56 protein-coding genes, 5 tRNA genes and 4 pseudogenes (1 of these 65 only partly in view) are annotated in these 57,671 nt (G+C 41.9%); 5 read left to right on the top strand and 60 right to left on the bottom strand.

The annotated features are described in order from the left end of the window. The 32 genes from infA to J5A56_RS03405 form a co-directional block, all read right to left on the bottom strand. Window positions 1-203, bottom strand: the 5' portion of a protein-coding gene (gene infA / locus J5A56_RS03555; protein ID WP_004352768.1) for a translation initiation factor IF-1. It extends 16 nt beyond the left edge of the window; 203 of the gene's 219 nt are visible here — the first part of the coding sequence; the start codon lies at window positions 201-203; the stop codon falls past the left edge of the window. A gap of 7 nt (window positions 204-210) precedes the next feature. Beyond that, window positions 211-1,011 carry a type I methionyl aminopeptidase gene (gene map, locus J5A56_RS03550; protein WP_021671828.1) on the bottom strand — a complete coding sequence of 267 codons (801 nt, stop codon included), beginning with the start codon at window positions 1,009-1,011 and terminating at the stop codon, window positions 211-213. Between the two features lie 16 nt (window positions 1,012-1,027). Next, window positions 1,028-2,368, bottom strand: a complete 1,341-nt coding sequence (gene secY, locus J5A56_RS03545; protein ID WP_021671827.1) for a preprotein translocase subunit SecY — start codon at window positions 2,366-2,368, stop codon at window positions 1,028-1,030. A 4-nt stretch (window positions 2,369-2,372) separates the two neighbouring features. Then, window positions 2,373-2,819: a 50S ribosomal protein L15 gene (gene rplO, locus J5A56_RS03540; RefSeq protein ID WP_004361624.1), complete on the bottom strand. Its 447-nt coding sequence runs from the start codon at window positions 2,817-2,819 to the stop codon at window positions 2,373-2,375. Between the two features lie 26 nt (window positions 2,820-2,845). After that, entirely contained in the window at window positions 2,846-3,022 is a 177-nt protein-coding gene (gene rpmD, locus J5A56_RS03535) for a 50S ribosomal protein L30 (RefSeq protein ID WP_021671826.1), read from the bottom strand. Window positions 3,023-3,040: 18 nt separating this feature from the next. Further along, window positions 3,041-3,553, bottom strand: coding sequence for a 30S ribosomal protein S5 (gene rpsE, locus J5A56_RS03530; protein ID WP_021671825.1), 513 nt, complete (start codon window positions 3,551-3,553; stop codon window positions 3,041-3,043). Between the two features lie 6 nt (window positions 3,554-3,559). Further along, window positions 3,560-3,904, bottom strand: coding sequence for a 50S ribosomal protein L18 (gene rplR / locus J5A56_RS03525; RefSeq protein ID WP_004352769.1), 345 nt, complete (start codon window positions 3,902-3,904; stop codon window positions 3,560-3,562). Between the two features lie 21 nt (window positions 3,905-3,925). Further along, window positions 3,926-4,492 (bottom strand): 50S ribosomal protein L6, encoded by a 567-nt coding sequence (gene rplF / locus J5A56_RS03520; protein ID WP_009012402.1) that lies wholly within the window; start codon window positions 4,490-4,492, stop codon window positions 3,926-3,928. Between the two features lie 14 nt (window positions 4,493-4,506). After that, the gene (gene rpsH, locus J5A56_RS03515) at window positions 4,507-4,902 is read right to left on the bottom strand and encodes a 30S ribosomal protein S8 (protein WP_004361620.1); all 396 of its coding nucleotides are present in this window, start codon (window positions 4,900-4,902) and stop codon (window positions 4,507-4,509) included. Between the two features lie 125 nt (window positions 4,903-5,027). Then, complete coding sequence (gene rpsN / locus J5A56_RS03510; protein WP_004361619.1) at window positions 5,028-5,330, bottom strand: 30S ribosomal protein S14; 303 nt, start codon at window positions 5,328-5,330, stop codon at window positions 5,028-5,030. Between the two features lie 5 nt (window positions 5,331-5,335). Continuing rightward, a complete protein-coding gene (gene rplE / locus J5A56_RS03505) occupies window positions 5,336-5,890 on the bottom strand; it encodes a 50S ribosomal protein L5 (RefSeq protein WP_004361618.1) in 555 nt (184 codons plus the stop codon). Next, window positions 5,890-6,207 (bottom strand): 50S ribosomal protein L24, encoded by a 318-nt coding sequence (gene rplX, locus J5A56_RS03500; RefSeq protein ID WP_021671824.1) that lies wholly within the window; start codon window positions 6,205-6,207, stop codon window positions 5,890-5,892. Before rplX ends, rplE begins: the two co-directional genes overlap by 1 nt. A 20-nt stretch (window positions 6,208-6,227) precedes the next feature. After that, window positions 6,228-6,593 carry a 50S ribosomal protein L14 gene (rplN, locus tag J5A56_RS03495; RefSeq protein WP_004361616.1) on the bottom strand — a complete coding sequence of 122 codons (366 nt, stop codon included), beginning with the start codon at window positions 6,591-6,593 and terminating at the stop codon, window positions 6,228-6,230. A gap of 2 nt (window positions 6,594-6,595) precedes the next feature. Continuing rightward, window positions 6,596-6,862 carry a 30S ribosomal protein S17 gene (gene rpsQ / locus J5A56_RS03490; RefSeq protein ID WP_004361615.1) on the bottom strand — a complete coding sequence of 89 codons (267 nt, stop codon included), beginning with the start codon at window positions 6,860-6,862 and terminating at the stop codon, window positions 6,596-6,598. A 2-nt stretch (window positions 6,863-6,864) separates the two neighbouring features. Beyond that, window positions 6,865-7,059, bottom strand: a complete 195-nt coding sequence (gene rpmC, locus J5A56_RS03485) for a 50S ribosomal protein L29 (RefSeq protein WP_021671823.1) — start codon at window positions 7,057-7,059, stop codon at window positions 6,865-6,867. 5 nt (window positions 7,060-7,064) lie between these two features. After that, window positions 7,065-7,493 carry a 50S ribosomal protein L16 gene (rplP, locus tag J5A56_RS03480; RefSeq protein ID WP_004361613.1) on the bottom strand — a complete coding sequence of 143 codons (429 nt, stop codon included), beginning with the start codon at window positions 7,491-7,493 and terminating at the stop codon, window positions 7,065-7,067. 14 nt (window positions 7,494-7,507) lie between these two features. Then, entirely contained in the window at window positions 7,508-8,236 is a 729-nt protein-coding gene (rpsC, locus tag J5A56_RS03475; RefSeq protein ID WP_021671822.1) for a 30S ribosomal protein S3, read from the bottom strand. Between the two features lie 8 nt (window positions 8,237-8,244). Further along, a complete protein-coding gene (rplV, locus tag J5A56_RS03470; protein ID WP_021671821.1) occupies window positions 8,245-8,658 on the bottom strand; it encodes a 50S ribosomal protein L22 in 414 nt (137 codons plus the stop codon). Between the two features lie 36 nt (window positions 8,659-8,694). Next, entirely contained in the window at window positions 8,695-8,964 is a 270-nt protein-coding gene (gene rpsS / locus J5A56_RS03465; protein WP_021671820.1) for a 30S ribosomal protein S19, read from the bottom strand. Window positions 8,965-8,986: 22 nt separating this feature from the next. After that, window positions 8,987-9,814 (bottom strand): 50S ribosomal protein L2, encoded by an 828-nt coding sequence (rplB, locus tag J5A56_RS03460; RefSeq protein ID WP_004361610.1) that lies wholly within the window; start codon window positions 9,812-9,814, stop codon window positions 8,987-8,989. Between the two features lie 6 nt (window positions 9,815-9,820). Continuing rightward, a complete protein-coding gene (gene rplW, locus J5A56_RS03455) occupies window positions 9,821-10,165 on the bottom strand; it encodes a 50S ribosomal protein L23 (RefSeq protein ID WP_021671819.1) in 345 nt (114 codons plus the stop codon). Window positions 10,166-10,187: 22 nt separating this feature from the next. Further along, a complete protein-coding gene (gene rplD / locus J5A56_RS03450; RefSeq protein ID WP_021671818.1) occupies window positions 10,188-10,817 on the bottom strand; it encodes a 50S ribosomal protein L4 in 630 nt (209 codons plus the stop codon). After that, window positions 10,817-11,431: a 50S ribosomal protein L3 gene (rplC, locus tag J5A56_RS03445; protein WP_021671817.1), complete on the bottom strand. Its 615-nt coding sequence runs from the start codon at window positions 11,429-11,431 to the stop codon at window positions 10,817-10,819. Before rplC ends, rplD begins: the two co-directional genes overlap by 1 nt. A gap of 71 nt (window positions 11,432-11,502) precedes the next feature. Next, window positions 11,503-11,808 (bottom strand): 30S ribosomal protein S10, encoded by a 306-nt coding sequence (rpsJ, locus tag J5A56_RS03440; RefSeq protein WP_004352787.1) that lies wholly within the window; start codon window positions 11,806-11,808, stop codon window positions 11,503-11,505. Between the two features lie 87 nt (window positions 11,809-11,895). Then, window positions 11,896-14,013, bottom strand: a complete 2,118-nt coding sequence (fusA, locus tag J5A56_RS03435) for an elongation factor G (RefSeq protein ID WP_021671816.1) — start codon at window positions 14,011-14,013, stop codon at window positions 11,896-11,898. A gap of 28 nt (window positions 14,014-14,041) precedes the next feature. Then, window positions 14,042-14,518: a 30S ribosomal protein S7 gene (rpsG, locus tag J5A56_RS03430; RefSeq protein WP_021671815.1), complete on the bottom strand. Its 477-nt coding sequence runs from the start codon at window positions 14,516-14,518 to the stop codon at window positions 14,042-14,044. A 219-nt stretch (window positions 14,519-14,737) separates the two neighbouring features. Next, a complete protein-coding gene (gene rpsL, locus J5A56_RS03425) occupies window positions 14,738-15,121 on the bottom strand; it encodes a 30S ribosomal protein S12 (protein WP_004335835.1) in 384 nt (127 codons plus the stop codon). 376 nt (window positions 15,122-15,497) lie between these two features. After that, window positions 15,498-15,656, bottom strand: coding sequence for a type II toxin-antitoxin system YafQ family toxin (locus J5A56_RS03420; protein ID WP_021671814.1), 159 nt, complete (start codon window positions 15,654-15,656; stop codon window positions 15,498-15,500). After that, window positions 15,656-15,871 (bottom strand): hypothetical protein, encoded by a 216-nt coding sequence (locus J5A56_RS03415; RefSeq protein WP_021671813.1) that lies wholly within the window; start codon window positions 15,869-15,871, stop codon window positions 15,656-15,658. The genes J5A56_RS03420 and J5A56_RS03415 overlap by 1 nt, the downstream gene beginning before the upstream one ends. Window positions 15,872-16,635: 764 nt before the next feature. Beyond that, on the bottom strand, window positions 16,636-16,782 hold the full coding sequence (locus tag J5A56_RS03410) for a hypothetical protein (RefSeq protein ID WP_211815439.1): 147 nt from the start codon (window positions 16,780-16,782) through the stop codon (window positions 16,636-16,638). Between the two features lie 57 nt (window positions 16,783-16,839). Further along, window positions 16,840-17,001, bottom strand: coding sequence for a hypothetical protein (locus J5A56_RS13830; protein ID WP_349251572.1), 162 nt, complete (start codon window positions 16,999-17,001; stop codon window positions 16,840-16,842). 29 nt (window positions 17,002-17,030) lie between these two features. Continuing rightward, on the bottom strand, window positions 17,031-20,276 hold the full coding sequence (locus J5A56_RS03405) for a leucine-rich repeat domain-containing protein (protein ID WP_349251571.1): 3,246 nt from the start codon (window positions 20,274-20,276) through the stop codon (window positions 17,031-17,033). 253 nt (window positions 20,277-20,529) lie between these two features. Here J5A56_RS03405 and J5A56_RS03400 point away from each other — a divergent pair. Beyond that, window positions 20,530-20,613, top strand: a pseudogene (locus J5A56_RS03400) (DNA-binding protein); the annotation flags it as partial. A gap of 609 nt (window positions 20,614-21,222) precedes the next feature. Continuing rightward, entirely contained in the window at window positions 21,223-23,295 is a 2,073-nt protein-coding gene (locus J5A56_RS03395) for an LTA synthase family protein (RefSeq protein ID WP_036919732.1), read from the top strand. 107 nt (window positions 23,296-23,402) lie between these two features. On the opposite strand, the pseudogene J5A56_RS03390 reads toward J5A56_RS03395, so the two are convergent. Next, window positions 23,403-23,563: pseudogene (locus tag J5A56_RS03390) on the bottom strand (DUF3467 domain-containing protein); the annotation flags it as partial. 688 nt (window positions 23,564-24,251) lie between these two features. Continuing rightward, entirely contained in the window at window positions 24,252-25,457 is a 1,206-nt protein-coding gene (gene tnpB / locus J5A56_RS03385; protein WP_051305137.1) for an IS200/IS605 family element RNA-guided endonuclease TnpB, read from the bottom strand. A 101-nt stretch (window positions 25,458-25,558) separates the two neighbouring features. Here tnpB and tnpA point away from each other — a divergent pair, with 101 nt between their 5' ends. Together tnpA and J5A56_RS13915 are read left to right on the top strand one after the other, a co-directional pair. After that, window positions 25,559-25,801 (top strand): IS200/IS605 family transposase, encoded by a 243-nt coding sequence (tnpA, locus tag J5A56_RS03380; RefSeq protein WP_081691289.1) that lies wholly within the window; start codon window positions 25,559-25,561, stop codon window positions 25,799-25,801. 7 nt (window positions 25,802-25,808) lie between these two features. Further along, on the top strand, window positions 25,809-25,922 hold the full coding sequence (locus J5A56_RS13915; RefSeq protein ID WP_432757710.1) for a transposase: 114 nt from the start codon (window positions 25,809-25,811) through the stop codon (window positions 25,920-25,922). A gap of 231 nt (window positions 25,923-26,153) precedes the next feature. Here the strand turns inward: J5A56_RS13915 and J5A56_RS03375 are convergent, their stop codons facing one another. From J5A56_RS03375 to J5A56_RS03275, 21 genes and pseudogenes are all read right to left on the bottom strand, one after another. After that, window positions 26,154-26,483, bottom strand: a complete 330-nt coding sequence (locus J5A56_RS03375) for a DUF3467 domain-containing protein (protein WP_036919729.1) — start codon at window positions 26,481-26,483, stop codon at window positions 26,154-26,156. A 222-nt stretch (window positions 26,484-26,705) separates the two neighbouring features. Then, window positions 26,706-31,076 (bottom strand): DNA-directed RNA polymerase subunit beta', encoded by a 4,371-nt coding sequence (rpoC, locus tag J5A56_RS03370; RefSeq protein WP_021671803.1) that lies wholly within the window; start codon window positions 31,074-31,076, stop codon window positions 26,706-26,708. 28 nt (window positions 31,077-31,104) lie between these two features. Continuing rightward, window positions 31,105-34,914 (bottom strand): DNA-directed RNA polymerase subunit beta, encoded by a 3,810-nt coding sequence (gene rpoB, locus J5A56_RS03365; RefSeq protein ID WP_021671802.1) that lies wholly within the window; start codon window positions 34,912-34,914, stop codon window positions 31,105-31,107. Window positions 34,915-35,068: 154 nt separating this feature from the next. Further along, on the bottom strand, window positions 35,069-35,446 hold the full coding sequence (gene rplL / locus J5A56_RS03360; protein WP_021671801.1) for a 50S ribosomal protein L7/L12: 378 nt from the start codon (window positions 35,444-35,446) through the stop codon (window positions 35,069-35,071). A 64-nt stretch (window positions 35,447-35,510) separates the two neighbouring features. Continuing rightward, a complete protein-coding gene (gene rplJ / locus J5A56_RS03355) occupies window positions 35,511-36,029 on the bottom strand; it encodes a 50S ribosomal protein L10 (protein ID WP_021671800.1) in 519 nt (172 codons plus the stop codon). Between the two features lie 18 nt (window positions 36,030-36,047). Further along, window positions 36,048-36,740, bottom strand: coding sequence for a 50S ribosomal protein L1 (gene rplA / locus J5A56_RS03350; RefSeq protein ID WP_021671799.1), 693 nt, complete (start codon window positions 36,738-36,740; stop codon window positions 36,048-36,050). A 21-nt stretch (window positions 36,741-36,761) separates the two neighbouring features. Further along, window positions 36,762-37,202 (bottom strand): 50S ribosomal protein L11, encoded by a 441-nt coding sequence (rplK, locus tag J5A56_RS03345; RefSeq protein ID WP_021671798.1) that lies wholly within the window; start codon window positions 37,200-37,202, stop codon window positions 36,762-36,764. A 54-nt stretch (window positions 37,203-37,256) separates the two neighbouring features. Continuing rightward, complete coding sequence (gene nusG, locus J5A56_RS03340; RefSeq protein ID WP_021671797.1) at window positions 37,257-37,805, bottom strand: transcription termination/antitermination protein NusG; 549 nt, start codon at window positions 37,803-37,805, stop codon at window positions 37,257-37,259. A gap of 11 nt (window positions 37,806-37,816) precedes the next feature. Next, on the bottom strand, window positions 37,817-38,008 hold the full coding sequence (secE, locus tag J5A56_RS13910) for a preprotein translocase subunit SecE (protein ID WP_004361442.1): 192 nt from the start codon (window positions 38,006-38,008) through the stop codon (window positions 37,817-37,819). 17 nt (window positions 38,009-38,025) lie between these two features. Continuing rightward, window positions 38,026-38,098: transfer RNA gene (locus J5A56_RS03330), tRNA-Trp, on the bottom strand. A 61-nt stretch (window positions 38,099-38,159) separates the two neighbouring features. Then, the gene (tuf, locus tag J5A56_RS03325) at window positions 38,160-39,356 is read right to left on the bottom strand and encodes an elongation factor Tu (protein WP_021671796.1); all 1,197 of its coding nucleotides are present in this window, start codon (window positions 39,354-39,356) and stop codon (window positions 38,160-38,162) included. 62 nt (window positions 39,357-39,418) lie between these two features. Beyond that, a tRNA-Thr gene (locus J5A56_RS03320) sits at window positions 39,419-39,490 on the bottom strand. A 6-nt stretch (window positions 39,491-39,496) separates the two neighbouring features. Next, a tRNA-Gly gene (locus J5A56_RS03315) sits at window positions 39,497-39,569 on the bottom strand. 18 nt (window positions 39,570-39,587) lie between these two features. Continuing rightward, a tRNA-Tyr gene (locus tag J5A56_RS03310) sits at window positions 39,588-39,669 on the bottom strand. Between the two features lie 29 nt (window positions 39,670-39,698). Next, window positions 39,699-39,772 (bottom strand) — tRNA-Thr (locus tag J5A56_RS03305). Window positions 39,773-39,859: 87 nt separating this feature from the next. After that, window positions 39,860-40,159, bottom strand: coding sequence for a ribosome hibernation-promoting factor, HPF/YfiA family (hpf, locus tag J5A56_RS03300; RefSeq protein ID WP_036919810.1), 300 nt, complete (start codon window positions 40,157-40,159; stop codon window positions 39,860-39,862). A 22-nt stretch (window positions 40,160-40,181) separates the two neighbouring features. Beyond that, a complete protein-coding gene (locus tag J5A56_RS03295; RefSeq protein WP_081691287.1) occupies window positions 40,182-41,066 on the bottom strand; it encodes a tyrosine recombinase XerC in 885 nt (294 codons plus the stop codon). A gap of 72 nt (window positions 41,067-41,138) precedes the next feature. Further along, window positions 41,139-41,330, bottom strand: coding sequence for a 30S ribosomal protein S21 (gene rpsU, locus J5A56_RS03290; RefSeq protein WP_009012368.1), 192 nt, complete (start codon window positions 41,328-41,330; stop codon window positions 41,139-41,141). Window positions 41,331-42,116: 786 nt separating this feature from the next. Beyond that, window positions 42,117-43,394: pseudogene (locus tag J5A56_RS03285) on the bottom strand (PDDEXK nuclease domain-containing protein). A 14-nt stretch (window positions 43,395-43,408) separates the two neighbouring features. Continuing rightward, window positions 43,409-43,613: pseudogene (locus tag J5A56_RS03280) on the bottom strand (site-specific integrase); the annotation flags it as partial. Window positions 43,614-43,641: 28 nt separating this feature from the next. Next, the gene (locus J5A56_RS03275; RefSeq protein ID WP_036919807.1) at window positions 43,642-45,429 is read right to left on the bottom strand and encodes an aminopeptidase P family protein; all 1,788 of its coding nucleotides are present in this window, start codon (window positions 45,427-45,429) and stop codon (window positions 43,642-43,644) included. Window positions 45,430-45,728: 299 nt separating this feature from the next. Here J5A56_RS03275 and J5A56_RS03270 point away from each other — a divergent pair, with 299 nt between their 5' ends. After that, window positions 45,729-46,721: a malate dehydrogenase gene (locus tag J5A56_RS03270; RefSeq protein WP_021671788.1), complete on the top strand. Its 993-nt coding sequence runs from the start codon at window positions 45,729-45,731 to the stop codon at window positions 46,719-46,721. 260 nt (window positions 46,722-46,981) lie between these two features. On the opposite strand, the gene J5A56_RS03265 is transcribed toward J5A56_RS03270, so the two are convergent. From J5A56_RS03265 to J5A56_RS03245, 5 genes are all read right to left on the bottom strand, one after another. Continuing rightward, window positions 46,982-47,803: a class I SAM-dependent methyltransferase gene (locus tag J5A56_RS03265; RefSeq protein ID WP_021671787.1), complete on the bottom strand. Its 822-nt coding sequence runs from the start codon at window positions 47,801-47,803 to the stop codon at window positions 46,982-46,984. Between the two features lie 91 nt (window positions 47,804-47,894). Continuing rightward, the gene (locus tag J5A56_RS03260) at window positions 47,895-49,142 is read right to left on the bottom strand and encodes a hypothetical protein (protein ID WP_021671786.1); all 1,248 of its coding nucleotides are present in this window, start codon (window positions 49,140-49,142) and stop codon (window positions 47,895-47,897) included. Between the two features lie 135 nt (window positions 49,143-49,277). Then, on the bottom strand, window positions 49,278-51,452 hold the full coding sequence (locus J5A56_RS03255; RefSeq protein WP_021671785.1) for a TonB-dependent receptor plug domain-containing protein: 2,175 nt from the start codon (window positions 51,450-51,452) through the stop codon (window positions 49,278-49,280). Window positions 51,453-51,886: 434 nt separating this feature from the next. After that, entirely contained in the window at window positions 51,887-53,476 is a 1,590-nt protein-coding gene (gene nanU, locus J5A56_RS03250) for a SusD family outer membrane lipoprotein NanU (RefSeq protein ID WP_021671784.1), read from the bottom strand. Window positions 53,477-53,495: 19 nt separating this feature from the next. Beyond that, entirely contained in the window at window positions 53,496-56,852 is a 3,357-nt protein-coding gene (locus tag J5A56_RS03245) for a SusC/RagA family TonB-linked outer membrane protein (protein WP_036919804.1), read from the bottom strand. Between the last annotated feature and the right edge of the window lie 819 nt (window positions 56,853-57,671).

Here is a 57,671-nt window from a genome sequence, read left to right as displayed (position 1 = left end):
ACGATTCGACCCTTAGTCAGGTCGTATGGACTCATCTCAACCTTCACCTTATCACCAGGAAGAATCTTGATGTAGTGCATTCTCATCTTACCGGAAATATGAGCGGTGATATCAACACCATTCTCTAATTCCACTCGGAACATTGCATTTGAAAGTGCTTCGAGAATTGTTCCGTCCTGCTCTATTGCAGTTTGCTTTGCCATATACTAATTAAAAATTTTGTCTTTCTAAATGTTCAACTTCCTCAAAAGAAGATAAAATATCAGCCTTACCAGCTCTAATTGCAATTGTGTGCTCAAAGTGAGCTGCTGGGCGACGATCACGTGTCACAATACTCCAACGATCAGGTAATAATCCGATTTCTCGTTTGCCCATAGTAACCATTGGCTCTATAGCAATACACATTCCTGCCTTGAGTAACACTCCACTTCCCCGCTTACCATAATTGGGAACAGCTGGTTCCTCATGCATTTCACGTCCGATACCATGCCCTGTTAATTCACGAACAATACCATAACCTTGTGCTTGGCAATAATCCTGAATAACTTGACCAATATCACCTACGTGATGCCCAGCCTGTGCTACTTCAATACCCTTATAAAGGGATTCCTTCGTTGTACGAAGCAATTTCTTGACTTCTTCACTAACTTCTCCAACACAAAAAGTATAACAACTATCTCCGTTGAAACCGTTTAGCAAAGTCCCACAATCAATAGAAATGATATCACCATCCTTTAAAACAACATCCTCACTTGGTACACCATGTACTACGACATCATTTACAGACGCACAAATACTACCGGGGAAAGGAGGCCCATAAGAACTGGGGAAACCTTTGAATGTAGGTATAGCACCATTATCACGGATAAACTCTTCAGCTATTTTATCTAACTGGAGAGTCGTGACACCAGGCTTTACATGACGACCAACTTCTGCCAGTGTTTTACCGACCAGCAGGTTGGCCTCACGCATAAGTTCAATTTCATCTTCAGTCTTTAGAAATATACTCATTTCTTAAGATAAAGATTTAATAGGCTGCAACACCACCATTGCCACGTGTATGTCCTGAATTCAGAAGTCCATCATAGTGACGCATCATCAAGTGTGATTCTATCTGCTGGAGCGTATCAATAACAACACCAACAAGAATCAACAACGAAGTACCACCAAAGAACTGACCAAATGCATCAGCAACATTTAAATATCCTGCTAATGCAGGCATAATAGCAATAAAAGCGATAAACAAAGCTCCTGGTCCCGTAAGACGAGACATAACAGTATCAATGTAATCTGCAGTATCCTTTCCAGGTTTAACGCCAGGGATAAATCCGTTGTTACGCTTCATATCCTCAGCCATCTGAGTTGGATTAAGTGTAATCGCAGTATAAAAATAAGTAAACACTACGATAAGAAGCACATAAATACAGTTATACGCCAAACTCTTTGTGTTCATCAAAGACTGAAGTACTGAGTTTGTACTATCAGATGAATACTGAACAATTGCCAATGGAATAAACATCAAAGCTTGCGCAAAAATGATAGGCATTACGTTAGCTGCGAACAGTTTCAATGGAATATACTGACGAGCTCCACCATATTGTTTATTACCAACAACACGTTTAGCATACTGTACAGGAATCTTACGAGTTCCCTGAGTGAGAAGTATAGCCGCACATACAACAGCATAAAGGATAATAATCTCAATGATAAGCATCACAATACCACCACCGATAGCCTCTGAAACTCGATTACCAAATTCCAAAATAACCGCCTGTGGCAGACGAGCAATGATACCAATCATAATGATTAAAGAGATACCGTTTCCGACACCTTTATCCGTGATACGCTCACCAAGCCAAAGAATGAACATTGAACCTGCTGCAAGAATAATTGTAGCAGGAATCATAAATGTAGTCCAATCAATACCTGATGCCAAAGCACCAGCGGCCTGCATTTTTAAGTTCATCAGGTAAGACGGTGCCTGAAACAGTAGGATTACTACTGTCAGGACACGCGTATACCAGTTTATCTTCTTATGGCCACTCTCCCCTTCACGCTGCATCTTTTGAAAATAAGGAACAGCGACAGCAAGGAGCTGCATAACAATAGATGCTGAGATGTATGGCATGATTCCTAATGCGAAGATTGACGCATGAGAAAATGCACCACCGGAGAACATGTCCAAAAGTGACATAAGACCGCCCTTGGTCTGTGCCTGCAACTTTTCCAACAGGGCAGGATTGATGCCAGGAAGCACCACAAACGACCCAAAACGGTAAATAGCTGTGAACAGAATGGTAATGAGAAGTCGCTGACGCAAATCCTCAATTTTCCAACAGTTCTTCAGTGTCTCAATAAACTTTTTCATTAACTTAGATTATAGTTGTGTTACCACCAACTGCCTTAATAGCTTCTTCAGCAGTCTTAGAGAAAGCATTAGCTGAAACCTCCAACTTTGCCTTCAACTCACCATTACCAAGAACCTTAACAAGTTCCTTACCATTGGTAAGACCAGCAGCCTTAAGCTCCTCAACACCAATCTTAGTAAGGTTATTCTTCTCAGCAAGTGCCTGAAGAGTAGAAAGATTTACAGCAAAATATTCCTTGTGGTTGATGTTCTTGAATCCAGCCTTCGGTACACGACGCTGGAGAGGCATCTGACCACCCTCAAAGCCAATTTTCTTTTTATAACCAGAACGTGACTTTGCACCCTTGTGACCACGAGTAGAGGTTCCACCGAGTCCAGAACCTGGACCACGACCAATACGACGACGTGAATGTGTAGAGCCAACAGCTGGTTTCAAATTATTTAATTTCATAATTACTGTTTTCTTTAAAAGATTAATTAATCAATTACTGATACCAGGTGATGCACCTTACGGATCATACCTCGGCAGCTTGGAGTATCCTCTACTTCAACAACCTGAGAAATCTTACGAAGTCCCAAAGCCTGCAAAGTTTGTTTTTGGTCTTTAGGAGCACCAATACGGCTCTTAATCTGCTTAATCTTAATTGTTGCCATAATATAATACCTCCTAAATTAACCGTTAAATACTTTTTCCATACTGATACCACGCTCACCAGCCACTGTATATGCATCACGCATTTCAGCAAGGGCAGCAATAGTAGCCTTTACAAGGTTATGAGGGTTAGAAGAACCCTTTGACTTTGCAATCACGTCAGTAACACCTGCACTCTCAAGAACAGCACGCATAGCACCTCCGGCCTTCAAACCAGTACCGGCTGCAGCTGGCTTAAGGAGAACATGAGCACCGCTAAAGCGAGCCTCTGCCTCATGAGGAACAGTACCTTTCAAAACTGGAACCTTAACAAGGTTCTTCTTTGCTGAATCAGTACCTTTCTGGATAGCAGCCGTAACTTCGCCAGCCTTACCAAGACCCCAGCCAATAACGCCCTTACCGTCACCAACAACGACGATAGCTGCGAATGTGAAAGTACGACCACCCTTTGTAACCTTAGTTACACGGTTGATAGCAACCAAGCGGTCTTTCAGTTCTACATCACTATTTACTTTTACTCTATTCATTGCCATAATCGTTTAGAATTTAAGTCCTCCCTCACGTGCAGCATCAGCCAAAGCCTGTACACGTCCGTGATAGAGATAACCGTTACGGTCAAAAACAACCTGCTCTACACCAGCAGCCTTAGCATGCTCAGCAACGAGCGCACCTACCTTCTTAGCCTGATCAATCTTAGCCATTTTCTCAAGGCCAAGTGAAGAAGCTGAAGCGAGGGTTGTTCCGGTCAGATCGTTAATAACCTGTGCATAAATCTGCTTATTACTGCGGAAAACGCTCAAGCGTGGGCGTTCAGCAGTACCGTTCACACTCTTACGAATGCGGAACTTTATCTTAATTCTTCTTTGTTCTTTCTTTGTTGTCATAATCGTAATGATGTATTAAAGTTACTTAGCTGCAGCTGTCTTACCAGACTTTCTGCGAATAACCTCACCCTGGAACAGGACACCCTTACCCTTGTAAGGCTCAGGCTTACGGAAAGAACGAATCTTTGCACAGATGAGACCAAGCAGCTGCTTGTCAGCTGATTCAAGAGTGATGATTGGATTCTGGTTACGCTCACTCTTTGTCTCAACCTTAACTTCTGAAGGAAGCTGAATAAAGATTGGGTGAGTATAACCAAGAGAGAACTCTACCAAGTTACCCTGATTAGAAACACGATAACCTACACCTACGAGCTCCAGTGTTTTCTTATAACCTTCACTTACACCAACAACCATATTGTTAACGAGCGAACGATAAAGACCATGGAAAGCCTGCTTCTGCTTGTAGTTTACTGGGCTATTCTCATCAATTTCGAATGTTACCTGACCGTCCTCAATGATAGTCTTGATAGAAGAATCTACCTTCTGAGAGAGTTCACCTTTAGGACCTTTTACTGTAACAACACCATTGTTAAGAGCAACTGTAACGCCAGCTGGAACACTAATTGGCAATTTTCCTATTCTTGACATATTCAATCCTCCAATTAATAAACATAGCAAAGAACCTCACCACCAATTTTCTCGGCAGCAGCTTCCTTGTCTGTCATTACACCTTTAGACGTGGAAAGGATAGCAATTCCAAGTCCGTTAATTACTCTCGGCATGTCTTTGTAACCAGTATACTGGCGAAGACCTGGGGTAGAAACACGCTTCAATTTCTTGATAGCGCTCTGCTTTGTTACAGGATCGTACTTCAGTGCGACCTTGATTGAACCTTGGGGACCATCCTCGATGAACTTATAGTTCAAGATGTAACCCTTCTCGAAGAGGATCTTAGTAATAGACTTCTTCAAGTTAGACGCAGGAACCTCAACAACACGGTGATGAGCCATGATTGCGTTTCTGAGTCTTGTCAGATAATCTGCTATTGGATCTGTCATAAAATATAAATGTTTAATTAATCGGGACTACCCCGACAATATTAAAAAATCGCTTGAAAGCGGATAATGAACTGCAAAGGTACAAATTAAATTTCACAATTCACTATCCGCGTCGATATATTTGATTACCAGCTTGCCTTCTTCACACCTGGAATGAGTCCCTGAGATGCCATCTCACGGAACTGAATACGAGAGAGACCAAACTGACGAATGTAACCCTTTGGACGTCCTGTAATCTTGCAACGATTGTGCAAACGAATAGGATTAGCATTCTTTGGAATAGACTGCAACTTGCGAGCAGCCTCATAAGCCTCTTCAGGATCGTTTGAAGTAGCGATAATCTTTTTCAGAGCTGCGCGTTTCTCAGCATAGCGAGCAACAAGCTTCGCACGCTTTACTTCGCGAGCTTTCATTGATTCTTTTGCCATATCAATTAATCGTTTTTAGCATTCTTGAATGGAAGTCCGAAGCCCTTCAGCAAAGCATAACCCTCTTCATCAGTCTTAGCTGATGTAACGAAAGTGATGTTCATACCCTGGATGCGGTCAACCTGATCGATATTAATCTCTGGGAAGATGATCTGCTCGGTAATACCGAGAGTATAATTTCCACGACCATCGAACTTGCTCTCAATACCCTTGAAGTCACGAATACGTGGCAAAGATACGCGAACAAGTTTCTCGAGGAACTCATACATACGCTCACGACGCAGAGTTACCATAACGCCGATAGGCATCTTCTTACGCAACTTGAAGTTTGCAATATCCTTCTTAGAATAAGTTGCAACAGCCTTCTGACCTGTGATAGAAGAAATCTCGTTAACAGCAACTTCGATAAGTTTCTTATCCTGGGTTGCATCACCAAGACCCTGATTGATAACAATCTTCTTCAAAACAGGTACCTGCATAGCTGAAGAATAGTTGAACTGCTTCTGCAAAGCAGGAGCAATCTGCTCCTTGTACTGTTTCTTTAACTGAGCTGTATTCATTACTTAATTTCCTCCCCTGACTTTTTAGCGATACGCTTAACAGTTTTGCCTTCACGCTCAATCTTGATACGTGTAGCCTTACCGCTCTTCGGATCGATGAGACTTAAATTTGAGATATGAATTGCAGCCTCCTGCTTAATGATACCACCCTGAGGGTTAGCAGCAGAAGGTTTTGTGCTCTTTGAGACCATATTCAAACCCTCTACAATAGCACGCTCCTTATCTGCGATGACCTTAAGCACCTTTCCTGTCTTGCCCTTATCTGCACCAGCAAGAACAATGACCTGATCGCCTTTCTTTATATGGAATTTTGCCATTTTATTATTCTATTTAATAATTAAAGAACCTCAGGTGCCAAAGAAACGACCTTCATGTTCACCGCACGCAACTCACGAGCAACTGGGCCGAAGATACGGCTACCACGAATCTCGCCAGCATTGTTCAGCAATACACATGCGTTATCATCGAAGCGGATGTATGAACCATCAGCACGACGAATTTCCTTCTTTGTGCGAACGATCAAAGCCTTTGATACTGCACCCTTTTTCAATTCACTTGATGGGATGACGTTCTGTACAGCAACTACGATAACGTCACCAACACTTGCGTAACGACGGCGTGTACCACCGAGCACACGAATGCACTTCGCTTCACGAGCGCCGCTGTTATCACATACTGTAAGTTTTGATTCTGTCTGTATCATAATTACTTAGCTTTTTCTACAATTTGAACTAATCTCCATCTCTTTGTCTTAGAAAGAGGACGAGTCTCCATAATGAGTACTGTATCACCTACATTAGCCTCATTCTTCTCGTCATGAGCATGGTACTTCTTTGTCTTTTGGACAAACTTACCATAAATAGGGTGCTTCTCCTTGAACTTAGCTGCAATAACGATGGTTTTATCCATTTTGTTGCTGATAACGACACCCTGTCTTACTTTTCTTAAATTTCTTGTTTCCATCTGGACCATTGTTATTTATTAAGTTCTCTCTGAGAAAGTTCTGTTTTCATACGTGCAATGTCACGACGAGCGGCCTTAATCTGAGATGGATTCTCAAGCGGAGTAATATGATGATTCAGCTTCATCTTTGCGAGAGCTGCCTCAGCATTCTCTATTTTCTCAACCAAATCCTTGGTTTCGAGTTCTTTTACTTCTTTAATCTTCATCTTTCTTAAGCGTTTTTATCGAAATCACGTCTAACAATAAACTTTGTCTTAACAGGCAGCTTCTGTGCAGCGAGGCGAAGAGCCTCCTTTGCAATATCAAAGCTTACGCCCTCTACTTCAAAGAGAACACGACCTGGGGTAACTGGTGCAACCCATCCTGCTGGATCACCCTTACCCTTACCCATACGAACATCGGCAGGCTTACGTGTGATTGGCTTATCAGGGAAGATGCGAATCCAGACCTGGCCCTGACGGTTCATATAGCGGTTTACGGCTATACGAGCGGCCTCAATCTGACGGCTGTCGATCCACTTAGCCTCAAGTGTCTTGATGCCGAATGAGCCGAAAGCCAGCTGTGTACCTCTGTGGGCGTTGCCTTTATTGCCACGTCCGTCTTGAGGTCTTCTATATTTTACTCTTTTTGGCTGTAACATGATAGCTTCTTCTTTTAACGGTTATTGTTTCTTCTACGATTACCTCTTCCAGAACGGCCACCATTGTTAGAACGGCCATTGTTCTTCTCCTGAGTAAAGTTAGGTGTGAGGTCTACCTTGTTGTAAACTTCACCACGGCAAATCCATACCTTGATACCCAGCAGACCAACCTTTGTAAGGGCTTCTGTCTGACAATAATCGATGTCTGCACGGAATGTATGCAGAGGAGTACGACCCTCCTTAAACATTTCCTTACGAGCCATTTCGGCACCGTTCAGACGACCTGTAATTTGAACTTTGATACCCTCAGCACCAGCACGCATAGTGTTGGCAATTGCCATCTTGATAGCACGACGGTAAGCAATCTTACCTTCTACCTGGCGAGCGATATTGTTACCAACGATGTTGGCATCAAGTTCAGGTTTCTTAACCTCGAAGATATTAATCTGAACTTCCTTCTTGAAAAGGTTCTTCAACTCTTCTTTAAGCTTATCAACATCCTGACCACCTTTGCCGATAACGATACCCGGACGAGCGGTGCAAATAGTAATGGTGACGAGCTTCAATGTGCGCTCAATGACAATACGGGAAACGCTTGCTTTTTCCAAACGCTTGTTCAGGTAAGTACGAATCTTGCGATCCTCTACGAGATTATCCCCGAAGTTTTTGCCACCGAACCAATTTGACTCCCAACCGCGGATGATACCAAGACGGTTGCTAATTGGATTAACTTTCTGTCCCATTCTACTATTTATTTATCATCATTATTAGCGTCATCCTTTGAATTAACGAAGAGAGTGACGTGGTTAGAACGTTTGCGGATTCTGTAGCCACGGCCCTGTGGTGCAGGACGCATGCGCTTCATTGTAACGCCTTCATCAACGAAGATCTTAGAGATATAAAGTTCACCGTCTTCAGCCTTGCGGTCATTCTTTGTCTCCCAGTTGTTGATAGCTGAACGCAGAAGTTTCTCAACGTTCTGAGCAGCTGCTTTCTTGGAGAATCTTAGTACGCCAAGGGCACGATTGACCTCCATACCACGAACCATGTCTACAACATAGCGCATCTTGCGTGGAGAAGAAGGACAGTCCTTGAGCTTTGCAAAATACTGGCTTCTCAAAGCTTCTTTACGAGCTTCAGCCTTTATACGTTTTCTTGCTCCCATTATATTATTCTATTTTCTAAATGGATTACGACCTGCTTACCTCTTATTATTACCAGAGTGACCACCGAAACGGCGTGTAGGACTGAACTCTCCGAGCTTATGACCTACCATATTCTCAGTAATGTAAACAGGGATAAATTTATTTCCGTTATGAACTGCAACAGTGTGACCCACAAAATCAGGGGAAATCATTGATGCTCTGGCCCATGTCTTAATTACATTCTGCTTACCACTCTCATTCATAGCAAGAATCTTCTTCTCGAGTGATACGTTGATGTATGGACCTTTTTTTAATGAACGACTCATAATTTACTCTTAATTACTTTGATTACTTCTTGTTAGCTCTCTCAATAATGTACTTGTTTGAAAGCTTCTTAGGTGCACGAGTCTTGAGACCCTTAGCGTACAAGCCCTTGCGAGAACGTGGATGACCACCAGACTGGCGACCTTCACCACCACCCATTGGGTGATCAACAGGGTTCATAACAACACCACGGTTGTGAGGACGACGTCCCAACCAGCGAGAGCGACCAGCCTTACCAGACTGCTCAAGAGCATGGTCAGAATTACCTACACTACCAACAGTTGCCTTACAAGCTGACAAAATCTGGCGTGTTTCACCAGAAGGGAGCTTGATAACACAATAACTGCCTTCACGAGAAGTAAGCTGAGCAAAGTTACCAGCCGAACGAACGAGCAATGCACCCTGACCTGGACGTAACTCAATGTTGTGAATTACAGTACCAACAGGAATGTTAGCCAAAGGAAGTGCATTACCAACCTCAGGTGCTGCCTCAGCACCTGACATCAGTGTTGCACCAACTTGCAGTCCGTTAGGAGCAATAATGTAACGTTTTTCACCATCAGCATAGTATAACAGTGCAATGCGAGCTGATCTGTTAGGATCATATTCGATTGTCTTCACTACAGCTGGAACACCATCTTTCTCTCGCTTGAAGTCGATAAGACGATACTTCTTCTTATGACCACCGCCCATGTAGCGGACAGTCATCTTACCGGTGTTGTTTCGACCACCGGTAGAACGTTTACCGTAAACGAGAGACTTCTCTGGCACGGATGCAGTAATATCCTCGAACGTGCCAATAACCTTGTGTCTTTGTCCCGGTGTAACCGGGTTTAATTTACGTACTGCCATTTTTATTTAAATATTGCTATAAAAATCAATTGAATCGCCATTCTTCAATGTGACGATAGCCTTCTTGAATGCGTTCTTCTGTCCCTTCACGAGACCCGCCTTAGTATAACGTGCCTGACGCTTACCAGCGTAACGAATCGTATTCACATCTACTACTGTAACGTTGTACAAAGCCTCAACTTCTTTCTTAATCTCAAGTTTGTTGGCCTCAGGCTTAACAATAAAACCATACTTTGGCTGAGCCAAAATAGTTCTCTTCTCACCCTTGTGCTTTACAACCTTATCCTCAGAAGACTTTTCTGTCAACTTGGCCATCTTCTCAGTGACCACTGGTTTAATAATAAATCCCATAATTCTTCTTGTCTCCTAATTATTACTTGGTTAAGATTTCGTCAATAACCTTCAGAGAGTTCTCAGTAATAACTACTACATCAGCATTCAAAACTTTGTATGAATTTACCTGTGAAGCAGTCATAACCTCAGCCTTCTGTAGATTACGAACTGACAAATATACGTTTTTCTCTACTTCTGGCAAAACGAGAAGGACTTTCTTGCTATCAACTTTAAGATTTTTTGCAATGTTTACGAAATCTTTAGTCTTAGGAGCGTCAAGATTGAAATCTTCAACGACTACGATAGCATTATCCTGTGCCTTATAAGCCAATGCAGACTTACGAGCAAGCACCTTAACCTTCTTATTCAGCTTGAAGCTGTAATCACGTGGTTTTGGACCGAAAACACGACCACCACCTACGAGGACTGGCGAATTGATATCACCACGACGAGCACCGCCGCCGCCCTTCTGACGACCCAACTTACGAGTAGAACCAGCGTGCTCACTTCTTTCCTTTGACTTAGCTGTACCCTGACGCTGATCAGCGAGATACTGCTTAACTGCGAGATAGAGGACGTGATCGTTTGGCTCAATACCGAAGATATTCTCGTTAAGAGTTACCTTACGGCCGGTCTCCTGACCTTTGATATCTAATACGTTAATATCCATTACTTCTTAATTATTACGGTTGAACCATTACATCCAGCAACACTACCCTTAACAAGGATAAGATTGTGCTCTGGAATAACCTTTAACACCTGAAGATTCTGAGTTGTTACTCTGTCGCCTCCCATCTGGCCGCCCATGCGCATGCCCTTGAAAACTTTAGCTGGGTAAGAACAAGCACCGATAGAACCCGGCTTACGAGCGCGGTCGTCCTGACCGTGAGTAGACTGACCTACACCACCAAATCCGTGACGCTTAACAACACCCTGGAAACCTTTACCCTTAGATGTACCTACAACGTCTACAAACTTAGTATCGTTGAACAATTCAACAGTAATAGTGTCACCGAGGTTATACTCCTCGTCAAACTTGAACTCGGCCAAGTGCTTCTTTGGTGTTGTGCCGGCTTTCTTAAAGTGTCCCTGCTGTGGCTTTGAAGTTCTCTTCTCCTTAGCCTCGCCGAAACCTAACTGAACAGCCTTGTAACCATCCTTTTCAACAGTTTTAACCTGGGTTACAACACAAGGACCAGCTTCGATAACAGTGCACGGTACATTCTTACCGTCGGCACTGAAAACGGATGTCATTCCGATTTTCTTTCCTAATAATCCTGGCATTTCAATTAATGATTTTAAAATGAATGTAAATGCTTTTTGTATTAATTTCTTTCTTATTTGTCAACAGCTGACTACACCTTGATTTCAACCTCTACACCTGAAGGCAACTCAAGCTTCATCAATGCGTCAACAGTCTTTGCTGTAGAGCTATAAATATCGATGAGACGCTTGAAATCTGAGAGCTGAAACTGCTCACGTGACTTCTTATTAACGAATGTAGAGCGGTTTACAGTGTAAATACGCTTGTGTGTTGGCAATGGAATAGGACCGCTAACGATAGCGCCAGTAGCCTTAACAGCCTTCACAATCTTCTCTGCTGACTTGTCAACCAACTGGTGGTCGTAAGACTTCAGCTTAATACGAATCTTCTGACTCATGTTTAATTTTTAATTATTATTGAATATACATAAAGGGTGCTCTCTCATAAGAGTCATTCGCTATGAGAGAGCAGAACCTTCTTTTATTTACTTAACGAGGTCTGAATTACCCTTCAACTCATCAAGAATCTCCTTAGCGAGAGAACTTGATACTGGTGAGTGGTGATCATACTCCATAGAAGAAGTAGCACGACCAGAAGTAATTGTACGAAGAGCTGTTACATAACCAAACATCTCTGCCAATGGAACCATAGCCTTAACGATACGAGCACCGCTACGAGCCTCATCCATACCCTGTACAAGACCACGACGCTTGTTCAAGTCACCGATAACATCACCCATGTTCTCCTCTGGAGTAACAACCTCTACCTTCATGATAGGCTCCATAAGAACAGGACCTGCCTTAGGACAAAGAACCTTAAACGCCTGATGAGCTACGAGCTCAAATGACAACTGGTCAGAGTCAACTGGGTGGAAAGAACCATCAGTCAAAGTAACCTTAAGACCTGTCATTGGGAAGCCACCGAGTACACCGTTGCCAAGACAATCCTTGAAGCCCTTCTCTACTGCTGGGATGAACTCCTTAGGCACGTTACCACCCTTAACAACGTTAATAAACTGCAAGTCGCCCTCCTCGTAATCCTCGTCCTTAGGCTCGATAGTTACGTCAATACAAGCGAACTTACCACGACCACCAGACTGCTTCTTATAAGTCTCACGGCTCTGAGCTGCCTTGGTAATAGCCTCCTTGTAGTTAACCTGTGGCTTACCCTGGTTACACTCAACCTTGAACTCGCGCTTCAGACGGTCGATAATAATATCAAGGTGAAGCTCACCCATACCAGAGATAATGGTCTGACCACTCTGCTCATCGGTACGAACGGTGAAAGTTGGGTCTTCCTCAGCGAGCTTAGCAAGACCATTATCAAGCTTAGCAACGTCAGCCTGGCTCTTTGGCTCAACTGCGATAGAAATCACAGTATCAGGGAAAGTGATAGACTCGAGGATAATTGGAGCTTTCTCATCACAGAGCGTATCACCAGTACGAATATCCTTGAAACCTACACCAGCACCAATATCACCTGCATCGATTGACTCCATAGGGATTTCCTTATTAGAGTTCATCTGGAACAGACGGCTAATACGCTCCTTCTTACCAGAACGTGTATTGAATACGTAAGAACCAGCAACAACCTTACCTGAGTAGACACGGAAGAATACCAAACGTCCCATGAATGGGTCAGTAGCAATCTTAAATGCCAAAGCAGCTGTAGGCTCATTCTCACTTGGCTTACGCTCCTCTTCCTCATCAGTCTCTGGGTTTGTACCAACGATAGCTGGTGTATCCAATGGAGAAGGCAAGAAAGCACAAACATAGTCGAGAAGTGGTTGTACACCCTTGTTCTTATATGAAGAACCGAGAAGCATTGGACAGCACTCCATAGAGATACAACCCTTACGAATTGCAGCAATCAGCTTGTCCTCAGGAATATCCTGACCTTCAAGGTACATCTCCATCAACTCATCGTCGTAGTTTGCTGCACCCTCAAGGAGCTTCTCACGCCACTCAGCAGCCTCATCAGCGAGGTCAGCTGGGATCTCCTCAACATCATATTGAGCACCCATTGTCTCATCGTGCCACAAGATAGCCTTCATCTTGATAAGGTCAACAACACCCTTGAAGTTCTCCTCTGCACCAATTGGAATCTGAATAGCAATAGGGTTAGCACCAAGGATGTCCTTCATCTGCTGTACAGTCTCGTAGAAGTCAGCACCAGAACGGTCCATCTTGTTTACATAACCAATACGTGGAACGTTGTACTTGTCAGCCTGACGCCAAACAGTCTCTGACTGTGGCTGTACACCATCAGCAGCAGAATAAGTAGCAACAGCACCATCAAGAACACGGAGTGAACGCTCTACCTCAGCAGTAAAGTCAACGTGTCCCGGAGTATCAATCAAGTTAATCTTATAAGACTTTCCAAGGTAGTTCCAGTTACATGTTGTAGCAGCAGATGTAATTGTGATACCACGCTCCTGCTCCTGTGCCATCCAGTCCATAGTAGCAGCACCATCATGTACCTCACCAATCTTATGAGTCTTACCTGTATAAAAAAGAATACGTTCAGATGTGGTCGTCTTACCGGCATCGATGTGTGCCATAATACCGATATTACGAGTCAAATGTAAATCGTGATTTGCCATTTCCTTTTACCTTATTATAATAACTTGATTAGAATCTGAAGTGAGCAAATGCACGGTTAGCCTCAGCCATGCGGTGCATATCTTCCTTACGCTTGTAAGCACCACCTTGGTTATTGAAAGCGTCCATAATCTCAGAAGCAAGCTTATCAGCCATGCTCTTACCACCACGCTTACGTGCAAAGGCAATCATATTCTTCATTGAAACACTCTCCTTACGATCAGGGCGAATCTCTGTTGGTACCTGGAATGTAGCACCACCAATACGGCGGCTCTTAACCTCTACCTGTGGAGTGATGTTATCGAGAGCCTGCTTCCACACCTCAAGTGGAGACTTCTCTTCATCCTTCAACTTACCGCCTACAATATCAAGGGCTGCGTAGAAGATTTCGTATGAGGTATTCTTCTTACCATCATACATCAAGTGATTTACGAACTTTGACACCTTCTGATCATTGAACTTTGGATCTGGAAGGATTACACGCTTCTTTGGTTTTGCTTTTCTCATTTTTAATTTTAAACTTTAATTCTGCGGAGGCTGTCGTCTTTCGTTCTTCAACACCCTCTCTTGGGCATTTACTCAACCTTTGTGATTACAAATCTCCAGCAAAACTGTTTGTTTTTAGTTTCTTCTTTTAAAGTGCCTTGGAGCATCGACCATCACCGGCCGTTGCACCTCGGCTTTATGGATTGAAGTTTCTTTTGCTGCCTTTAGGCAACGCAGATATTACTTCTTAGCTGCCTTTGGACGCTTAGCACCGTACTTAGAACGACGCTGTGTGCGATTGGCAACACCTGCGGTATCAAGAGTACCACGAACGATGTGATAACGTACACCAGGAAGGTCCTTAACACGACCACCACGAACGAGAACAATACTGTGCTCCTGCAAGTTGTGACCCTCTCCTGGGATGTAAGAGTTTACTTCCTTCTGGTTGGTCAAACGAACACGGGCAACCTTACGCATTGCCGAATTAGGCTTCTTAGGAGTTGTAGTGTAAACACGAACACAAACGCCACGACGCTGTGGACAATTGTCCAAAGCCGGAGACTTGCTCTTGTCTACGATGTCCTTTCTGCCTTTTCTTACTAATTGTGAAATAGTAGGCATAATTTTACTTTTTATTGTTATATATTTATTTTATTTATTTTCAATCCATTACAAACACAAGTGATATGCACTAAAAACGATGTAATTCACTCTGTCGTTTCGGGTTGCAAAGGTACAAATATTCCCTTAAATGACCTAATAATAAGAAAAAGAATAATCTACCAAACGCTATTCATTAACAATAAATAACTTTTTACATATTGTTTAACACTGACACTAACCACATTTGCACGCTATTGAGTCCAAAATAAGACCTCTTTATCTATACAAAATCAATTATCCATCTTATCCGAACAGGACTATTTCTATTCATGTCTTTTAATATAGAAAGAACGGTCTTATATATATAATTTTACCAAAACAAAGTATTTATACATTATATTAGTAACAAGTGAGGTCTAAATTGGGCAGGAACTCTACCGTTAGTTACCAATTCGTTGATAACCTCTTTGAGTTTATCCATTAGGAGCCCACGTTTCTTGCATCGTTTGAGGTCTTTCTCAAACTGGTATGTTGTCAAGAGTTTATATGCCATCAAATGCCTAATTTGGAAAACAGCTCATCTGCACTGACATACTCATTGACACGACCTTGTTCCTTGTCATTAAGTGCCTGTTCATAAGCGGTGTACTCAGTTGTAGTTTTATGTACCGTCCACCCCATACGCTTTACGAGCGACTTTAATAACAATGTATCAGCCTTGGGTATTTCCAAGAAGAATGTGCTTGTTGTGGTATTATTTGTATTCATTACTTGTCCTCCTATATTTTTTTATATTGCAAATATAGTCTTTTTTTGAGAGATGCAAGAGAATAAAATAAAAAGTGAGAGAATATCGCTGCTCATCTTACTTTTAACACTCAAAAGCTTGGATATCTCGCTTAAATTGTCTAATTTTTCATCCATAACAGTTATTCTTTAATTTATTGATAATCAATGTAATAAAGCACCACAAAGTTACCAATAATTATTGAGAAACTGTTATTTTAAGCCAACTTTTTGAGGGTGGGAAACTTTAGTCATTTACTATTGCACTGCCCGATTCAGTCCCTTCCCATAGACACACGTGCCTTAGGTACTATGACATCTGCTGACTTCTCACGACAAGTTTTGCTTCATGAATTACGTTAAGGAAATGAATCGTCATGTCCGTGAGACCTCCTCGGATAAGGGCATTGTCTTTCCATCTTATACCTACTTCATTTTTTCGCTTCGCTCAAGGAAACTCCACCAACCGTTCCGAATAGCTATGGGACTTTGATTTGTTTAGCAATCTCATCCACGGTCATATGCCTTATATGAAGTTTCTGTCCGTTAGGTCAGATGTTTGCCGCCGACTTCATTCAGATTTCACCTCACGATGAACACCCTTGTCGTTGGCTATGTAATTCTCGCTATTAGGGCTTACTCGGGACTTACACCCGTTAGACAATGCTCATGCCGAGCGTACAAAAAAACGCGGAACGTATAGATAACCTATCGTTCCGCGTAATTTATTATTATATAGCTATGGGTTAATCTTCCCAAACGCTATGTTTTGGCCACTCATTAGCTGTTTCTTCGTCAAACATGTTGTTTTCCTTTGCTCCAATCTCATCACCTGAATTGTAGTCTCCACCTACACCAGGACTGGCAATCAGCATGAGGTGTTCGTTCTTCATGCGAGCAGCCTCTGTTACTGGGATAATATATTTCTTTTTTCCATAATTCCTTTGTTGTTATTTAACAATTACCTTGCGACCGTTCTGGATAAAGATGCCACGCTGTGGTGTCGTTACACGCTGACCATTGAGGTTATAGTAAACATTATCAGCTGGCTTCTCTGCATCAACAGACATGATACCTGTTGTTGATGAGTCTTCGTCAGAGAATGAGAACATAACTTTTGCTCCTGCAGGTACGCTACCGATTAAAGCGTAAGCCTTATGGATTGGGAACAGTTCAACTGTTCGAGTAAGCTTTTCAAAGATACCTTTTTCTTTGTAATCACATAAACAGGACCGCCATCCTCAGTAGGTGACACACTGCGTGAATTTACAGTAATACCACGCATGATGTTACCAGTTATGGTGTATTTTACATCATCTTTCTCACCGATAGTATAGAAGAAGTCGTCTGGTGTAGCCTCTTTGTCAAGAACCTTCAGCAATACGCCTGTTTCAGCAGGTACATAACCATAGTTACCCCTTACACCACCGTTAACGTCGACACTTGTCATACCTACGTGATATGTAGAAATACCATAGTCACCCTTACCAATCTTTATATCTGTTCTCTTAGAAACAAAAGCTGCAATATCGGTGTTGTTCTTCTCTGCCTTGTAAGCACTGAAGTCTGTATCAAACTCACGTGCAAATGTTCCGTACTTATTTGTGATGAAGTTCTTAGCAGGAATCTTATAGTCAATCTGACTGATGAAGTTGAATTCACTCTCTTTGAATTTATGGATATCACGGTCATAAACCTTCTTATCCCATTTCTCTGTATATTTTGGGAGAGCAGTCTTCTTTACATATACCTTAGTTGTAGGTGCAAACTCGTTATAGTTCTCTTTAGTTTCATCGAGTTCAAAGCGAGTAGTACTCAACATCTTTGCAGTAGGTTCGCTCTCAATGAAGAACACACTCTCAACAGTACTTTGAAGGTTATTCTTGTCCTTGTTTGTAACGAAAGCCTTAGCACCGATGTACTCTACATTCTTCTTAACAACAACTTCCTTAATTTTATTGTTTACGCCTTCAAAAGCATAATCACCAATCAAGTTTACTTCATACTTCTTACCCTCGTGCTCGATTTCTGTAGGAAGTACAAAGGTATGATCCTCACGTTTAGTTTTGAGCATATTCACACTCTTTTCAGACATCGCAATGTATTCCTCTCTATCAACCTCGAAAGATTTCTTGATACCCTTGAACTTCTTGTAGAAAGGAGTGCTGTTATAGCGATCATAAAGTTCCTTACGAACGTTGATAGTTATGTTCTTAAACATATCATCAGCCTGAGTACCATCATCGAATGACATGTTATTTTCAGCTTGATTAATCATGTTTGGATTAATCATCTCGTCGCAGAGGAAAGTGATAGTATTCAAGTTCTTACAGAGACCGAAAGCACGTCGACCAATTTCTTTCACCTTGTTAGGGATGGTCACGTTAGTCAGCTTCTCACAATTTAAGAAAGAGTTGTCGCCAATCTTCTCAATAGATGGAGGGAGCAAGGTAAACTTGCTGTTTGCTTTGCCCGGAGGGAAGAGGATAAGAGTCTTCTTGTCTGGGGAAAGCAAGTAACCATCTATACTTGAGTATACTGTATTTTCTTTATCTATATTAATATCTGTGAGGTTATCACAGTATTTAAATGCTTCTGGGTCAATGCGGGTGGTATATTTTTTAATATTGATTACCTCAAGAGCCTTACACTTAAGGAAAGCCTCTTTTTCGATTTCTTTAACCTTCTCAGGGAGACTAATAGTTGTTAAACCACAGTCAGCAAAAGCACCTTCTCCAATTTTTTCAATATCAGCATTCTCATCGAATTTTACGGTCTTCATATTCTTGCAACCAGTGAAAGCGTTGCGTTCGATATTTGTTACCGTTTTAGGGAAATTGAATGTTTCAAAATTCTCAAGATCTTGGAATGCATTTGCCTTGATTGTTTTCAGAAGGCAAGTTCCTTTAAAATTGAAGTTCTTCAGATTCTTGTTGGTTTTAAAAGCATCTGCTTCAATAGTTTCTATTTTCGAACCATTTGGAACATTAATCGTCTCCAAAATATCACAATTCACAAACGATTTACCTATTTTATCAATAGAAGAAGGCAAGGTTACCTCTTTCAGTTTAGGGCAAGTCCAGAATGCATAATTTCCAAGTTCCGTCAGGTTGGAAGGTTCTTTGAATTCAACTGAGCTAAGATTGTAATTCTGACGGAAAGCTTCACCCTTGATTCTCTTGACGTTAGTTGGAATCACCAGAGAGGTTATCCACTTTGCGCCCTGAAATGCCTTATCTGCAATTTCCTCAACCGTATTAGGGATTGTATAAGACCGATCCTGCTTTCCAATCGGATAAAAATAAAGTGTTTTTTTATCAGCTGAGAAGAGAACACCATCTTCTGCAGAAAAATCGGGATTACCAGGTGCAACATCGTAAGCCTCAAGTTTAGGACAGTTCTCGAAAGCACCCTTGACTAATCCGTCCTTCCTAAGATTCTTAGGAAGAGTAATCTTCTTTAGGTTTGGAAGGTTTGCAATAGCTGAGACTTCCACTTTTGTCACTTCATTTAAATTGATATCAGTTAGGGAAGGAGTTCCACTAAAGCCATTACCAGCAATTTCTGCAACTCCTGCAGGAACTGTATATTTTGCCTGATCCTTTGCGTGTGGATAACGAATCAATCTATTAGGTCCATTAGGTCCCTTGGTGAAAAGAACTCCATCTACTACTTGGTATTTTGTACCAACACCATCCATAACAAACGCCTCTAACGTACGTGTTGAAGCAATAGTAGGCCAGAAATCATCCACTTTTTCTAAGGTTGTAGGTAATTTAATTTTTTTCAGATTTTCAGAATCGCGAAAAGCAGCTTTGGTTATATACGTTACAGTTGTATTTACGGTATAAGTATCACCGCCCACCTTGCTCATAATGTTACTTGGAACAGTGCGCAACTCTGTCTTACCTTTTGTGTAGAGTACTCCATTTTGATCTGATTCAAAATTAGGGTTCTCTAAAGCAACATGGCACTCTGGATTTTTTGATAACCTTATCCATGCATTTGTTTCGATTTCAGCTACATTCTTAGGAATATCAATTCGCGTAATTGTAGACTCAGCAAAACTGCCATCATTAATCTTCACTATTGATTCGGGCATTTTAACTGACGTAACATTCTTACAGTTATAATCAGTCTCTTGTCCAATCTCTGTAACCTTGAAAGTTATTCCCTTACCATCTTTTACTATAGCAGGAATTTCCACATGTCCAGTTTTCGTTGTGCCAACAAACATCAATTTAGGATCTTTGTCAGGACCATCTTCTTCCAGGACTTTGTAGCTGAGTCCTTCAAACGTGACAACCTTGTCCTTTGTATACGCCCAAAGGAAATTAGGTATTGCCGCAAATAGCAATGCCAATAATAAAAGTTTAATTTTCACCATGCTTTTAATTAAAATGTGATTAATATTTAATTTAATATATAGTTGCATACGTCCAATGGCACATTATATTATTCTTAAAAACATAACGAATAGTTTTCATTAAGAATTTACAATGTCAGTCACCTACTTTTGAGTCATAAACGATGCAAAGGTAAGTATTTTACCTAATACGCACAAACTTTTATTCACTTTTTTCTATGAGACGCATTAAATTTAAGGCATTATCCGTAAAATGCGTAGACGCTTGTTGTATATTATTACTTACACGCAATTTGCAGGGAAGATACTCTATAAGGCTTCGGACTTGGAAAAGTTGTTGGAGGATAATTATAAGTGATAGTAGCATATCGCAAATAACTATTCAGCGATAAGGCGTATGAGCTATTGTTGATTATCAATAACTAAAGTTTTCCACCCTCAAAAAGTTGGCTTAAAATGCCGAAGTGCATAGAAAGATTGCTTGCTGCTCTTTGTGACATTCTTGGGTTCTCCGTTAGTGAGATAGGGCAGTTAATAGTCACCGACTCAGAAATGCGGAATAACTTTGAGATTATGGTCAAAGCATTGGAAGATAGGCATCAAGAAAAGCTCACAACCGCTGTAAACATTTTTAAGCAAGTGTTAACGGCTCACGTCCATGGGTATTCACAAAGCAATTTGGCTAAAATAGCCATGAAATAGAGGGGTGGGAAACTTTAGAAAATACAATAATACCCTTTGAGATTTAATTTTGAATGCAAAAGTAAGCAAATACTTCGAAAGTAGATAGCCTCTTTTTTTTAATTAAGCTAAACCTTATCTAAAAACAAAGAAACACCATTGACAAATAGAATCACATTTATCATTCTAAGGATCTAACATTCTCAAACATGCGAGCGCAATTACTGCCTAAAATATGTCTGGACCTCATCTATATTTATTAACTTTGCCGAAAAATAAGCAAACGATGGACAAAAGAACAAATGTAATTACCAAGAATCCTATTAATTTCATTGGAACACGATTCTTAAAACTGTATCTACTCATTGGATTCATCCTAAGAATTATCTTAATGTGGAATGTCCCCGAAGATTCTTCTTTTTCATTCTGGGAGATAATCAGATTCTTAAGTGTTGGCTTCGTGACAGACATTTGTATGGCAATTTTGCTTGCTTTACCATTACAGATTATAAACCTTGGACTAAATGAAGCTAAGTATCATCGCATCACAGGATGGATCATTGAACTTCTACTATCTATCGCCTTTGCCTACGTATTATTCTTCCACACCATCTTCCACGAATACGGAGGCGGCGCACCAAAGATTGCACGAATATTCCTCGGATGGAAACTATTTAGTTTCTCCATACGCTTTTTCATTCCAAGAACAAGAGAAACATGGCGTAAGGTTTCCCTCTATACAACCTGGGCTGTATATGTTTTCTTATTACTTTGCGTCACAGTAGGAGAATATATCTTCTGGGGAGAGTTTGGCGTAAGATATAATTTCATTGCAGTAGACTATCTCGTCTACACTCACGAAGTTATTGGGAACATCATGGAGTCTTATTCTATTGTTCCGTTGATTGGCATTACATTACTCTTAACAGCTGCAATTATCTTCCTTCAATCGCGACATTACAAGCTAAAGGTTACTCATCTTTACAATGCGAAGAAGTTTCTTATACACCTTTCTGTATATATGGTCTTAGCAATAAGCTCATATTTTATCTTACAAGGCACCCATGCTCTACAAAGTAACAATCAATACGTTACCCAACTTGAACAAAACGGAGTCTGCGACTTTGTCATTGCTTTCCAAAGTAACAAGTTAGAGTATGACAAGTTCTATACCATGTTACCCAAACAACAATGTGTGTTTCAGTATCGTCAACTAAGTGGACTTAACAAGGAGGGAAAGAAGACGATTGGAGAGTCCCTTGCTTCACAACGCCCTAACATCGTCTTAATAACAGTTGAAAGCCTAAGTGCTGATTTCCTTACGCGATATGGAAACAAAGAAAACCTTACCCCACAACTTGACAAGCTCATGCAAGGGAGTATTGTCTTTGACAGTCTATACGCAGCAGGAAACAGAACTGTTAGAGGATTAGAAGCATTATCTCTTTGCATTCCACCAAGTGCAGGAGAAAGCATCATCAAGCGAAAGGCTAACCGAACGGGGAACTTATCAATAGGTCGTATCCTTGCCCACTTAGGGTACAAATCGCAATTCATCTATGGCGGAGATAGTTATTTCGATAACATGGGCGACTTCTTCAGTCATAATGGCTACGAGGTAATAGACCGAAAGGACATACCGAACAATCAAGTAACATTCGCAAACATTTGGGGTGTCTGTGATGAAGATATCTTCAACAAGAGCTTACAAGTATTCGATAAGAACTATCAGTCGAAGCATCCTTTCTTCGCACAGATTATGACCACGAGCAATCATCGCCCTTACACCTATCCCAGTGGCAGAATTAAAGTAGACGGTGACCCTAACACAAGAGAAGCCGCCGTGAAATATACAGACTACGCAATCGGTAAATTCATTAATGACGCCCGAAAGAAAACATGGTTCCAGAATACCGTATTCGTAGTTATTGCTGATCACTGTGCATCCAGTGCCGGGAAAACATCACTTCCTATAGACCGCTACCATATTCCATGCCTCATCTATGCGCCAGCTATTCTCCAACCAAGAAAGATTGAAACTATATGCTCGCAGATTGATGTCATGCCTACCCTACTTTCTCTCCTCAAGTTACGTTGCACTGTAAGTTTCACAGGACAAGACATCCTCGCACCAACCTATCATCCCCGTGCATTCATGGCAACTTACCAAGATCTTGGGTATCTTGAAGGTAACCGACTAACAGTTTTATCTCCAGTCCGCAATATACGACAATACATCGTTCGTCCATTACACGATGGTACATTTGAAGAGCAACCTACAAAGCAGATGAATCAAGAACTCATCCGCAAAGCGCAGGCTTACTACCAATACACAAACTTATACATAAAAGCACAATAGCTTAATCAAAGTAGTGACCTTGTAACATGCTTACAAGCCCCTCTGAAACAGAAAGTCGCCCCCAATATGGAGGCGACTTTCAGGTATTTTAATCTTAAAGGGATTGCTTATGCTTCAACCTTACCATTGCCGAATGGAGCGATGATGCGTGGTCCCTGCTCTTTGGGTTCGTGGCGGTCATCTTACCAAACTCTTTCTCGTAGCGTACTACATTGTCCTGCAAAGCTGCAAGGAGACGCAATGCGTGCTCAGGAGCAATAAATACTTTCTTCTTTTACGCAAAGATAATACATTAAAGTTATTTGTCCAAATCTAACTACAAAAGTTTTACTCTAAACCTATTAGATTTCCACCTCAAAATAACACTACTAACAGAACTTTCTTTAGGTTCTTCCATTAAAGTCAAATCAACCAATAGAGCCTCATGACATTTTGTTTTATTATTGATATCTTTCCGTCTTCTGCGAGGCTACTTATTCCCATATCAACCAATACTTGTAAACTATTTTCATACAACTCAAAACCAATACATGCTCTTTTGGTTGCTAAAAGACGCCTAATTGACTTACAAAAGATGCCCTTTAGAGGTCTTACTAACGCCCTTTTGAAGTCCAATTAAGCACCTTTTCTTACACAGGATCATAACTAACTGATTTACTATTGGTTACAAACTTATCTTTTACATATATTTTTGCCGTTATTTGTAGATGTTTTATTCGAGATTATGTAATAATTTTTCAAAATCATTATCTGTAACGCTTTGTTTTTACAGCATTTTTATTTATCTTTGTCTTTCAAAAGCAATTCTTATTATGTGGATATTTATAGATCTCATTATTACACTTGTACTTATGCCCTTTGTCATAAAGTGGAGAGATTGGGGCTGGCTATCGTGCTTCACATTTATAGGACTAAGCCTTGCTTTCACACCTCTTGTTGGTATCTTTATTTGTGAACTACCCATGAGCTAAAGACTCATGGGCTTCGGACTTCACAGAGGAACGGCCTTTCAAAAGATTGGCTCTTACATCCTCTCCATCCGTGTAATCGACAGTTCCTGCCGATATATTATTTAACCCGAAACGAAGGATATTGATTGCTGCATTAACATCACGATTATGATGAGTATGACAAACAGGGCATTCCCACTCACGAACAGACAAATCTTTTGTCTGCTTGTTGACATACCCACAGACGTTACAAGTCTGCGAGGATGGGAAGTATCTGTCTATCTTCACAACCTTCTTGCCGTTCCAATCAGCTTTATATGTGAGCATAGTAACGAAACTGCTCCAACTTGCATCAGTTATAGATTTAGCAAGGTGATGATTTCTCTCCATACCCTTAACATTCAGGTCTTCGATACAGATGGTATCATATCTCCGTACAAGAGAAATAGAGCACTTATGCAGATAGTCGGCACGGCTGTTGGAAATCTTTTCGTGGAGTCTGGCAACTTTGAGTTTTTGGTTTTCAAACCCTCTGCTGCCTTTCTTCTTACGAGAAAGATTCCGCTGCGCCCTTGCAAGTTTGTGCTCGTATTTTCTTGTATATCTATTATTCTTGAAAGTTTCTCCTTCGGAAGTGATAAGCAAGTCCTTCAATCCCATATCCACACCAACCGACTTATTAGTCTTTTCAAGTGGTGTTGCGTATTCTTCTTCTGTAAATACAGAAACAAAATACTTTCCACTCGGCGTTTTGGAGATAGTGATCTTCCCGATTTTTCCTTTTATTTCCCGATGTACGCGGCACTTGATACCTTCTTTGAACTTGGGTATGAAGAGTCTGTTATCAGCGATAGAAGCGAATTGAGGAACGGTAAAGCTGTTCTTAGAATGCTTGGATTTGAAGTTAGGGAATTTCGTACGCTTCTGAAAGAAATTTGTATAGGCTACTTCGAGACTTCGGATAGCAAACTGCAAGGTTTGAGAATTTACTTCTTTAAGCCATGCGGTTGCTTCTTGCTTCTTCAATGCTGTAAGAGTTTTAGCTTGTGCGTAATAATTATCGCTTTTACCAGTAAGCCTATATTGTTCTTTACGTTGATTGAGAAAGTAATTGTACACAAACCGAGCGCAACCGAAATGTCTTGCCAGCAAATCGGTTTGTGCCTTGTTCGGGTACAATCTGAACTTGTATGTTCGATTAATCTTTCTCATATTGTTTATAAAGATAATTATTACTTTGTAAACCACCAAAAAATCATGTATATTTGTGGCATGAAAGAAAATTATAATCACAAAAACAGACACAATACTATCTGAAGTGCCATCTTATTTTCTGCATCAAATACAGAAGAAAGATATTGTACGGAAAGTTTGATGATGACATCAAGACAATATTTCAATCTGTTGCAGACAATTCGGATTTTGACATTGACATAATGGAGACAGACAAAGATCACGCACATTTTCTTATCAGCTATCCTCCAAACCTTTCTGTTACATCAATAAGTAAGAAAGCTGAAACAAGAGAGTACGATTTTCGCTTGGAAATTTCATAGCTATACGTTGAAACAATACTTTTGGAAAGAGAGAACGTTGTGGTCTGATGGTTACTTTGTATGTTCAATAGGAGAAGCCAATCCGAATACAGTTAGAGAATATATTAGAAACCAAGGATAGTGCCTTACATCCCCACAGGCTAAAGACCTGTGGGTTTTACGGCACGTAATATAAATATGCCTTTCGAGGTTAAATCCATTACGCCAAAATGGTCGACGAACAGATTTCCTACCATTGCTATGGATACAAGTAATTCGATAACTGCACATTCTATATCTCTCGAGATTATCAAAAAAACGAAAGCCGCCCGATTGCTCGGACGGCTTCATAATTTATTCTTTAAAGAGATGCTTATGCATCAACCTTACCAGGACCGAATGGAGAGATTGTGCGTGGTTCCTGATTTGGCTCATGACGATCAATCTTACCAAACTCTTTCTCATAGCGAACGACGTTGTCCTGCAAAGCTGCAAGGAGACGCAAAGCGTGCTCAGGAGCAATAATAACACGACTTGTTACGGTTGCTTTTGGTACGCCTGGTAGAAGTGTAGCAAAATCAAGTACAAACTCTGAACTTGAATGAGAAATTATCTGGAAGTTTGTATAAACACCTTTAGCGACTTCTGGTGAGAGATCAATCTGCAACTGCTGTCCCTCTTGATTCTGATTGTTATTGTCCATTTTATTAATATGATTTAGATAATACTTTATTTTTCTTATGCAAAGATAACACATTAATATCATTTACCAAAATCTAACTATAAAAGTTTTAATCATAACGTCTTGGTCTTTCATTATCTTTTAAGACATGCAAGTTATCATCATCCATCATATACAAAATTAAAAAGGGATCTGCAATGTAACTGCAAATCCCTTTTAATCTTATGTTTGAAAGGCTAAGGATTACTTCTGTGTAGCCTCTGCCTCTTTCTTAACAAAGTCAAGAACATTCTTCTTATTAGCCTCCATGCGCTCGTGCTCTTCTTGCGAACCGACAACAAGCTTCTGCCACTGGCGAAGACCTGTACCGGCAGGAATGAGATGACCACAGATAACATTCTCCTTCATGCCTTCAAGGTTATCGCTCTTACCACGGAGAGCAGCCTCGTTGAGTACCTTAGTTGTCTCCTGGAAGGAAGCAGCACTCATGAAGCTCTTCGTACCGAGGGCAGCACGTGTGATACCCTGAAGAATCTGGGTAGCAGTTGCCTGTACGGCATCACGCACCTGGACGAGTTTGAGGTCTCGACGCTTAAGACTTGAGTTCTCATCGCGCAACTTACGTACAGAGAGAATCTGACCCTTATAGCAGTTCTCAGAATCACCCGGATCAGTAACTACCTTCTTACCCCAGATACGGTCGTTCTCCTCTGCGAAGTCGAGCTTATCAATAAGCTCCTGCTCGAGGAACGTTGTATCTCCTGGGTCGTCGATACGTACCTTACGCATCATCTGGCGTACGATAATCTCAAAGTGCTTGTCATTAATCTTCACACCCTGCAAACGATATACGTCCTGAACCTCATTAACAATATATTCCTGAACAGCTGTTGGACCCATGATAGACAAGATGTCAGCTGGAGTGATAATACCATCAGACAATGGAGTTCCAGCACGAACAGCATCATGTTCCTGTACAAGAATCTGCTTAGACAGGCTTACGAGGTACTTGCGCTGCTCACCAGTCTTAGAAGTCACGATAATCTCGCGGTTACCACGTTTCACCTTACCCATTGTGACCTCACCATCGATTTCAGAAACGACAGCTGGGTTAGATGGGTTACGAGCCTCGAAGAGCTCAGTTACACGTGGAAGACCACCGGTAATATCACCAGCACCACCAACAGAACGTGGAATCTTAACGAGTGTCATACCCGTCTTGATTTCTGCACCGTCTTGGAGGATTTGCTCCAAGTGACCACCCACAGGGAGGTTATAGGTTCCGAGGATATCAGATGCAGCATAAAGACCATCAGCACCCTTCTTAGCACCAACCTTAACGATATCAACAGTAGGAAGTTTTGTCTTATCGCGTGAGTCAACAATGATACGCTCTGTAAGACCAGTAGCATCATCGGTTTCAGCCTTGTAAGTAACGCCCTCTATAACATCATGCAGACGAAGAATACCAGCGTACTCACTAACAATAACGGCGTTGAATGGGTCCCACTTACAAATCAAATCGCCCTTCTTAACAGTATCACCTGACTTGAAGTAAAGCGAACTACCATAAGGAACGTTATCTGTAAGGAGTACGATACCAGTGTTAGGATCAATGAAGCGGATTTCAGCCAAACGGCTAACAACCATCTGACATTCCTTCTCCTCATCGTCAACGAATGGTACTGTACGAAGCTCATCAAACTCAATCTTAGCATCGCTCTTTGCTGTAATTGTTGCATTAGCAGCAGCATTACCAGCCACACCACCGGCGTGGAACGTACGAAGCGTAAGCTGTGTACCTGGCTCACCAATAGCCTGTGCAGCGATGACACCAACGGCTTCACCCATCTGTATCATGCGTGCAGAAGCAAGGTTACGTCCGTAACACTTCTTACATACACCCTTCTTGCTCTCACAAGTGAGTACAGAGCGAATTTCAACCATCTCAATTGGTGAATCCTCAATAGCCTGTGCCTTAGCTTCTGTGATTTCCTCACCTGCTGCTACAATAATTTCACCTGTAGAAGGATTGATAACATCGTGAACAGAAACACGACCTAAGATACGTTCGTAAAGACTTGCAATCGTCTCATCACCATTCTTCAAGGCACGACACTCAAGCCCACGGAGTGAGCCACAATCCTCCTCGTTGATGATAACGTCATGAGAAACGTCAACAAGACGACGTGTCAGGTATCCAGCATCGGCAGTCTTCATAGCCGTATCGGCAAGACCCTTACGAGCACCGTGAGAAGCGATAAAGTACTCCAACACAGACATACCCTCCTTAAAGTTAGAGATAATTGGGTTCTCAATAATCTGAGCGCCTTCAGCACCTGCCTTCTGTGGCTTAGCCATAAGACCACGCATACCAGCAAGCTGAGCAATCTGGTCAGCAGAACCACGGGCACCAGAGTCAAGCATCATATATACGGCGTTGAAGCCTTGGTCAGCCTCTGTCATGTGCTTCATAACAGCCTGCTTAAGGTTATTGTTTACGTGTGTCCACGCATCAATTACCTGATTGTAACGCTCCTTATCAGTGATGAAACCCATTTCGTAGTTAGCCTTCACTTGATCAACCTCATTCTGACCCTTGCCTACGATATCAGTCTTTTCAACTGGGACGATGATATCATCGAGGTTGAACGAAAGACCAGCAACGTATGCCATACGGTAACCAAGGTTTTTGATACCATCAAGGAATTCGCAAGCACGTGCCATACCAACAGCCTTAATTACATCTGCGATAAGACCACGGAGTGACTTCTTTGAGATGATACCATTGAAGAAGCCAATCTCGGTTGGAATAATCTGATTAACGATTACACGACCAACTGAGGTTTCAACCATACGCTTCTGGAGTTTTCCATCAACGAGGTCGTCAACGATTACCTTAATCTGTGAATGGAGGTCACATTTCTTCTCATTGTAAGCAATGATTGCTTCCTCTGGACCATAGAAAGTAAGGCCTTCACCCTTAGCACCTGGGCGGATCTTAGTGATATAGTAGAGACCGAGCACCATATCCTGTGAAGGAACGGTGATTGGTGCACCATTAGCAGGATTAAGAATGTTATGGCTCTGAAGCATCAAAATCTGTGTCTCCAATATAGCCTCATTGCTCAATGGGAGGTGAACAGCCATCTGGTCTCCATCGAAGTCAGCATTGAACGCAGTACATGCCAATGGGTGCAACTGGATAGCCTTACCCTCTATCAACTTAGGTTGGAAAGCCTGAATACCAAGACGGTGAAGTGTCGGAGCACGGTTTAACATTACTGGGTGACCCTTCATCACATTCTCAAGGATATCCCAAATAACGGGTTCACGGCGGTCTACAATCTTCTTAGCACTCTTTACCGTCTTCACGATACCACGCTCAATGAGCTTACGGATAATGAATGGCTTATAAAGCTCTGCTGCCATCAACTTAGGCAGACCACACTCACCCATCTTCAACTCAGGACCAACGACGATTACTGAACGCGCAGAATAGTCAACACGCTTACCGAGGAGGTTCTGACGGAAACGACCCTGCTTACCCTTCAGAGAATCAGAGAGTGACTTCAAAGGACGGTTGCTCTCACTCTTTACAGCTGATGACTTACGGCTGTTATCGAAGAGTGAGTCAACAGCTTCTTGAAGCATACGTTTCTCATTACGAAGAATAACCTCAGGAGCCTTAATCTCCATCAAACGCTTCAAACGGTTGTTACGGATGATAACACGACGATAGAGGTCGTTGAGGTCGGATGTTGCAAAACGACCGCCATCCAATGGTACCAATGGACGAAGTTCTGGTGGAGTTACAGGGATAATCTTCATAATCATCCACTCAGGATTATTCACACCGATTGACTGGCGGAAGCCTTCAACAACCTGCAAACGCTTCAAAGCCTCAGTCTTACGCTGTTGGCTTGAGTCAGTTGTTGCACGGTCACGCAACTCGCCAGCTAAACGATCCAAGTCGATACCTTTAAGGAGTTCATAGATAGCCTCTGCACCCATCTTAGCAATAAACTTACTTGGGTCAGAATCGTCCAAGCGTTCATTACCCTCAGGGAGTTTATTGTCAAGGATATCGAGATACTCTTCCTCTGAAAGAAGGTCGAACTTATGAGAACCATTCAAATCCTCTTCAGTGTCGGCATTCTTCATACCTTCTACGACACCCGGCTGGATGACAACATATTTCTCATAGTAAATAACAGCATCAAGCTTCTTTGTTGGCATACCGAGAAGGTAACCAATCTTGTTAGGAAGACTACGGAAATACCAGATATGAGCCACAGGGACAACCAACTCAATGTGTCCAGCACGTTCACGACGCACTTTCTTTTCTGTTACCTCAACACCACAACGGTCGCAGACAATACCTTTATAACGGATACGCTTGTACTTACCGCAGGCACACTCATAATCCTTTGTAGGACCAAAGATACGCTCACAGAACAAACCATCACGTTCTGGTTTATAGGTACGATAGTTGATAGTCTCTGGCTTGGTTACCTCACCAAAAGAGTTCTCAAGAATCTCCTCAGGTGAAGCCAGTCCGATAGTAATCTTGCTGAAATTACTCTTTACTTTATTATCTTTCTTAAAAGCCATGTTTTACTTCTATTATGGGGTGTACGTATTAATCAAGTTTGACACTCAGACCGAGACCACGAAGCTCGTGTAACAACACGTTCAGTGACTCTGGAATACCAGGAGTTGGCATTGGTTCACCCTTAACGATAGCCTCGTAAGCCTTTGAACGACCAACAACATCATCAGACTTGATTGTCAAGATTTCCTGAAGAACATGAGATGCACCAAAGGCCTCAATAGCCCAGACCTCCATCTCTCCGAAACGCTGACCACCAAACTGTGCCTTACCACCAAGTGGCTGCTGTGTAATCAATGAGTATGGACCGATGCTACGAGCGTGCATCTTATCCTCAACCATGTGACCCAGCTTCAAGAAGTAAGTGATACCCACTGTAGCTGGCTGGTCGAACTTCTCACCTGTCTCACCATCATAGATATAGGTTGAGCAGAGGTTTGGCAAACCTGCCTTATCTGTCCACTCCTTCAAGTCAGAGAGCTTAGCACCATCAAAGATAGGTGTAGCAAACTTAACACCCAACTTACGACCAGCAGCACCGAGGATAGCCTCGAAAATCTGACCAAGGTTCATACGTGAAGGCACACCCATCGGGTTCAATACCAAGTCTACAGGGCTACCATCCTCAAGGAATGGCATATCTTCTGTACGAACAACCTTAGAAACAATACCCTTGTTACCGTGACGACCAGCAAGTTTATCACCCACCTGAATCTTACGTTTCTTAGCGATGTAAACCTTAGCCATCTGCAATACGCCTGATGGAAGTTCATCACCGATAGTGATAGCAAACTTCTTACGCTTCATCTCAGCATCCATCTGCTTGTACTTGCGGATGAAGTTCATAATCAACTTCTGAATAAGGAGGTTGGTATGCTCATCATCAGTCCAACCATTAGATTGAATTCCCTCGTAATCAAGGTTCTTCAATGCTGCAACAGTGAACTTGCTTCCCTTAGTGATAATCTCAGCGTCAGAGTAATCCTTAACACCCTCTGATACCTTATCCTCTGTCAACTCGAGTAACTTATCAACCAAGAGGTCCTTTAAATCATTGATTTTTGCCTCCTGCTCCTCGTCAATCTTAGCGAGAATATTCTTATCTTGACGCTTGCTCTCACGTGTCTTGATAGCACGGCTAAAGAGTTTCTTATCGATTACAACACCACTCAATGATGGGTTAGCCTTCAATGAAGAATCCTTAACATCACCTGCCTTATCACCAAAGATAGCACGGAGAAGTTTCTCTTCTGGAGAAGGATCACTTTCACCCTTAGGAGAAATCTTACCAATCATGATATCACCTGGCTCAACACGAGCACCAATACGGATAATACCATTATCGTCAAGGTCCTTCGTAGCTTCCTCACTTACGTTAGGAATATCAGCAGTAAACTCCTCAACACCACGCTTCGTTTCACGAACTTCAAGAGAGTACTCATCAACATGAACAGAGGTCAATACATCCTCACGAACCATGCGCTCAGAAATAACGATAGCATCCTCATAGTTGTAACCCTTCCAAGGCATGTAAGCCACAACAAGGTTACGACCCAATGCCAACTCTCCGTTCTCTGTAGCATAACCCTCTGTAAGGATATCACCCTTCTTCACGCGTTGTCCCTTATCACAGATAGGACGAAGGTCAACAACCATGTTCTGGTTAGTACGACGGAACTTCGGAATACGATATTCTTTCAGAGCTGGTTCAAAGCTTACAAACTCCTCATCATCTGTACGATCGTAGAGAATACGGATTGTAGTAGCATCAACATACTCGATAACACCATCACCCTCAGCTGTAACCATTGTACGTGAATCCTCACATACCTGCTTCTCAAGACCAGTACCAACGATTGGAGCATCATTATGAAGCAATGGAACTGCCTGACGCATCATGTTACATCCCATCAACGCACGGTGACCATCATCATGCTCCAAGAATGGAATCAGACCTGCAGAAACAGATGCAATCTGCTGTGGAGATACGTCGATAAGATCGACGTCAGCAGGAGGAACAACAGGATAGTCGGCATCCTGACGACACTTAACATAATCACGAATAAATGTACCATCAGCATTCAATGGAGCATTACCCTGTCCGATAATCTTATCCTCTTCCTCCTCTGCAGTCAAGTAGACAACATCCTTATTGTCCATATCAACCTTAGCGTCATGCACACCACGATATGGGGTAACGATGAAGCCAAGATCATTAATCTTAGCATACATACAGAGTGATGAAATCAAACCAATGTTAGGACCTTCAGGAGACTCAATAGGACAAAGACGACCATAGTGGGTATAGTGAACGTCACGCACCTCAAAACCGGCACGCTCACGAGAAAGACCACCAGGACCAAGAGCCGAAAGACGACGCTTATGAGTTACCTCCGCCAATGGGTTGGTCTGGTCCATGAACTGACTCAATGGGTTAGTGCCAAAGAATGAGTTGATGACACTTGAGATAGTCTTTGCATTTATCAAATCCGTTGGTTGGAACACTTCGCTGTCACGAACGTTCATACGCTCACGGATAGTACGATTCATACGTGCAAGACCGATAGAGAACTGGTTAGCTAACTGCTCACCAACAGTACGAACACGACGATTTGACAAGTGGTCAATATCATCAACCGTTGCATTAGAATTAATGAGGTTGATAAGATATTTTATAATCTCAATGATATCATCCTTTGTCAGCACACGTACATCCATGTCTGTATCCAAATTCAACTTTTTGTTGATTCGGTAACGACCTACCTCACCCAAGTCATAACGCTTGTCCGAGAAGAATAAATTTTGGAATACTTCACGTGCACTTGCATCATCAGCTGCATCAGCATTACGCAACTGACGATAAATATAATTTACTGCTTCAATCTCCGAGTGACTCGGGTCCTTAGCAAGTGTATTAAAAATGATAGAGTACTTGCTTGCAGCTTCTTCATCCTTATGGAGTAAGATTGCTGAAACTGAGCTATCAAGAATTACATCTGCAATCTCATCTGTGATGACAGTCTCACGCTCAACAACAACCTCGTTACGCTCAATAGATACAACCTCGCCAGTATCCTCATCAACAAAGTCTTCTGTCCAAGACTTCATTACGTTACCAGCAAGCTTACGCCCAATAGCAGCCTTCATATTCTTCTTGTTAACCTTCACCTCCTCGCAGAGATCAAAGATCTGAAGAATATCACGGTCTGACTCGTAACCAATAGCACGAAGCATTGTGGTTACAGGCAACTTCTTTTTACGGTCAATATAAGCATACATGACATTATTAATGTCAGTAGCAAACTCAATCCATGAGCCTTTGAATGGAATGATACGTGCACTGTAAAGAACCGTACCATTGGCATGCACGCCCTGACCAAAGAATACACCCGGAGAACGGTGCAACTGAGAAACAACAACACGCTCAGCACCATTGATAACAAAAGTACCATTACTGGTCATGTAAGGAATTGTACCCAAGAACACGTCCTGAATGAATACACCGAAATCCTCATGATCTGGGTCAGTACAATACAGCTTCATTTTAGCCTTCAAAGGTACACTATACGTCAAGCCACGCTCCAAGCACTCATCAATAGAATATCTTGGTGGGTCTACATAGTAATCCAGGAACTCAAGGACGAAATTATTACGCGTATCGGTGATAGGGAAGTTCTCTGCGAACACCTTATACAAACCGTCATTCTTGCGTTCCTCAGGCGGAGTATCCAGCTGTAGGAAGTCACGGAAAGACTTCAACTGCACATCGAGGAAATCCGGATATGGATACGGATTCTTAACGCTGGCGAAATTTACTCTGGGTTTATTTTCTAATGCCATAACTGAAATTAAATATTCAAATGTTTAAAGTCCAGCGGCGGACTAAAAGAGGGAAAAGTTCCCTAAATATGTCAAAAGACACAAAAAGGTTAGGACTCACCTACTTGGTAAATCCTAACCATAATTTTTATTTATGTAAGGGAGAGAAGTAAAATTACTTCAACTCAACCTTAGCACCCTCAGCCTCAATAGCAGCCTTCAAGTTCTCTGCCTCAGCCTTAGCCATGCCCTCCTTCAAAGTAGAAGGTGCACCGTCTACGAGATCCTTAGCCTCTTTCAAACCGAGACCACAAGCCTCCTTAACAGCCTTAACAACCTTGAGCTTGTTAGCACCAGCGTCAACGAGAACTACATCAAAATCTGTCTTCTCCTCAGCTGCGCCACCTGCAGCAGCTGCAGCAGGACCAGCAACAGCAACAGCTGCAGCTGCAGGCTCAATACCATACTCGTCCTTGAGGACAGTTGCCAACTCATTTACTTCCTTAACAGTAAGATTTACTAACTCTTCTGCAATAGCTTTTACGTCTGCCATTTTATTCTAAATTTTTAATTTTTTGTTCTAAAAATAATATACCTTTTTGACTTTATTAGATTTTTTACTCAGGACGCTCGCCTAAAGTCTTAAGCACACCGTGGATGGTGCCAGCGCCTGACTGGAGAGCAGAAACAACGTTCTTTGCAGGAGACTGCAGCAATGCCACAACATCTGCGATGAGCTCGTTCTTGCTCTTGAGAGCTGAAAGTTCTTCGAGTTTGTCAGCACCAACGAACAGAGATTCCTCTGCGTAAGCTGCTTTAAGAGCAGGAATACCTTCCTTCTTATACTCTTTCAACAACTTTGCTGGTACGTTAGCAGTCTGAGTGAACATAACTGCTGTATTACCCTTCAAAGAACCATACAGTGGTTCAAAATCTACATCTGAAGCTTCAAAAGCCTTGTGAAGAAGGTTATTCTTCACAACAACCATATTGATTTCGCTCTTGAAACACTTACGGCGAAGAGAACTTGTAGCCTCAGCATTCAATCCAGTTACATCAACCAAATAGAAATGAGGATAGTTCTTTAACTTCTCACCGAGTTCAGCGATAATTGTATCTTTTACTTCTTTCTTCATTGTACAAAACTTTTAGAGTTATTCAACTGATTTAGGATCAATCTTGACACCCTTACTCATTGTGCTTGAAATAAAGATACTCTTGATATATGTACCTTTAGCAGCAGCAGGCTTCAGCTTGATAACAGTAGAGATAAACTCCTTAGCGTTACCATAAATCTGCTCAGCAGTCATACTAACCTTACCGATTGAGGTGTGGATAATACCAGCCTTATCAACCTTAAAGTCAATCTTACCCTGCTTAACATCCTTTACTGCCTTAGCAACATCCATAGTCACAGTACCACTCTTTGGGTTTGGCATCAATCCACGAGGACCGAGTACACGACCCAAAGGACCTAACTTACCCATGCATGATGGCATAGTGATAATAACATCAATATCAGTCCATCCGCCCTTGATCTTTTCAACGTATTCGTCGAGACCAACGTAATCAGCACCAGCTTCCTTAGCGGCAGCCTCCTGATCAGGTGTACAGAGACAGAGCACACGTGTGACCTTACCAGTACCATGTGGAAGTGACACAACGCCACGAACCATCTGGTTAGCCTTACGAGGGTCAACACCGAGACGTACATCAACATCTACCGAAGCGTCAAACTTTGTTGTAGTAATTTCCTTTACCAACTTTGATGCCTCTTCCAATGAATATGCCTTCCCTGCTTCAACCTTCTCAGCTACTGATTTCTGATTTTTTGTCAGTTTACTCATTTTTACTTTTGAAGTTTAAAATTATTTACCAGGGAAGTCCCCTTTTACAGTGATACCCATACTACGAGCTGTACCTGCAATAAGCTTCATTGCACTCTCTACTGTGAAACAGTTGAGGTCTGGCATTTTATCTTCTGCGATAGCTCTTACCTGCTCCCAAGTTACGGATCCAACCTTCTTGCGGTTTGGCTCACCTGATCCGCCCTTAACTTTAGCAACTTCCATAAGCTGTACAGCTGCAGGAGGAGTCTTAATGACAAAGCTAAAAGACTTATCGTTGTAGTAGGTAATTACGACTGGAAGAACTTTACCAGCCTTGTCCTGGGTACGGGCATTGAACTCCTTGCAGAACCCCATAATATTAATACCCTTAGAACCCAATGCAGGACCTACTGGAGGGGAAGGATTTGCAGCGCCACCTTTAATCTGTAATTTGATTAATCCAGCTACTTCTTTAGCCATTTCTTTTGTTAATATTAAAAATTAAACTATAGTCGAATAGTATCCGTAACAACACTATTCTTCTTTTGCGACTTGCATAAAACTCAGCTCCAATGGATTCTGACGACCAAAGATCATCACCATCACCTTCAACTTATGCTTCTCGGCATTCACCTCTTCAATGATACCATGGAAACCGCTGAAAGGACCATCAGTAACCTGAACTGTTTCACCTACCATGTATGGTATATTCTGAACTTCATCAAGCTCAGTACCTTCCACGTTACCCAACAGACGATTTATATCTGCTTGGCGGACAGGTGAAGGATCAGACATACCTCCGAGGAATCCTAAAACATTAGGCATGAAGCGTAATGTAGAAGCTACGTCAGCCGACATATTGGCTTGGACAAGCACATAACCAGGAAGACTTAATTTCTCCTTGACAACGCGCTTCCCATCTTTACGCACAGTAGCGTGTTTTTCCATAGGCAATAAAACCTCGAAAACACGCTCAGCAAGTTTTTCGTTCAGACGCAATTGAGCATCGATATATTCTTTTACCTTTGCCTCTTTGCCACTGACAGCACGAAGAACATACCATTTCTTTTCTGTATCTGCCATTTCCTAATGAATTATCTTGGATATACAAATTCCATTACGCGTTGGAACACTGAGTCCATAGCGAACACTACCAATGCAATGATAACGGAAGCAGAAATAACTACCATTGCACTATGTGTTAGCTGGGCGCGTGATGGCCATGTAGTTTTATGCGCAAGTTCGTCGTAGCAAGCCTTGCAATAATTAACTATCTTATTAAACATAAAATCTTCTCTTATTGCACGGGTTGAAGGACTCGAACCCTCGACACCTGGTTTTGGAGACCAGTGCTCTACCAACTGAGCTAAACCCGTAAGTTAGTTCCCGACTCCCGAAAGAATCGGGAACTAATATAGTGTAATCTTTAATTATCGATTACTTAACATCCTCAAGGAGTGCTGTGATCTGACCTGAACCTACTGTACGACCACCCTCACGGATAGCGAAACGGAGACCCTCGTTCAAAGCAACCTTGTAAATCAATTCAACCTCAATCTCAACGTTGTCACCTGGCATAACCATCTCAACGCCCTCTGGGAGCTTGATTTCACCTGTACAGTCCATTGTACGGAGGTAGAACTGTGGACGATACTTGTTACCGAATGGAGTATGACGACCACCCTCTTCCTTCTTCAATACATAGATAGAAGCCTTGAAGTGATCGTGAGGAGTGATAGCACCTGGGTGTACGACTACCATACCACGCTTAACCTCAGCCTTATCGATACCACGGAGGAGAAGACCTACGTTGTCACCAGCCTGACCTGTTGGAAGGTTCTTACGGAACATCTCAACACCAGTGATAACAGACTTCTTGTCCTCACCGAGACCGAGCAACTGAACCTCATCACCTACCTTACAAACACCAGTCTCGATACGACCTGTAGCAACAGTACCACGACCTGTGATTGAGAATACGTCCTCAACAGGCATCAAGAAAGGCTTGTCAATCTCACGCTCTGGCTCTTCAATCCAAGTATCAACAGTATCCATGAGTTCCATTACAGAGTTAACCCACTTCTCAACACCGTTCAAAGCACCGAGTGCAGAACCACGGACGATTGGAGTATCCTCCTCATAACCGTACTGCTCGAGAATCTCATGAACCTCCATCTCAACGAGGTCAAGCATTTCCTCATCGTCAACCATATCACACTTGTTCAAGAATACAACCAAGCGAGGTACGTTTACCTGACGAGCGAGCAATACGTGCTCACGAGTCTGAGGCATAGGACCATCAGTAGCAGCTACAACCAAGATAGCACCGTCCATCTGAGCAGCACCAGTAACCATGTTCTTCACATAGTCGGCGTGACCTGGACAGTCTACGTGTGCGTAGTGACGTTTAGCTGTTTCGTACTCAATATGTGCAGAGTTAATGGTAATACCACGCTCTTTCTCCTCAGGAGCATTATCAATCTGATCGAAAGACTTAACATCCTCTGAACCGAAGCCCTTCTCGTGAAGAACCTTTGAGATTGCTGCAGTAAGAGTGGTCTTACCGTGGTCAACGTGACCGATAGTACCAATGTTTACATGCGGTTTGGTGCGCACGAATTCTTCTTTAGCCATAGCTTTTCCTTATTTAATATTAAATGAATAATCTGTGATTTTAGTTACGCTAATAATAGCAGAGCTGTAACTGAGAGTTGAACTCAGGACCTCTTCCTTACCAAGGAAGTGCTCTACCACTGAGCTATTACAGCGAAGAGAGCGGAAAACGGGGCTCAAACCCGCGACCCCCAGCTTGGAAGGCTAGTGCTCTATCAACTGAGCTATTTCCGCAAATTACATTTTCTGAGGTGGGTAGTGATGGATTCGAACCACCGAAGCAAGAAGCAGCAGATTTACAGTCTGCCCCATTTGGCCACTCTGGAAACTACCCGTCAGCAAATGTCTCCTCCTTTCAAGGAGAGCCTCTTGTCGGATTCGAACCAACGACCCCGAGATTACAAATCACGTGCTCTGGCCAACTGAGCTAAAGAGGCATTACTTTGCAGCCGATGGCTACTTGTCGTAAAACGGCTGCAAAGGTAAGACTTTTATTTTAATCTCCAAAATATTTCAGAGATTTTTTAATGCTTTCTTTGTTTTTCCTTAAACTTGGTGAGCTGAACCTTCATCGCATCTAAACATTGATCAATTCCTTCTTCAAAGGTATCACAAGTTTTCTCCACAAACAAGGTATTACCAGGAACTACTACTGACAAACTTGTGGTTTTATTTAATGCTGTAGCAGGTTTCTCTACCTTCAATTGCACCTCTACTTTCTGAATGTCTTCGTAAGACTTTTCTAATTTTTCTACCTTTTTGGTGATAAAGGCTTGTAACTTCTCGGTTGTGTCGAAGTGTATCGACTGAATCTTAATTTCCATAGGTACCTCCATTTTTTAAAGGTTAAGCCCTCGGGTGGGCATTTTTATAGACTTTCTTCAACTGTTCAAAGGTCGTATGAGTATATATCTCTGTCGTTGACAGACTCTCATGACCAAGCAGTTTTTTTACACTTTCCAGTCCTGCTTCATGATTGAGCATTGCCGTGGCAAATGTATGGCGAAGAACGTGTGGCGAACGTTTTTTCAGCGTTGACACTTTCGTTAGGTTCTTCTTAACCAAACTTCTTACCTGTGCATTCGTCATCCTTTTGCCCTTCTCTGTTTGAAAGAAGGCTGTGGAATCACCTTTTGCTGTCGTGTTACGTACCTCTTGATACTGTGCAAACACTTCAGCGAGTTCCTTACCAAAGGGAATAATTCGTTGCTTATTTCTCTTGCCTGTTACTTTGATTTCACAAGTGACATTGTCGATATCTTTATCATCAAGACCTGTCAATTCTGACAGACGAATGCCCGTCTCGTAGAATGTTATAATGATTGTACGTTCAAGTACATCCTTATAACTATCTGTCCACATCTTCGAATCCAACAGCCTTTCCATCTCCGTTTCTTTGAGAAACTGGGGGAGTGGCTTTTGCTTTTTTGGACCTTGCAGACCATGAACAGGGTCTTTATCAACAAGACTACGACGAAGTGCAAATCGATAAAAAGACCTCAGCGCACTGAGCCTTCTATTGACTGACGATGCAGAGTTGCCTCTGTCCATCATATACTCCATCCAACTTCTAACAACGTCAGAGTCCACAGACTCCCAAGAGAGTTGACAATCAAGTTCCTTATAAAATCGCTCAAACTCTATCAAGTCCCTGCGATAGTTGATTACCGTCATCGGGGAATAATTCCTTTCAAACTTAATGTAATCTAAGAACTTCTCTACCATCGGCACATTGTCAAATCATTTATATGGCAACGAAATTACGGAAATTAATCCGAACCGCCAAATTTTTAAAGAAGATTTTTACTCTTCTGCGTCGCGAAGATGCTGTACGTAAACGGCACGTTCCATCTTCAGGCGCTTCTTAACAGATGGCTTGTCAAACTGCTGACGAGCACGAAGCTCCTTAACAACACCTGTCTTCTCAAACTTTCTCTTGAACTTCTTGAGCGCGCGCTCGATGTTCTCACCGTCCTTTACTGGTACAATAATCATGCTTTTTGTTTTAAATTATTTATTAATTAAACGTATGCGAAAGGGCATGACACCACTTTTGCGTCTGCAAAGTTACACTTTATTCTCCTAACTTCCAAACATTTGCGGTTTTTTCCTACTTTATTGTCAATTAAAGGGGGTATTAGAAAAATGATATATATGTATTTAGCGCATGACTTTGGGGGCTTCCGTTAAGGTGAGTTCTATTAATTACCCCGAATTCAAATCATTAAATCATGGCTTCTGTTTTGTCACCTTTCGGACTCTCTTCGGCTCAAAACGTCCAGTTCATTCAGCTGTTATGTCCGTATAAAAAATAAAACTTAAAAAAGGCTCTATAACGAATCGTGTGAGTAAATAGTTTTTTCCTTGTCAGCGTTCCTATGTTTAAAGGCTTTATGACTGAACAGATGAAGATAGATTAATCTACAAATATAAAGGAGTTTGAACTAAAAAAGCTTCTACACACCTCCTTTTTATTCTCAGTATTACAACGTTTTGCTCACAACTCATCCCCTGTCATCTTTATATCATAGTGAATTTAGCCCTCCGCACATGTGGTGTTAACCCTCCGCACCATACGTGCAGATTACCAGCACAACAGCAAATGATGGTAAACATTCACAAACATAGTATGAATTAAGACCTTAAAACATCCTATTCCGTTGGCTAAAGGGTAAAAGGGTAAAACGCTAAAACTAAAATGAACAAATAACTTCTTTCTATGAATACAGTAGATATTATTCTAATCGCGTCAGACAACCCACACAGAACGTTATAGAGCCGTCATTTATCTTGCTCTATAATCTTAGTTAGTTCTTCCTCGACTTCTTCAATTGTAGGTAAGGCAGACTTCAGATTATCTGGGATAGCCTTTGTTAGCTGATAATCACTGACACCGATTGGCTGGTCGTAGCCAGAGAGAGCATATTGCGCGACTACTTTGTCACCGCCATTGCAGAGAAGCAAGCCGATAGTCTTGTTGTCATGTTCGCCACGAAGGGTATCGTCCACTACATTGATGTAGAAGTTCAGTTGCCCCATATATTCGGGTTTGAAAGGTGTCGCTTTAAGTTCGATAACTACGTATGCGTGTAGTTAGATATTATAGAGAATAAGGTCGGCATAAAAATCAGAATCACCCACTTCAAAATGCTTCTGCTGTGCCACAAACGCAAAGCCATTCCCCATTTCCAAAAGATATTTGGTGATGTGAGAAACCAATTACTTTTCAATGTCTCGTTCTGCCATTTTATCTGTTTGTCCCATCATATCAAAGATGTAAGGGTCTTTCATCAGATAGTTGACAAGATCGCTTTGCGGTTTGGGTAATCGTGCCGAGAAGTTACTCACTTTCTTTGCGGTAATCTGCCGAGCAAAAAGATTTGTTTCAATCTGCATTTGCAGAACATTGCTGCTCCACCCATTGGCAACCGCTTGAGTAATATACCAAAAGCGTTCACCCAAAGGCAACTTGCTGTTAAGCAAAATTACATGACTTGCCCAATTGGTGCGAACAATGGCTGAGTGTTTGAAGATTTCCTCTATCTGACTGATGTCGCTGTGGTAGATAGCTGATAGTGTTTCAGAGACTTGCCCCAATTGTGCAACAGGTTCTTGCGTAATTATATCCGACTGATTATCTGAGGCTTGAATTAGTGCAACAGGTTGTTGCACAATTTGATTGAGTTCATTTGTCAAGCTCAAAACATTCTCTACCGTAGGAGTTGTGAGCAAGCCATCTACTTTATTAATTTCTTTCAGCACCTCCAACGAATAAGCACTGGCGAATTGGCACATATAGAAGATGTTTCTGCGAGAATAGCCTTTCTTTTCTGGATATTTAGAACGTATAGCCTTGGAAAGGTTGTCAATGACTTTGCTTCCCCAACCTTCTTTCTTTTGGAGGTAGAGAATGAAATGCCCTACTTTCCAATAATGGAAGAGCATATCAGCATTAGCTGAAGCAATCACGCGCACTTGGGTCTGCTCTAAATCAGAGCCAATGGCACGTACTATGGGCAATAAATCCTGTTTATCTGTGCTCTTTATATCGTCACTCATTGTGAAATCTATTATCATTTATTGAACTTACTCATAGCATTTGCCTTGATGTCATCGGCATGTCAATATAAGGCTTCATTGCCTTGTAGTCGCTGTCCCTGTCCAGTTCATCACCACCTGCGGAGGAATACCCAAAGCGAGAGTGTTGCAAATAAACGTTCTGCGCCCCGACAAGGCATATTTAGGCGTAACATCGTCTATGCGCTCATCACCTTTGTAACAAACGCTTAACAGAATTACTCGAGGACTAAATTGGCAGAGTTGCCTTTCTAAGCCATTCCTGTTCAACCGCGGTTAAATAAGGCTTCAATCTTTCATAAACACGATGATGATAGTTATTAAGCCACTCACGTTCCTCTTCACTCAGCATGTCAAACACTATCGGAGTTGTATCAATTGGCGCAAGGGTAAGTGTTTCAAACTTAAGGAAGTCACCAAAGGGCGTTGTCTCGGCAGGAACTATGAGCAAGGTGTTTTCAATACGCACTCCAAACTTTCCTTCCAAATAAATACCAGGCTCGTTAGTAACGGTCATCCCTGCCTGCAACGGAGCAGGTCTCCATTCCATACGTATTTGGTGAGGACCTTCGTGTACATTTAAGTAACTCCCTACCCCATGCCCTGTTCCGTGCATATAGTTATAACCTTTACGCCACATCGGCACACGTGCTATTGCATCAAGCTGTGAACCACACGCACCTGCAGGGAAACGGCACATATCGAGTTGAATATGTCCTTTTAACACCAGCGTATAAACTCGTTGCTGTTCCTCAGTTATTTCGCCCAAGGCAATGGTTCGCGTGATATCCGTCGTACCATCTAAGTACTGTGCTCCACTATCTATGAGTACTAATCCATGCGGTTCAATAGGGATATCTGTTTCTGGTGTAGCTTCATAATGAACAATCGCACCATGTGCCTCATAGCCTACTATCGTGTCAAAAGAAATACCTTTAAACTTTGGTTGTTCAGCACGTAACGCTGTCAAACGCTCATCGAGTGAGATTTCAGTTTGTCCTCCTGCTTCCACAGCAGGCTTCAACCATGCAAGAAACTTTACCACCGCAACACCATCGCGCAACATTGCTGCACGGAAGCCTTCTTGCTCTGACTCGTTCTTTATAGCCTTCATACTGGCAATCGGTGAAACGCCTTCACACAATTTCTCTGTTGTCACCGCTGTCGCCAACGAATAGTTTGTAGAAGACATATCAACCAACAGGGATTTACCTTCATAAGAACGAAGTCCATCAACAACAGCTTCGTAAGCATCAACCGCTATCTGTTCTGAAGTAAGATAGTCTTTAACCTCAGCTAACAGCTTTACATTATTTATATATAAGACAACTTTTTCGGGAGAAATCAACAGATAAGATACAAAAACAGGATTACAATGTACATCACTACCACGCAGGTTCAATACCCATGCAATTTCATCAAGTGCCGTTACCAACAAGCCATCAGCACCACTATCAGCAAGCTGTTTGCGTATCCTACTTATCTTACTCGAAGTTGACTCACCAGAATATTCCAACGGATGAAGAGAAACCTTATTATCAGGTATCACAGGTCTATCCGTCCAGAGTTCAGCCATGGGGTCAGCATCTGTTCGCACAGTAATATTTCCTTTTGATGCCAACTCACGTTCCATCAAAGACACTTCTGCAAAAGAATTTACATTTCCATCCACACCTACCACTGCTTTCTGATAGTTCGATAGTTCACGTACAAGCCATTCTGAAATAGAAGGAGTACCCTCTACACGAAGTTTCATCAACTGGAAATCAGTACCTTTCAGTTCCTTTTCAGCTGCTATGAAATAACGCGAATCGGTCCATAACGCAGCATGCTCTAACGTAACAACAGCCGTCCCTGCCGAACCGCTAAAGCCCGAAATCCATTCACGACTCTTCCAATGATCAGCTACATACTCACTATTATGTGGGTCACTACTTGGAAAAACAAAAGCTGAGATTCCATTCTCTTTCATCCATGAGCGAAGTCTCTCAACGCGTTCATTAATAGTATGTATCATATCGTTGTTTTTAAGGTTCAATAATAGTAAGATCATTCACATCACAATCGACATCTAAAGAGCTTCTACTCCTTTGTAAAAGTTCCCATGATTTCGCTGCTAAGTTAAACAATTAAATTAGAACTTCCAAGTCAAGTTGACAAGAATTAATTGATTTGATAGACCGACTTTGCAAAGCCTCTACTTTTTATAATTAATAACACATTTAATCAAAAATATCTTTCTTACATAGTCATTTTTTTCGTATCTTTGCCATATCTATAAGAAAAGGGAATTTAACTTTTAATGAAATATCTATTATGAATTATTTAACAAACGAGAAACTCGTTATCGTCGGTGCAGGCGGTATGATTGGTTCAAACATGGTTCAGACCGTTCTCACACTCGGTCTTACTCCTAACATCTGTCTTTACGACATCTATGAGCCAGGCGTTCATGGTGTATTCGACGAGATGGAGCAGTGCGCTTTCCCTGGTGCTAACCTCTCTTACACCGTTGACCCAGCAGAGGCATTCACTGGTGCTAAGTACATCATCTCTTCTGGTGGTGCGCCACGTAAGGAGGGTATGACACGTGAGGACTTGTTGAAGGGTAACTGCAAGATTGCAGCTGACTTCGGTGAGAACATCAAGAAGTACTGCCCAGACGTTAAGCACGTTGTTGTTATCTTCAACCCAGCTGACGTTACAGCATTGACAGCTCTTATTCACTCTGGTTTGAAACCAAATCAGCTCACATCACTCGCTGCACTTGACTCTACTCGTTTGCAGCAGGCATTGGCTCACGAGTTTGGCGTACAGCAGGATAAGGTTACTGGTGCACACACATATGGTGGTCACGGTGAGCAGATGGCTGTATTCGCTTCTAAGGTTAAGATTGATGGCAAGCCATTGGCAGAGATGGGTCTTTCTGCAGAGCGTTGGGAAGAGATTAAGCATCACACTGTACAGGGCGGTTCTAACATCATCAAGCTTCGTGGTCGTAGCTCATTCCAGAGCCCAGCTTACAATGCTGTTAAGATGATTGAGGCTGCAATGGGTGGTGAGAAGTTCACTTTGCCAGCAGGTTGCTACGTTAACGATGAGAAGCTCGGCTTCAAGAACGTTATGATGGCTATGCCTACAACAATTGACGCTACTGGTGTTCACTACGCTGAGCCAACAGGTACTCCAGAGGAGATGGCTTCTCTCCAGGCTTCTTACGAGCACCTCTGCAAGATGCGTGACGAAATTATCGGTCTCAACATCATCCCAGCTGTTGCTGATTGGAAGAAGGACAACGCGAATTTGTAAGCAAGTTGACGAGTTGACAGCAGATATTATTAAAGAAAGGCAACTGACATTTATAGTCAGTTGCCTTTCTTATTGGACAGATAAAACGTGTAAGGAACTCAAAGGTCTCCCCCAAAAAGCTTAGGAGCTTTTCAAAGAAAGCTTAAGAGCTTTTCAAGGAAAGCTTAGGGACTTTTTTAAACGTTCGTAGGTTATCTCGAAATACTTTCGAACAGTTCTACCTGTCTTCTGCAACTAACGGGCAGAAACAGGAGACGGAACTATTCTATCTCAATCCTAACAATACGCTGATTGAAGCGGCGATGGAAATAAGGAATGCGAAAGAGCAGATGGAAAATGAACGGGGCTCGCCCTTCATCGTACTCACTCATAAAATACTCCTTCCTCACGTGCAATCGACTGTTCCATTTCTCCATCTCCTTTGTATTGAGTAGTGACCACTTGAACTCAACACCTTTGTCCATCTTCTGCAGCATATCATGTTTCTTCTCTCGTCCAACAAACACAAAAGCGAGCATATCAAACAAAATGGTAGCTGAGGGGAGTTTGTCACAGATATTGCGGAATAGTTCTCGCACTCTTTCCTCAGGGAAATACATCAGCACTCCTTCAAGGATAATTAGTACAGGCGACTTACTATACGCTCTCACTTTGTCCAGCCAGTCCTCATCAAACATGGATTCAGCCAAATAAGTGTTGCGTTCCGTTTCCATAAGGAAGCGACGGCGCAAGTCAATAGCTTCTTTGAGATCAAGGTCGAACCAGTGCGTCACTTCTGGTCTTCCCAGCCGCTCGTAACGTGCATCCAACCCTGCTCCCAACTGTATTACCACTGCATCGGGATGCTGGGCAAGGAACTGTCGTGCCTCATTATCTATCAGTTTAGCACGAATGCAGCAGCCTAACTGTGAGAACTTGGCTTTCTTAAACTTAGAAAAATCATAGTCAATCTGTCCGATGATTTCCTTTGCTTTCTCATCACGCAGCAAGGGATTAGGGCGATCGGCCTCTACAGCTTTTGCCCACAACGTAGTAAGCATCGTTTCAGGAATCTCCGTCAATAAGGATTTAACTTTTTCCATTTTCTTTCTATGTAAATTTCATTGAACCAAATAGACAACAGAAAACTTCCTGTCTACACTTAATGATAACAACTGTTGACACCTCTCATTCTTACTTCGCAAAGCTATGGAAGAAGCTTGGATTGCCTTTCACCTGTATGACTGGACCAGCCACCTCTTTCGTATCAGGGTTATAGGTGTAAAATCCGTTCGCCTTCTTATTGGCACTTCCAAAGACAATTAAGTTCTTATGCTTACCAATGGCTATTCCTTGCGGGTTGGAAATTTCCATTCCCTTTATGACAGCCATCGTCTTCTGCTTTAGATCGATAACAACTGGAATATTGGTAAGGCTGACATAAGGATTCTTCAGTCCGTTAGGATCAAGACCGAATGAGGTAGCATAGGCGTAAGCCTTTCCGTTGCCGGCGTAGAATATCGTTGACAGGAAGTCGGCATGTTTTGTCGTTAAATCTGCAACCTCAGTCTTGTCAAGACGGATGTAGTAGTCGGGATCGACGTCTGTCGAACCATTCTTTATGCGTACGATACCACCATTAAGTCCTGGGATGAAGCCGAACGAACCGATACAATTGATATAAATGTCCTTATTTTCATCCATAAAGATAGAACCTGCATCTATCGGACGTGTGGCGAAGCACATTTCTATAGATGTGTTAACGATATGCTTTTCAACCTTGTCAGTCTTCACATCAATCATTGCCAGTTCAATGTTGTTACACGTAGGCATATACTGTCCATTCATCTGATTCAATCCGACAAAAAGTTTACCATCACGGATAATCATAGCAGCAGGTGCGACTCTCGTCTCTTTCTGCTTCAAGTCATTGAGATCAATATCAGCAATCTTTGTCATCGTCGTAGGATTAAATATCCTCACTATACCAAGACCTTGCAAGCTGACATACGCTTTCTCCTTACTTGCCTCCACAATGTTGCAAGCAGCAGCACTGGCAGGAATAGACAGTGCTCCCTGCTTTACCCACGTGCCATCACCATTAATTTTGTAACGTGTAATCTCCGCTTTCGTGTTGCCCATATAGTCAGGGAAGGTATAGACACTCCCTGACTCCGTTACAATAGGTGTAGAACCAAAACCACAAGGAATACTGTTGCTATTGTCATAAGTACCTGGCAAGAAACTTGGTAATGCTTGTAGATACACATTACCACTATTGCCTTCCGGATTAGTGATACCCGTAGCAAAAATAACACCATTGAAGTCCTTATCACCTGGATTTGGCTTAGGAGCAGGCGTTGGATCATCACTATTACTGCTACAAGCAGTAAATAAAGCTGTTAGAGTAACAGCAAAAAGAAACGAACTAAACTTTTTCATTGTTATGTAATTTATTGTAGAAATTATCTATGAACCATATTATCAAGCGGAATAGCAATACATGAAAACTGACGAACTTCGTTTTATCATGCTTTAGAGCCTTGGAAAGTTCACCGCTTCATACATTCCATAATCCTATTTGAATAAATATCTAATCTTTACTCCAACATATCTGCCAGGCAATGGGCGGTTAAACTCTGAGACAACACGTCGATTAGCAAGATTCTTCATCTTAAAAGTCAATATCCACTGATCATTCTTAAAGCTATGCTCAACAGCGGCATCCATAGTCAAAGAAGCTGGAATCTTCTTATCTTGGTTTTTACTCATCTCAAAATCATAGAAATACGTATGCACGTATGAAGCATCAAAGAGGAAACGTGTGTTCTGTTCCTTTCCTCCAAAGAGATTCTCTTTATGAAACTCTGCTCCAAAGTTTGCTAACAGATAAGGTACGTTTGGGATACGTTTCATATAGGTGGGATTCTCGACAGTAGTACCTGGAGTTAGCTTTCTCACGTCACGAAGGTCTTGATAAGTACCATTCGCATAAAGATAAAGTACTGAACAGACATCTCCTTTAACATCAAGTTCAACACCTCTCGTACGAACACTACCAAAGTTACGATAGCGAGCCATTGTAGGAATCATATCTGGAGTGAATCTAATCATGTCTTTCAACTGATTATAAAATCCATTCAACTCTATCTCAACCAGTCCATCATCCTGTTTTAGATGTCGATAGAGTACACCAACGTTTACGCCCGACGTGCGTTCAGGTTCCAATGCTGGTGATGCAAGTATGGAATATCCGTTTCCTATCAGCTCCTCACTTGTAGGTATGCGGACTTCAGAATTGAAGGATGCTTTTAACATCAAGTCGTTTGTAAACTTATAACGAAGTGCATCACTGAATCCAAAATAAGACTTTGATATCTTCACAGGCTCTGGCTCTCGCACAGAATAAACATCTATACTACGCGAATGTGATGTGAAGATAAAGTTCTTTAAAGTAAAAGCATTCTGGAAACGACCTCCGAATAACGTTAAATCATAAGACAATCCTGTCGTCAGCGTATTCATCTTACTTGGGAAATTTGCGCGAAAACCCCAAGCCTTATCCATTAAAGAATCGTTTGGGTGAAGTGAGTTCCTATCGAAATAGACATTTAGATTAACACCATGATGCTCATCTATCGTGTAACCCAGATTAAGCTTAGATGTTAGCTCATTCGAGCGGTTACGCCCATCAGAAGGAAAATTATTCTGTTCTCCGCCGTATGGGGAGACAGGCGGCAGCTTATTCCCATCCCAGTCATAACGATTTGATGCTTTATCATTCAAACCATATCTGCCAATGATATATCCTATATCAAAATCAAAGTCGAGACCATCCAAAAAGAAGTTCTTACGCTTTAGGGTCAATGCCGTCACACCACTAACAGAATGATTATAAGCCTCACGCACATCAAGATCTATTCCTTGTATCTCTTGTCGGGTCTTCAGGAAAATGAGCTCCCATTTCATCTCATCAAACCACCATTTCGTAGCCTTAACAGACATTCCAGCCATAACTTTATTGAACTTATCATGGTCTCTTTCCACGATTCTATTGTCCAAATTTGCCAATGTCATTTTGTAGTTGTTCTTCGCAAACGAGAAAGCACCGCCTATACCAAACTGTAAACCAGTTTTTTGATCCGTACGTTTAAACACAGTTGACACCTGATGCGTGTTAAACGAGCCAAGTTCGTATGAGAAATCAAAATAAACAGGCGGATATTCTTTCGTTACTACGTTAACAGCACCTCCTAATGCAGAACCGCCAAACTTATAAGGGACAATACCTTTATAAACCTCAATACGTTCTATCATATTCGTTGGGATATCATTTAAGGTAACAAAGTTGCTCAACTGCGACATGGGCGTTTCGTCCACATACATACCCATACGTTTACCTTCCAAACCACGAAGTGAGATTCGGGAAGCACTGCCTAAACCTCCCGTGTTTCGCACTGTGACTCCGACCGTATGTGCAAGTACGTCATTAATATTTGATGCCGTTCCTTGTAATTGGCGCTGCCCTATAACGGATACGGGCATTGCCGACTCCTTCAACTTCCTAATTTCGCTACGTGCTGTCACCATAACTTCTTTCATTTCAACAGTCGTATCACGCTTATTCACCTCTTGCGAATTTCCTCTAAGCATGAAAAAACTTGAAAAAAGTGTTAGACAAATCGCCTTTCTATATAACGAATAAGTATTATACGCCCCTTTGCAGATAAATATTTTTCTGTTATTTTTCATCTAACTTGTAGTTTAAAGACTCCGTGTTATAACGAATAGAGTCTTAAGTAAAAAATATGTATTCAACTATTGATGCAAAAGTATTAATATTCTATAGAGCGTGCAATACCTAAAAGTTAGTAAACCAACTGACAATAAGCAAGTCTACTATTAGAAGAATGAGGCAAGTGTGCAGATTATTTAGTACTCAGCACCATTGGTGTTAAGCATGAGCACCACATGTGCTAAGCGTCAGCACGTCTCTTAAAGATGACATATAAGAGTCATTATAACGGATAGTAAGACACAAACACATAACTTGTGTGAGAGATAAATATCACATTGTACAAATCGAAGATAGAGCGTTGTGCTAATTATATGCAAAAGAAAAGGGGAAAGACGAGATTTTATTCCCTATCTTTCCCCTATAAAATTAAAAATAATCTCTTTTCGTATTAATCTCCGTAACCAGGAGTCTGTTTCAATTCAGCATTCGTTGACTTGGTTGTTTCATCAATAGGCCACAACAAGCGGTCGGCACTTGCTGTTGAATACTTTGTAGCCTTATCAACTAAACGGATATCATGCCAACGCTTTCCCTCGAACAAGAACTCACGTAGACGCTCTTTAAGGATTGCTTCTATTGGGTCCTCATCACCACCAACAAATGGGTTATCAGTATAGAACGTGGTCAGCGTAGCACTACCTCCCGTACTAACATCATTTGGATATTGTACCTCAGCATGTGCATTAAAGTAGGTAGCACCATAAGCACGACGACGAACTTGATTGATTTCTGTTGATGGGTCCTGACCTAAGAAGACCTTAGCCTCAGCAATACCAAGCAGACACTCTGCATAGCGATAGATAGGTTGGTCATCATACCATGATGTAGCTGAGCTACCAGCAAGCAATGTTCCGTGGAACTTATTACAGATATTACCCACGTATGAACCGTCTGAAGCCTGATAAACATCTGCCAAAGAAGCCTTCTTACGCTTGTCACCATCATTTGAATAGAGTTTCGTCCACAAACGCTTGTCAAGTGGGAAGCGCATTACGCCACTTCCTAAGCGTAAGTTCAGATACTTTGATTCGCTAAATTGTATAGCCTGACCAGCGTCATTATGCAGACGATAAGCACCAACGTTCTGCTTGTTCATCACAAGTGAAGTATAGAGACCTCCCCATAAAGACGCTTCATTCTCACGATTGTGAAGCGCATAGATAATCTCTTTATTCTCCTTATTATCATAAGCGAAGACATCCTCAAAGTTGTCAAGCAAACTTACATCGGCATTATTCTGAACCTCTTGATAAGCAGTGAGAGCTGTCTGATAGTCGGCAGAACCGCCCCCCATCTGTTTGCCACTCCACAGATATACCTCACCTTTGAGCATCTTGGTTGCAGCAAGCGACCAATAAGTACGACCATTAGTAAACTTATAATTGTTATTATAAGCTGTCTCAGAAGCTGTAATATCAGCCTTTATCTGCTTCATCACATCAGCTGCTGCGTCCTGCTTACGAGCAACCTTACCCAAGTCAATGGTCTTTCCTTCTGTATGTTGAAGGTAAATAATCACATCACCATAGGTACGAAGCAACTGGAAATACAAGAAGGCACGCATGCCATAAGCACCACCAAGGTAGCTGGTCTTCTCCGCTTCTGTTAAATAACCAGCTTCATTCACCTTATCTATCATCAGATTAATCTGATTGATACCAGTATAAAGCCCTCCGTAGTTGCCTACCACAGCACTACTCTTCTCAAGGGTGTTATTCCACAAGCGTTCGTAGCCTTGTGGAGCCTCACCACTGAAGGAGGTACCACTATATATATTACATCGCATCTCACCCCAGATGATATAGTCAGCAGCATAACTTCTCATCCAAGAACAGAGTCCTTGATTGAAAGCCTGCACCTGATCAGGAGTCTTCCAGTAGTTTGCGTCGGTAATAGTACTAACAGGCTCGATGTCCATACAACCCGTCAGTGATAAGCTGAGGGCTGCAGCTGTTATATAGGATAGTAACTTTTTCATCGTAGTAACATTTAATTAGTTAGAATGTAACGTTTAATCCAAAGATAAGTGTGCGTGGAGTTGGATAACGACCATAGTCATATCCACCATTTATTGCCTCTGGAGAAGCACCATCGAAAGGCGTAAGATAGAAGAGGTTCTGACCTGTCACATAAACATTGGCATTCGCCATCTTCATCGTCTTAATCCATGTTCTTGGTAAGGTATAACTCAACGTAATCTCACGCAGAGCCATGTAGCTTGCCTTCTCAAAGAACTTAGAGCCTTCGCGCCAGATGTTCTGCTTATTCAACTGATCAGCATAACTGAATGCTGGATAGCTGGCACCTGGATTGGTCTCTGTCCACATATCCTTTACATTATCAATGAGATTGAACTGTCCTTGAAATTGTCCCATGGAACGAGCCTTGAGGTCATTGTAGATTGTATGACCTAAAGCATAATCAAAGCGAGCAAATAATGAGAGATTCTTATAACTTAACGTACTTGTCCAACCACCTGTCACAGTAGGTCTTGAGTTACCTAATACCTTACGGTCAAGTGAGTTGATAATACCATCTTCGTTGATATCCTCCCAGCATACATCACCTGGCTCAATAGGTTTCCATCCTGTTGAGTTCTTATAAAGCACTCCTGTCTGTGGGTTTACCTCATCAGCAAGTCCAGGACCATACAATTTCGCAATATTATCAATACGCTTATTAGCATGTGCCTTTACATCATCCCAATCTTTGAAGATATGGTCTTGACTGTAACCATAGAGTTCGCCGAGTGTTCCACCCTCACGATAACCACCTATCCACTTGGTTAGTGTCTTACCATCAGCGTCAACCTTACCCGCAGCAACCTCAACTCCCTGCAGCTGATTGAATGGTCGGTCGCTCTTAGGAAGCTGAACAATCGTATTCTTTACAGTAGAGAGATTGAAAGAGAGATCCCAACGGAAACTGTTCTTTAAGTGAATAGGAGTAGCACGTACCTCCATTTCGAATCCTTGATTGCGCAACTTACCCAAGTTTGTCTGGATTGAGCTGAAACCTAAGTAAGAGGGAAGATTCACACTCTGAAGCAGATTACTTGTGTTACGAACGTAGTAATCGAGAATCAACGACAAACGATTCTTAAAGAAACCGAGGTCAAGACCCGCTTCGAAGGTATGGCTCTGCTCCCACTTCAAGGCTGTATTCACAAGCGACTGGTCGAAGAATGCCGTGTTGCCATGATAATTTGAAAGCTGACCATAGACACCATAGATATAGAAGTCGCCTATTCCACTCACGTTACCATTACTACCGTAGCTGATACGTGGCTTGATGTTGCTGACGAAGTTTGACAGCTTAGACTCTTTCCAGAAATCCTCTTCCATCATGTTCCAACCCAAAGAGACACCAGGGAAGAAGCCCCAACGATTGTCCTTCAGCTTGGAATTACCATCATAACGGAAGGTGAACGTAAGCAGATACTTCTGTTTGTAATCATAGTTGAAACGTCCGAAGAGCGACTCAATACGGTTACGTGACGTAAAGGACTTAGGATTATCATCCTTATCAGCACCAGCATTAAGCGTAGGAATATCATCTGTTGGTGAATTCTTTGTAGAAGCATTCATCCAGAAGTAGTTATAATCATAATACTCTGCTCCCATCATGAAATCAACATTGTGATGCTCAGCAAACGTGTTGAAATAATTCAATATTGTATTGAGCTGTATCTGCGTATCCTTAAACATATAGGCGTATGAACGGCGCGTGGTGTTGAGGTTGTTAGGATTGCTCTGTGTATAGTAAGCCTTATTGAAGTTCTCCTGCTGATCAAGCACATGATAAACCGAAGCATTGGTTGTCAATGTAAGATGCTTAGGTATCAAAGTCATATCGAAACCCAAATTGAATGTTTCTGAACGTGTCCCGTTGCTTGTCGTGAGCTTGTCATTCCAATACAGATAGTTACCATCAGAACTGCTCCAACCTGGTGCTGGAGAACCATCTTTCAAGTAAGGATTCCATGTAGGACGCTGAGAACGAGTACGATAGAACAGCGAACTCCATGAACCGAAGTAGCTGTCAGGCTTTGTGTACCATGTATATTGCGCTCCTGCACGTACCTTCAGCCAAGGCTTGATTTGATAGTCACCCTTCACACTACCCGTGAAACGACGGAAAGACGTATTGCGAACAACACCGTCTTCATTGTAATAACCCAATGAAGCTACAAAAGAACCCATGTTGTTACCGCCACTGAAGCTCAGATAATGGTCCTGTGTGAGCGTCTGCTTATGGTAAATGGCATCCTCCAACTGACCGCTATAATCCTTGAAAAGAAGTTTTGAACCATCTTCTGGTCCGTAATAAGGGTCGTCCATAAGCTGCCAGCCCTCCTCAGCAAGTAGTCGCTTATGCTCGGCATTCGTCTCATCGTAATACATCACATCGGTACGTGGCTTGTAATGTGTGTATCCCCAGCCCGAATATCCATTCTGCGCATCAACATCAGCAGCCTTGCCGTGTCCTTTCATAGCATTGGTATAACGCTTGAAACCCATTCGATTATAGTAAATATAATCGCGGGCATTCATGAAGTCATAGTCGTTACGCTTGAAGTTCACACCAAGCTTCATGCGATAATTGATACTGGAAGTTCCACTCTTCGCACGCTTCGTCGTAACAAGGATTACACCTCCGTTTGCTCTCGCACCGTAGATAGCTGTTGAGGCAGCATCCTTCAACACTTCAACCGACTCAATATCAGACGGGTTAATCTCTGACAAAGTACGCTCAACACCATCAACAATAATCAAAGCTGGCGCACTTCCTGTAATAGAAGCACCACCACGCAAAGTGATTGAAGGAGCCGTACCAGGCTGACCAGAGGTGTTGACAACCTGAAGACCCGTCACACTACCCTGCAAGGCACTACCTACATTAGAGAAAGCTGCGGCATCCAGCACCTTATTATCCATCTTAGAGATAGCCGTTGTCAACGTTGCACGCTTCTGCTGACCACCATAACCCGTCACGATAAGTTCGTTAAGGGCATGCTGCTCCTCCTTCAACTTCACCTTAATTTCCTGACCATCCCATTTCACTTCCTTTGTATCCATACCAATGTAGCTGATAACAATAATACTTCCAGAAGGAATATTCGACAACGTGAAACGACCATCTAAATCGGTAGCAGTTCCATTACTTGTACCTTTCACTTGAACAGTGGCACCAATAATCGGATCTCCCTGTTCATCAAGGATAACACCTGTGCATCTCCCTGATTGCTGTACGCTTTGAACAGGCTGCTTTGACACTGCAAATCCTTGCGTAGGCATCAAAAATGATACACCCATGCATAACGTAAAACCAATTGGTTTGATGTGTAAAATCATACGCATCTGACTTTTTAATAGATAAAGATTATTTAGTTTCCTCCGCAAAACAGTTGACAAAGAGAGTAAAGCCTACTGCAACACGAGAGGTTGAAAATTATTATACAAAATTATTTTTATTCACGATATAGACAGCTTCTAACGCAAAGAGAACAAAATTCTCCCCTGCCGTAGCATGTTATTTCCTTTTTATTTAATTGTTTAGATTAATATAGGCAAAAGTAGGGACTTTTTTTTAGTTGACACAAATTATACTAATGAATATTTTCTAAATAATCCTTAATTTTAATCAATCTAAGTGCAAACGGCCTTGACTATCAGATAAAAAGATATTCTTCATTTCTCCACGTTCCCATAACACTAAAATAAGCTTAAGCTATATAAAGATTCTTTTTCATACGCTTTCTCTTTGGACATACCCTAAAATCACAGATTGAAAACGTAGGCTTATAGCTGATAGGATATGATTCTGTGATTGATGATGACATAGAGAAGGACTACCAAAAAGCCAACTGAACTGAAAAAAGCAAATAGTGCCATATCTCGCCATAACCATGTTCCGTGTCTCCCAAAACAAATTTGTTCCTTTGCTTATTTGATTTTGTTCCTTTGTTTATTAGATTATGTAAACTTTTTTCGCACCCCTTAAAAGCTACACATGCTCTTTTGGCTTTGAAAAGACGCCCAATTGGCTTACAAAAGATGCCCTTTTGAACTCTTACTAACGCCCTTTTGAAGTCCAACTAAGCACCTCTTGCAAAAGCACTTTGTAACCACCTGATATCATATTAGTTACCAACCTGCTTTTTACACATCTTT

The sequence above is a fragment of the Prevotella melaninogenica genome (assembly GCF_018128065.1).
Taxonomy (GTDB): Bacteria; Bacteroidota; Bacteroidia; order Bacteroidales; family Bacteroidaceae; genus Prevotella.
Note: the sequence above shows the minus strand (reverse complement) of the source record. Positions and strands in the feature narration are given on the sequence as shown.

Excerpts from the sequence above, each read along its gene's own strand:
- secY (WP_021671827.1), bottom strand. The coding sequence starts at position 2,368 with ATGAAAAAGTTTATTGAGACACTGAAGAACTGTTGGAAAATTGAGGAT.
- J5A56_RS03395 (WP_036919732.1), top strand. The coding sequence starts at position 21,223 with ATGGACAAAAGAACAAATGTAATTACCAAGAATCCTATTAATTTCATT.
- hpf (WP_036919810.1), bottom strand. The coding sequence starts at position 40,159 with ATGGAAATTAAGATTCAGTCGATACACTTCGACACAACCGAGAAGTTA.
- secE (WP_004361442.1), bottom strand. The coding sequence starts at position 38,008 with ATGTTTAATAAGATAGTTAATTATTGCAAGGCTTGCTACGACGAACTT.
- rplX (WP_021671824.1), bottom strand. The coding sequence starts at position 6,207 with ATGGCAAAATTCCATATAAAGAAAGGCGATCAGGTCATTGTTCTTGCT.
- rplN (WP_004361616.1), bottom strand. The coding sequence starts at position 6,593 with ATGATACAGACAGAATCAAAACTTACAGTATGTGATAACAGCGGCGCT.
- rpsL (WP_004335835.1), bottom strand. The coding sequence starts at position 15,121 with ATGCCTACTATTTCACAATTAGTAAGAAAAGGCAGAAAGGACATCGTA.
- rpsH (WP_004361620.1), bottom strand. The coding sequence starts at position 4,902 with ATGACAGATCCAATAGCAGATTATCTGACAAGACTCAGAAACGCAATC.
- rpsN (WP_004361619.1), bottom strand. The coding sequence starts at position 5,330 with ATGGCAAAAGAATCAATGAAAGCTCGCGAAGTAAAGCGTGCGAAGCTT.
- J5A56_RS03245 (WP_036919804.1), bottom strand. The coding sequence starts at position 56,852 with ATGATTTTACACATCAAACCAATTGGTTTTACGTTATGCATGGGTGTA.
- rpsJ (WP_004352787.1), bottom strand. The coding sequence starts at position 11,808 with ATGAGTCAGAAGATTCGTATTAAGCTGAAGTCTTACGACCACCAGTTG.
- J5A56_RS03410 (WP_211815439.1), bottom strand. The coding sequence starts at position 16,782 with ATGAAGAACGAACACCTCATGCTGATTGCCAGTCCTGGTGTAGGTGGA.
- rpmC (WP_021671823.1), bottom strand. The coding sequence starts at position 7,059 with ATGAAGATTAAAGAAGTAAAAGAACTCGAAACCAAGGATTTGGTTGAG.
- tnpB (WP_051305137.1), bottom strand. The coding sequence starts at position 25,457 with ATGAGAAAGATTAATCGAACATACAAGTTCAGATTGTACCCGAACAAG.
- J5A56_RS03420 (WP_021671814.1), bottom strand. The coding sequence starts at position 15,656 with ATGGCATATAAACTCTTGACAACATACCAGTTTGAGAAAGACCTCAAA.
- rplW (WP_021671819.1), bottom strand. The coding sequence starts at position 10,165 with ATGGGATTTATTATTAAACCAGTGGTCACTGAGAAGATGGCCAAGTTG.
- J5A56_RS13830 (WP_349251572.1), bottom strand. The coding sequence starts at position 17,001 with ATGTTCTCATTCTCTGACGAAGACTCATCAACAACAGGTATCATGTCT.
- nusG (WP_021671797.1), bottom strand. The coding sequence starts at position 37,805 with ATGGCAGATACAGAAAAGAAATGGTATGTTCTTCGTGCTGTCAGTGGC.
- fusA (WP_021671816.1), bottom strand. The coding sequence starts at position 14,013 with ATGGCAAATCACGATTTACATTTGACTCGTAATATCGGTATTATGGCA.
- rplO (WP_004361624.1), bottom strand. The coding sequence starts at position 2,819 with ATGAAATTAAATAATTTGAAACCAGCTGTTGGCTCTACACATTCACGT.
- J5A56_RS03265 (WP_021671787.1), bottom strand. The coding sequence starts at position 47,803 with ATGGAAAAAGTTAAATCCTTATTGACGGAGATTCCTGAAACGATGCTT.
- rpsE (WP_021671825.1), bottom strand. The coding sequence starts at position 3,553 with ATGGCAATGAATAGAGTAAAAGTAAATAGTGATGTAGAACTGAAAGAC.
- nanU (WP_021671784.1), bottom strand. The coding sequence starts at position 53,476 with ATGAAAAAGTTACTATCCTATATAACAGCTGCAGCCCTCAGCTTATCA.
- J5A56_RS03375 (WP_036919729.1), bottom strand. The coding sequence starts at position 26,483 with ATGGACAATAACAATCAGAATCAAGAGGGACAGCAGTTGCAGATTGAT.
- J5A56_RS03415 (WP_021671813.1), bottom strand. The coding sequence starts at position 15,871 with ATGAATACAAATAATACCACAACAAGCACATTCTTCTTGGAAATACCC.
- rpsC (WP_021671822.1), bottom strand. The coding sequence starts at position 8,236 with ATGGGACAGAAAGTTAATCCAATTAGCAACCGTCTTGGTATCATCCGC.
- rplB (WP_004361610.1), bottom strand. The coding sequence starts at position 9,814 with ATGGCAGTACGTAAATTAAACCCGGTTACACCGGGACAAAGACACAAG.
- rplF (WP_009012402.1), bottom strand. The coding sequence starts at position 4,492 with ATGTCAAGAATAGGAAAATTGCCAATTAGTGTTCCAGCTGGCGTTACA.
- rplK (WP_021671798.1), bottom strand. The coding sequence starts at position 37,202 with ATGGCTAAAGAAGTAGCTGGATTAATCAAATTACAGATTAAAGGTGGC.
- rplP (WP_004361613.1), bottom strand. The coding sequence starts at position 7,493 with ATGTTACAGCCAAAAAGAGTAAAATATAGAAGACCTCAAGACGGACGT.
- rplC (WP_021671817.1), bottom strand. The coding sequence starts at position 11,431 with ATGCCAGGATTATTAGGAAAGAAAATCGGAATGACATCCGTTTTCAGT.
- rpoC (WP_021671803.1), bottom strand. The coding sequence starts at position 31,076 with ATGGCTTTTAAGAAAGATAATAAAGTAAAGAGTAATTTCAGCAAGATT.
- rplE (WP_004361618.1), bottom strand. The coding sequence starts at position 5,890 with ATGAATACAGCTCAGTTAAAGAAACAGTACAAGGAGCAGATTGCTCCT.
- J5A56_RS03260 (WP_021671786.1), bottom strand. The coding sequence starts at position 49,142 with ATGAAAAAGTTTAGTTCGTTTCTTTTTGCTGTTACTCTAACAGCTTTA.
- rplV (WP_021671821.1), bottom strand. The coding sequence starts at position 8,658 with ATGGGAGCAAGAAAACGTATAAAGGCTGAAGCTCGTAAAGAAGCTTTG.
- rplL (WP_021671801.1), bottom strand. The coding sequence starts at position 35,446 with ATGGCAGACGTAAAAGCTATTGCAGAAGAGTTAGTAAATCTTACTGTT.
- rplA (WP_021671799.1), bottom strand. The coding sequence starts at position 36,740 with ATGAGTAAACTGACAAAAAATCAGAAATCAGTAGCTGAGAAGGTTGAA.
- rplJ (WP_021671800.1), bottom strand. The coding sequence starts at position 36,029 with ATGAAGAAAGAAGTAAAAGATACAATTATCGCTGAACTCGGTGAGAAG.
- tuf (WP_021671796.1), bottom strand. The coding sequence starts at position 39,356 with ATGGCTAAAGAAGAATTCGTGCGCACCAAACCGCATGTAAACATTGGT.
- rplR (WP_004352769.1), bottom strand. The coding sequence starts at position 3,904 with ATGACAACAAAGAAAGAACAAAGAAGAATTAAGATAAAGTTCCGCATT.
- rplD (WP_021671818.1), bottom strand. The coding sequence starts at position 10,817 with ATGGATATTAACGTATTAGATATCAAAGGTCAGGAGACCGGCCGTAAG.
- rpsG (WP_021671815.1), bottom strand. The coding sequence starts at position 14,518 with ATGAGAAAAGCAAAACCAAAGAAGCGTGTAATCCTTCCAGATCCAAAG.
- rpsQ (WP_004361615.1), bottom strand. The coding sequence starts at position 6,862 with ATGGTCCAGATGGAAACAAGAAATTTAAGAAAAGTAAGACAGGGTGTC.
- rpsS (WP_021671820.1), bottom strand. The coding sequence starts at position 8,964 with ATGAGTCGTTCATTAAAAAAAGGTCCATACATCAACGTATCACTCGAG.
- rpsU (WP_009012368.1), bottom strand. The coding sequence starts at position 41,330 with ATGATTATTGTACCAGTAAAGGACGGTGAGAACATCGAGCGCGCGCTC.
- J5A56_RS03275 (WP_036919807.1), bottom strand. The coding sequence starts at position 45,429 with ATGATACATACTATTAATGAACGCGTTGAGAGACTTCGCTCATGGATG.
- J5A56_RS03270 (WP_021671788.1), top strand. The coding sequence starts at position 45,729 with ATGAATTATTTAACAAACGAGAAACTCGTTATCGTCGGTGCAGGCGGT.
- map (WP_021671828.1), bottom strand. The coding sequence starts at position 1,011 with ATGAGTATATTTCTAAAGACTGAAGATGAAATTGAACTTATGCGTGAG.
- J5A56_RS03405 (WP_349251571.1), bottom strand. The coding sequence starts at position 20,276 with ATGGTGAAAATTAAACTTTTATTATTGGCATTGCTATTTGCGGCAATA.
- rpmD (WP_021671826.1), bottom strand. The coding sequence starts at position 3,022 with ATGGCAACAATTAAGATTAAGCAGATTAAGAGCCGTATTGGTGCTCCT.
- rpoB (WP_021671802.1), bottom strand. The coding sequence starts at position 34,914 with ATGGCATTAGAAAATAAACCCAGAGTAAATTTCGCCAGCGTTAAGAAT.
- J5A56_RS03255 (WP_021671785.1), bottom strand. The coding sequence starts at position 51,452 with ATGAAAAATAACAGAAAAATATTTATCTGCAAAGGGGCGTATAATACT.